The sequence below is a fragment of the Bacillus sp. Au-Bac7 genome (assembly GCF_021341655.1).
Classification (GTDB): domain Bacteria; phylum Bacillota; class Bacilli; order Bacillales; family Cytobacillaceae; genus Niallia.
The window spans coordinates 1-56,542 of record NZ_JAJTTG010000020.1 but is presented as its reverse complement, the minus strand read 5'-3'; the positions used below and the strand labels follow the sequence as shown (position 1 = coordinate 56,542).

Sequence of the window (56,542 nt, the reverse complement as noted above, 5' to 3'; positions counted from 1 at the left end):
CCCCAAATTGCGGATAATACTGTTAGCCCAAGAAGCCCAATTATTATCCAGCCTATCCAGTACTTCCAATCAAAATAAACATCTAAATAATATACTATGCCAAGTACAACTAGAATTCCCCCATTTAGGAGAGCTTCCGATATCCGCCACACTTTCATTGCCTTTTCAGAAATACATCTATTCGGTTCCTCAATTTTTGTATACATTCTTCATTCACCTCCAAGCCTTGTAATTGTTATACGGGTGAAAAGCCAGATTAGTTTCTACTATTTCCAAAAAACGTTATTATTTAAGTATTTTATTCCAAGAAATTAGTAGTTAAAAATAGGCCAATAGGTTCTGTTTTCCTAATTTTGTTAACGTATGATAGATTATGAAAGCGTTTCAAAAAATTAAGAGAAAAGGAGTTGATAAAGCCGATAATCACTTAGTTCACCACAACGGAGCTCCTCCCTCATACATAACATCGCCTCTTAGAATGGAGTTGTCCTTTGGCAAGTAATTTTCCATTTCAAAATGAAGGAGATCTGTCAATGAAAACAAATCATATGCGGGTTTTGCTGTCCGCTATTCTAGCTTTTGTATTGATGATTCCCAGCGCTGCCTTTGCAGAAAAAGATAAACAAAAATCCCCTTCTAGCACAAATCCTAGTTTTCAAAATGTATCTGTTCATGATCCATCTATTATCAAGGATGGTGACACATACTATGTATTTGGTTCTCATATTGAAGCAGCCAAGTCAAACGATTTAATAAATTGGGAGACATTCACAAATGGGTATACAACACCTAATAACAAGCTGTATGGAGATTTATCCAAAAATTTAGCCGGATCATTCAAATGGGCTGGCGAAAATGACTCCGACAGCAAGGGAGGTTTTGCTGTTTGGGCTCCGGATGTTTTCTGGAACGAAAATTATGTTAATAAGGATGGTAGCAAAGGTGCTTACATGATTTACTACAGTGCTTCCTCCACATATATACGCTCAGCGATCGGTTATGCAGTTTCTCAAAATATTGAAGGTCCATTTGAATATGTCGACACCATTGTGTATTCAGGTTTCACAAAACAAAGTGCAAAAGATGCTAACAGCAATGTTGATAAAAAATGGGTAAATACAAATATCAGTAACTTAATAAGCTCTAAAGAATTAACAAATGAAAACGACAGCTGGTTTAATGCTGACGGCTCCTATAACAATAATCTTTATCCTAATGCGATTGATGCTAATGTGTTCACAGCTGCTGACGGCAAGTTGTGGATGACATATGGTTCTTGGTCTGGCGGAATTTATCTGCTGGAAATTGATAAGAAAACTGGAAAACCAATTTATCCTGGCAAAGACGGAAAAACAAAGGACGGCAGAATGATTGACCGCTACTTCGGCACAAAAATCGCCGGAGGCTATTACAAATCTGGAGAAGGTCCGTATGTGGTTTATGATAAAAATACGAAATATTATTATCTGTATGTGACATATGGCTGGTTAGGTGCTGATGGAGGTTATAATATGAGGCTGTTCCGTTCCAAATCACCTGATGGTCCTTATGTAGATGCAAGTGGTCAATCTGCAGTGCTACCTGGGAATGTTGACAATTCTCCATACGGAAATAAGGTAATGGGAAATTTCCTGTTTGAACGAAGAATTGGCGATCCAGGAACTGGTATCGGAGTCGGCTATGTATCTCCTGGGCATAACTCAGCTTTCATCGATTCTAAAACTGGGCAGCATTTCTTAGTATTCCATTCCCGCTTCCCTGAAACAGGTGAAATGCATGAAGTACGTGTCCATCAAATGTTCATGAACAGTGAAGGCTGGCCTGTTGCAGCACCATACCGCTACAGCGGGGAAAAGTTAGAAAAAGTGAATAGACAAAATCTTATAGGCCAATATCAGTTCATTAATCATGGAAAAGCTTATTCAGGCGATATTACAGAATCAGTTTATATTGAACTGAATAAAAACGGTAAAATAACAGGAGATGCGACAGGTACTTGGAAAAAAACAAGTCATAACGAAGCAGAAATAAAAATCGATGGCAGTACCTATAACGGTGTGTTTGTCCGCCAATGGGATGAAACGTCCAAAAGCTATGTGATGGCATTTACAGCAATGTCAAATGAAGGAGTTACAATCTGGGGCAGCAAAATGGAAGATAAGTCAGACAAGGAAATAGTCCAGGATGTAAAAACCGACCTAAACCTTGGTGATACAGCTAACGTAGTTTCAAATATATCCTTGCCGACTGAGGGAACCCGTCATACAACAATTACTTGGAAAACCTCTGATTCAAATGTCATATCAGCAACAGGTGCAGTAACACGTCCAGAGGCTGGTGCTGCCAGTAAAGAAGCAACGCTAACCGCAACTATTACAAAAGGCAAGTCCACGACTACTAAAACCTTCGTCATTACTGTTTTGCCATATAAGGAAAATGGCTTGGCAGCCCAATACTCATTCGAAGGTGATTTAAGTGACAGCAATGCACAATTCGGCAGCGGTACAGTGACAGGAAATAGAATTGATAATAATGGTGGAACAATCTCCTATACAGATGGAGTAAACGGAGGAAAAGCAGCAAAATTTGACGGAGCTTCAGGCATCCGCTTGCCAAACGGATTAATATCTAGTGATAGCTATAGTGTTTCTCTCTGGATTAAACCAGAACAGCTGACGCAATACACTACTACTTTCTTCGGTGCAAGAGACAGTAACAACTGGATAAGTCTGCTTCCATATGGCACAGGAAATGGAAGCACAGAAGTATGGTCAGGCAGCTCTACATGGTATGATGCATCTGTCGGCAGCCAAATAAAAACGGGTGAGTGGACACATCTTGCTTTTACAGTTGATAAGGATGCGATCTCCGTGTACGTAAACGGAAATGAAAAATATAAAGGCACAGGATTCCCAAACATATTCACAACGGCTAGCACAAGCTTTAGTTTAGGCGTGAACTGGTGGGACCCACCATTTGAAGGTAGCATAGATGAATTGAAGATTTATGATGGCTCACTTACAGCTGATGAAATAAGCAACCTTGCTCAAAGGAACGAATAAGTGATGGAAAGGCCCGTAAAAAGAACGGGTCTTTCTTCTCTGTTTATCTTCCCCACCCCCTCTTTTTATACTTCTAGATTCATTCTTTTAGCAATTCACACCATAAATAAAATAAAGTTCCCAAAGGCAAATGTTTGAGAGCAAGAAATCACTTATAAGGACTGAGGTACGTCCCCCACTATAAAAAAGCAAATATCAATTGCACAAGGTATGAAGGTTACGTTTTCCTATATTCATTTCTAATTACACCACTCGTGATGACTTATGGAAGTTATGTGGAAATCATAGTAATATTTACTTAGCCATTATTTTAATCTAAAAGGCCAATGAATAGAAAAGCAAGTATAAAACGAACGGAAGTTTATGAATTCGGAGAGTCCGTGCATTAGCAAAGGTTTTCCATGAATCTTCTGAAACATTAAAATTAGATGAATTGAAATTAATGCAGAGTGTACATGAAAATACAGATCCTTGGACAGGGGAAGCTCGAAGAAAATTTACTTCAATGCTTGATGAGACAGCTACATTATTTCAAAGACTTTCAGACAATTTATTTCAAATCAGTCGAGAATTAGAAAGCTCTGCAAATCATGTTGAAAGAGTTAGAGAAGAGACTGAAAGACAATGACAGTTAGATCGTCTTGCTTGTATTAACGATGAGTAGTAGTAAATTAAATGAATATATAGAGGTGCCATATGAAATCAAAAAATAGAGATCAAAAAAGTTTAGAAAAGGAAGGCTGGATCCTCCCTGATAAAAATAAGAAAAATAAAGATGGTAGTTTGCTCCCCGGTTGTAGTGATATCTTTATTTTGTTCATTCAATTTGGTTTTTTGGCACATCAAACGACCAGTCTTTTTAAGAAGATATTATAAAAAACAACATCATCATTTTCTTTATTTAAGTTAACAGTTTTACAAATTTGACTTAGATTATCAGGTTGTGATTGATCAATATATTTATCCTTATATGACAGATGATGCGAAAACTATGTGGAATCAAAAAGTTAATTTGGACAAACTGTTGAATATAGCCAAATACGTGCGACAAAAACAAAATATTGATTAACGGTCAATAGTTTAATTACAAAGGATAACCCTGAAGATATATCTTCAGGGTTATCCTTTGTTCAAGAAACAGCAGCTATAAAATAAATGCGCTTATTAAGAAATGCTGATTATCTTAATAATTTTTTCCATTCAGCTTATTTTAATCAGTCCTCGATTTAGAATATCCCGCCAAAAGCTTCTATAAACCAATTGAAGAAGTTTAACCTATATTATTATATAACGTTACTAACTTTTAAAGGCCCCCTGCATCATAAATTAAAAGATATTTAAGCTCTAGAATGATTAGATGTGAAGATTTATATTTAGGAGTTAACATAGGCCGCCGTCAGAGATAATTTTCAGACATAAAAAAGACCCTTTCCACAAAAGTGGAAAGGGTCTTTGAAACGCAAAATTAACGTTTTGAGAACTGAGGTGCACGACGAGCGCCTTTAAGACCGTATTTTTTACGTTCTTTCATACGAGCGTCACGAGTTAGCAATCCAGCACGTTTAAGTGTTGGACGGTATTCAGGATCTGCTTGTAGTAAAGCACGAGCGATACCATGACGGATAGCTCCAGCTTGACCAGTGTAACCTCCACCGCTAACGTTTACTAGGATATTGTAGCTTCCAGTAGTTTCAGTAGCTACTAATGGTTGTTTTACAACTTCACGCAAAGCTGCAAATGGAATATAGTTTTCAATTTCACGACCATTGATGATGATTTGACCGTCGCCTGGTACTAAACGTACACGTGCAACGGAACTTTTACGACGACCAGTACCGATATATTGAACCTGTGCCATTTTTTTTACCTCCCTTATTAATTATCCGCGAAGTTCGTAAACTTCTGGTTGTTGTGCTTGGTGCGGATGCTCGCTACCAGCGTATACATGTAATTTTTTAAACATTTGACGACCAAGAGAATTCTTTGGAAGCATGCCTTTGATAGCAAGCTCAAGCATTTTCTCAGCGTAGTTTGTACGCATTTCTAAAGCTGTTCTTTGCTTTAGTCCACCTGGATGCATTGTGTGACGGTAGTAAATTTTATCAGTCAATTTTTTACCAGTCAATTCGATTTTTGAAGCATTTAAAAGAATAACATGATCACCAGTGTCCACATGTGGTGTGAAAGTTGGTTTGTGTTTACCACGTAGAATTGATGCTACTTCACTAGCAAGACGACCTAAAGTTTTGCCTTCAGCATCAATCACGTACCATTTACGGTCAACAGTATTTGAATTAGCCATGAACGTTGTACGCATGAGTTTCCCTCCTGAATGTAAGTTTTTAATTTTTTGTTTGTTTTAATGATTTACGTCTATATGTTCACACAATAAGTTTCCGGGGCTTAATGTGGGTTTATAATACATACCATATTATGATATATGCTAGAGTGGCATATGTCAAGAAAATGTTACACCAGGTTTAGTTGTTATGAATATTTCTTGAAAACCTCGCTCTTTCGGCCCTAATAAAAGACCTTCCAAAGATAAAGTCCGTTTGCAGAAGCTGTCTTTCCTGCGGCTTTGCGGTCTTTCTTCTCTATTATCTCTTTAATGGATTCCGGCTTTCGTTTGCCTCTGCCCACATCTAACAGCGTCCCAATAATAATCCGGACCATATTGTACAGGAAACCATTCCCTTCGAAGCAAAAAACAAGCATGTCCCCTTCTTCCACCAATCTCATGGAATGAATGGTCCTAACCTTATCTTCTTTGTCTGTCTTCATGGAACAAAAACTCGTAAAATCATGTTCTCCGATGAAATACTCCAGTGCTTCCCTAATGGCACCTATATCCAGCTGATATGGGTAATAATAGGCAAAATTACGCTTAAACGGGTCTCTCCTTTCAGAGAGATGAATAAAATAACGGTATTCCTTGCCCTGCACATTGTATCTCGCATGAAAGCTCCTATCAACCGCCTCTATTGTGGAAAAAACAATATCATGCGGCAGCAGTGCATTTAAAGCAAGCTCCCACTTACCTGCAGGAATATCAAGATCTGAATCGAAATGAATAACTTGACCCTTTGCATGAACACCTGCATCTGTACGGCCCGATGCTTGTATCTTAATTTCACTGCCTTTATGAAGCTTTTTAAGAGCTTTTTCAATTTCTCCTTGAACAGTTCGGTCTTTTGGCTGCAACTGAAAACCGCAGTATTCGGTGCCGTCATAGCTGACTATCCCTTTATATCTTTGCATTATTTATCTCCATTATGATTTAAATACAAACAGCAATCCTGCCACTAGCACTAATAATAAAATCATGATACTATCTGTTTGCTTCCATACTAACTGACGGTACTTGGTCCTGCCCTCTCCGCCTTGATAGCCTCTTGCCTCCATTGCAGTTGCTAGCTCTTCCGCACGCTTAAAAGCATTGACAAACAACGGAATTAACAATGGAACAATAGCTTTAATTCTGTTCTTGATTGGGCCGCTAGAAAATTCGACCCCTCTTGCCATCTGTGCCTTCATTATCTTCTCCGTCTCATCCATAAGTGTCGGGATAAAGCGCAGGGAAATAGACATCATTAAAGCAAGCTCATGAACTGGAAAACGGATTTTTTTCAACGGCCCTAGAAGCGTTTCTAAGGCATCTGTCAGCTCGATTGGAGTCGTTGTCAAGGTAAGCAAGGATGTCATAATGATAAGCAGAAAGAATCTTAATGAAATAAGAATCCCCATCCTTAAACCTTCTTCATAAATCTTTATCCATCCGTATTCAAATAAAAGGTTGCCACCTTTAGTAAAGAATAAATGAAGACAGAAAGTAAATAATATAAGCCATAAAATCGGCCTTAACCCGAGATAAATATATCGGAAGGGCACCTTGGATAACAGAATCATCATACCAACATAAACAGCAAGTATAAAGTAGGTAACCGCATTGTTAGCAAGGAAAACGATACATATAAATAAAAATACGATTATCAGTTTAGAGCGAGGGTCCATCCTGTGAAGAAGAGAGTCAATGGGAACAAAACGGCCGATTATCATCTTCCCCATCATTGATTAGCCTCTTTTTTCTTTAAATGATCTGAAACTTCCATAATAAATGTCTCCATGTTTAAATGCACTCTGTCTAACTTGTATCCTAGCAGTGATTCTAATTTCTGTTGAAATCTAACTATATCCGGAACATTAAGACCAATTTCTATTAAACCTTCACTATTTGAGAATATATTCTCTGGTGTTCCTTCTTTATAAACATTTCCTTTGTTCATAATAACTATTTTATCAGCATAGATTGCGGCATCTTCCATGCTGTGAGTAACAAGAATGGTCGTTAAATTCCGCTCTTTATGAAGTCTGTAGAACATATCCATAATTTCTTTGCGCCCTCTTGGATCAAGTCCAGCGGTTGGTTCATCAAGCACAAGCACCTCTGGTTCCATTGCCAGAACTCCTGCAATTGCAACCCTTCTCATCTGTCCTCCAGATAAATCAAATGGAGATTTAGTCAAATACTCTTCAGACAGACCAACTTCTTTAAGCGCCTTTTTTGCTCTTACTTTAGCTTCTTCCTCGCTTACACCAAAGTTCATCGGTCCAAAGCAAATATCCTTTTCCACTGTCTCCTCGAAAAGCTGGCTTTCGGGAAACTGGAAGACGATTCCTACCTTTTGACGAATAGGGGCAAGGTTTTTATTTTTACGTCCAGATTCGATTAGTCTGTCGCCAATTACAACACTACCATTTGAAGGTGTTAACAGAGCATTCAAATGTTGAAGGACGGTAGATTTCCCAGAGCCTGTATGTCCAATAATAGCTGTATATGATCCAGAGGTAATGTTTATGTCTACATCCTTAATAGCCAGAGTTTCAAATGGTGTATTCTCTTGATACTTATAAGCTACTCTTTGAAGTGAGATGTCCATAAATCTGTCACCAACTCTTCTTCTGTCAATGTAATTTTGTCCAGTTGAACTCCCTGCTTACGAAGACCGCTTCTCAGCTTTATCGCAAATGGGATATCCAACCCAATATCAATTAATTCCTTTTCTAACTGAAAGATTTCAGAAGGATTCCCCTCTTTATATATCTTCCCTTCATTCATAATTATGATCCGGTCTGCTCTTGCAGCTTCGTCTAAATCATGAGTGATGGAGATAACGGTCATGTTCTCCTCCTTCAGCTCTTTCATTAATTCCAGCACTTCTTGCCTGCCTTGCGGGTCAAGCATGGAAGTAGCTTCATCCAGCACGATGATGCTAGGTTTCAAAGCAATTACCCCAGCAATAGCTACTCTCTGTTTTTGACCGCCTGAAAGATGGTGCGGCTCTTGATCAAGAAAAGGCAACATATTAACTTTTGATAAAGCTGCTTCTACCCTTTTATGCATTTCTTCTCTGGGGACGGCAATATTTTCTAACCCAAAAGCCACATCATCTTTTACTGTAGTACCTACAAACTGGTTATCAGGGTTTTGAAATACCATGCCTATCTTTCTTCTTGCTTCCCATACTGTTTCTTCAGAAATAGTTACATCACCTATTTGAATTGAACCTTCCGACGAAAAATATAAGCCGTTTAACAGCTTTGCAAGTGTAGATTTGCCAGAGCCATTATGTCCTACTATCGCCACCCATTCCCCTTGCTTTACTTGAAAGGAAACGTTATCGAGAGCTTTTCTTTGTTGATCTTCGTACATAAAAGATAAGGAATCAACTGTTACCAATACTTTATGGTCCATATAATACCCCACTCATTTTTCTTTTGCCAAAAAGAAAACTCGCCTTACGGGCGAGCTTTGAATTGGTTTAACATAAGATTGATATTTTTTATAAAATCCTATGTCCCTGTTACCCAGGTAATTCATATGTTGTAAAGAATCTTATGATATTCCTATTCTTCGCACCCTGAATGCTTCTTTAAAAACGAAAAAAGCCCGCACCCCAAATTCACATTGAATTTATTGAGGTGCTAGAGCTAGACGAGACATTTCTATCTTTTTTTCCTTAATGCTCATCGTAACACTCTGTTTTGGCTTGATAGCATATAGAATGAGACTGCTAAAGAAAAAGGGTACTTGAACAAGTTTGATAGCAATATAAACTGTCCCGCACCCTAAGTTCTTTTAAAATCTCTTTATTATACTAACTCGATAATTACCATTGGTGCACCGTCTCCGCGACGAGGTCCCATTTTCATGATACGTGTGTATCCACCTTGACGTTCAGTGTAACGAGCAGCGATGTCGCTGAACAATTTTTGAACAGCATCTTGGTTTTCTTCAACGTTAGCAACTTCATTACGTACGTAAGCAGCAGCTTGACGACGTGCATGAAGATCTCCACGTTTACCAAGTGTAATCATTTTTTCTACAACAGAACGAAGTTCTTTTGCACGAGCTTCAGTTGTTTCAATGCGCTCGTTGATGATTAAGTCTGTTGTTAAGTCACGTAACATAGCTTTACGCTGTGCGCTAGTGCGTCCTAACTTTCTGTAACCCATGTGTGATTCCCTCCTTTTGTTGTTATTCAAGCAGCTGGGCAATCAAAAACGGCTGTTTATCAGTCGTCTTTTCTCAGGCCTAAACCTAGCTCTTCCAGTTTATGCTTAACTTCTTCCAGAGATTTTCTACCTAGATTTCGAACCTTCATCATATCTTCTTCAGTTTTATTTGCCAATTCTTGTACTGTATTAATGCCAGCACGTTTTAGGCAGTTATAAGAACGAACAGATAGATCAAGCTCTTCAATCGTCATCTCAAGAACTTTTTCTTTTTGATCTTCTTCTTTTTCTACCATTATCTCAGCATTTTGTGCTTCATCAGTTAAACCAACGAAGATGTTTAAATGCTCTGTCAAAATCTTTGCACCAAGTGCAATAGCATCTTGAGGACCTGTACTACCGTCAGTCCAAACGTCAAATGTTAGTTTATCATAATTAGTCAATTGACCAACACGAGTGTTTTCAACTTGATAATTCACTCTAGATACAGGCGTATAGATAGAGTCAATTGGAATAACACCAATCGGCTGATCTTCACGCTTGTTCTGCTCAGCAGGTGCGTATCCACGACCACGCTTAGCAGTTAAACGCATGCGAAGATTTCCGTTGCTGCCCAATGTAGCGATATGAAGATCTGGATTCAAGATCTCTACATCACTGTCATGAGTGATGTCCGCTGCAGTGACAACTCCTTCACCTTGCATATCAATCTCTAAAGTTTTTTCATCATCAGAGTAGATTTTAAGTGCTAGTTTTTTGATGTTCAATATGATAGATGTTACATCTTCCACGACGCCTTCAATTGTTGAGAACTCATGAAGTACCCCATCAATTTGAATGGATGTGATAGCGGCACCAGGGAGTGAGGATAATAGAATACGACGTAAGGAGTTACCCAAAGTAGTACCATATCCACGCTCAAGTGGCTCTACGACGAATTTGCCGTATTTGGCATCATCGTTGATCTCAACCGTTTCGATTTTTGGTTTTTCTATTTCGATCATCAAAATATACCCTCCTTCAAAACGTCGAAACCCCGGCTAACTGAGTAACCGAAATTCCCCATGTTTACGTTCCCGCTTTGTGCACAACAACTGGGTTAATAATTCTGTACGGGCTTTTTTAAAAAGTTTTAATCAAATCCCAGTATAGACAAGGATAAATGATTTTATACAGAAAAATTAAACGCGGCGACGTTTAGGTGGTCGGCAGCCATTATGAGGAACTGGAGTTACATCTCTGATAGCAGTAACTTCAAGACCTGCAGCTTGAAGAGCACGGATAGCAGCTTCACGACCAGCACCTGGTCCTTTTACAGTTACTTCAAGAGTTTTCATACCATGTTCCATTGATGATTTAGCAGCAGTTTCAGCAGCCATTTGAGCAGCGAAAGGAGTAGATTTACGAGAACCTCTAAATCCTAGAGCTCCTGCACTTGACCAAGAAAGAGCATTACCATGAACATCAGTGATAGTTACGATTGTGTTGTTGAATGTTGAACGAATGTGTGCAATACCAGATTCGATATTCTTTTTCACACGACGTTTACGAGTATTCGTTTTACGTGCCATTACTAGTACCTCCTTTACCGATTATTTTTTCTTGTTAGCTACAGTCTTACGAGGACCTTTGCGTGTACGAGCGTTGTTTTTCGTGTTTTGTCCGCGAACTGGAAGACCACGGCGGTGACGAAGACCACGGTAGCAACCGATCTCCATTAGACGTTTGATGTTAAGTGAAACTTCACGACGAAGGTCACCTTCAACTTTTAGTTTGTCAATGATATCACGGATTTTGTTAAGTTCATCTTCCGTCAAGTCACGAACACGAGTATCTTCAGAAACACCAGCTTCTGCCAATACTTTTTGTGCAGTAATTTTTCCGATACCAAAAATGTATGTTAAAGATATTACTACGCGTTTTTCACGTGGAATATCCACACCAGCAATACGTGCCATCTATATGCGCACCTCCTTATTATTAACCTTGTTTTTGTTTATGTTTAGGGTTTTCACAGATAACCATAACTTTCCCACGTCTGCGGATAACTTTGCATTTTTCGCAGATAGGTTTAACAGATGGTCTAACTTTCATTATCCTAACCTCCTTGATAGTACGGAGTGCAATCAGATTATTTAAAGCGGTAAGTGATTCTTCCGCGAGTCAAGTCATATGGAGATAACTCAACCGTTACTTTATCACCAGGTAAAATGCGGATAAAATGCATACGAATTTTACCAGAAACGTGAGCCAATACAGTATGACCATTTTCTAATTCTACCTTAAACATGGCGTTCGGCAAAGTTTCAGTGATTGTGCCTTCAATTTCGATTACATCGTCTTTAGCCATCGAATAAATTCTCCCTTCATTTTAAAATGCGAAATACTTTAAACTAAATATAGCAAAGTGTAGTTCTCTCTTTTGTAACACGATCGGTGTACATCAACTACTCTGAACTGCTCTATAATATACTAATTCGTCATATAACTGCAACTAATTGATTATAACACAATGTTAAACCTTCGTCCGCTAATAATGACAAATTAATAATAAAAATTATAAACTTCCATCAGAATCGACCAATGTGACCACCAACACAGCTAATATTGCTTTTACACTCCGTTATAAAGCTATATTAAAAGTAATATTTCTTGCTAACAGGGTAATATAAAAACACTAGCAACGTGCTAACTGCGGCTGTTTCACTGCTTTTGTTAATTACTGCAAAAAAAATAGCATGGACACTTCTTCAAGAGTCTAACCGTATTTTTCGCATCACATACACAATCGCTACATGAAATGCCGTAAAGATCTTCGCATTCCGATATTAAAATAAAGAGGGATTACCGATTGCGCACACCTGGTCCTATACCTTATGTCCATAATAGAAAGAATAATAGTTACCTTCTTCACTACTAGATAAAAAAGCAATTCAAGCGGAGCTACCATGAAATCCAAAATACTCTGCACCAATTATCATAAATTGATTATTCTTCTAACTCACATAAACATTAAAATTCATATTTATGCTTTATTTGTTACAGATATAACCATAGGAATTATTATACCTTTTGAAAAAAGGAAATGCATCATGTTTAGGAATAAACTCCTTAGCCATTTCATCCCAATTCTTCTATTTTATTCTCTGATTTAAGTCCATGCTAGATTCAGATTAGTCTAAGCAAAAGTGTTTTATGAATTTAGGATTACTTAAGAGTACTTAGTAATTCATCCAGATCTGAGAATACTTTTGAAATATCTTGTTGGCCATTGAAGTTTTTCAAGTAGCCTTTTGACTCATAAAAATCAAGTAATGGTTGAGATTGTTTGATGTTAACATCCAAACGGTTTTTGACAGTAGCTTCATTATCATCTGCGCGTTGATATAACTCACCGCCACAGCGATCGCATGTATCTTCTTTAGCAGGCGGGTTAAACACCAAATGGTATGTCGCTCCGCAAGACTTACAAATACGGCGTCCTGTCAGTCTTTCCATTAATATTTCTTGATCGACTTGAACATTGATTACATAATCAAGTCTTTTTTCTAAATCAGACAAAATGGATTCTAAAGCTTCAGCTTGTGGAACAGTACGAGGGAATCCGTCTAGAAGAAAACCCTTTTCACAATCATCCTTACTAAGTCTTTCGCGAACGATCCCGATAGTAACTTCATCAGGAACCAATTCACCTTTATCCATAAATGATTTTGCTTTTAGTCCAAGCTCTGTTTCATCTTTCATTGCAGCACGGAACATATCACCAGTTGAGATATGAGGGATGCCATATTTCTCGACAATCTTCTCGGCTTGTGTACCTTTGCCTGCGCCAGGGAGCCCCATTAAGACTAAATTCATGCGTATTCCCCCCTAAATAAAGTCTTGCACATAAAATTCAAGGGACAAGAGTCCCCTAAAATTATATGTTATTTTATAAATCCTTTATAGTGACGTTTAACTAGTTGGGATTCTAACTGCTTCATTGTTTCCAGTGCAACACCGACTACGATTAGTAGACTCGTTCCACCAATTTGCGCAGATTGCGGTAACCCGGCAATGTTGATAAAGAACACTGGAAGAATGGCAATAACAGCCAAGAATAATGCACCGACTAATGTTAAACGGTAAAGAACACGAGTCAAATATTCTTGCGTACTTTTTCCTGGTCTGATACCTGGAATGTATCCACCTTGCTTTTTCAAGTTCTCTGAAACTTGTTCAGGATTAACTTGGATAAAAGCATAGAAATAAGTGAATGCAAGAATTAATACTGTATAGATAACCATTCCAATAGGATGCGTGTAGTCGAATACTTTTTGTATCCAAGTTGTTACAGCATTTTGCTCAAAGAATGATGCGATTGTTCTTGGAGTAACCAAGAATGAAACCGCGAAAATAACCGGGATAACTCCAGCAGAGTTAACCTTTAGCGGAAGATGTGTAGATTGTCCTCCAACCGAGCTGTTTCCATTTGTCATTCTTTTCGCATATTGAATTGGGATCTTTCTAAGTGCTTGCTGGATGAAGATTACTCCAACTACAAGAGCTACCACTGCAACTAGAATTAGAAGCACTGTAGCAATGCGCAAGAATAATTGATCACCAGGGTTTTCAAACTGTTGTGCATAAATTTGGTTAGCGATATTTGGAATTCCAGCAGCTATCCCAGCAAAGATGATAATAGATATACCATTACCAACACCTTTTGACGTGATTAGTTCCCCAAGCCACATCAAGAAAGCAGTTCCTGCTGTTAACACAACAGAGATTACCAAGTAGGAACTAAATCCAGGATTAGTAATCAAAGCACCACCTGCAAGGTTATTGAAACCATAAGACATTCCAAAGCCCTGAATGAAGCCTAAGACGATAGTGAAGTATCTAGTAAATTGAGTTAACTTACGTCGACCAGCATCACCTTGTTTAGACCATTCAGTGAACTTAGGTACAACATCCATCTGCAGCAAGCTGACAATGATAGATGCTGTGATATATGGCATAATCCCCATAGCAAGTATAGAAAAGTTGCTAAGCGCGCCGCCGCCGAATGTATTTAGAATACCGAAGGCACTAAAAGCATCCTGCGCTTGTAAAAACTCTGCATTTACATAAGGTACCGGTATGAAAGTACCGATACGGAATATAATCAACATTAATAGGGTGAATATGATTTTACGTCTTATTTCACCCACGCGCATAAAATTGGAGATTGTCTGAAACATTAAATCACCTCAGTTTGACCGCCGGCAGCTTCAATAGCTTCCTTTGCAGCAGAGGAGAATTTATGTGCTTTAACAGTAAGCTTTTTCTCAACTTTGCCATTTGCAAGAATCTTAATTCCTGCTTTCTCGTTGCTCACGATTCCAGTTTCGATAAGAAGTTCTGGAGTCACTTCTGCTCCATCTTCGAAACGGTTAAGAACATCAAGGTTAACAATTGCGTATTCTTTACGGTTGATGTTTGTAAAACCACGTTTTGGTAAACGACGGAATAAAGGAGTTTGACCACCTTCAAATCCTAGTCTTACACCCCCACCTGAACGTGCATTTTGACCTTTATGACCTTTACCAGCAGTCTTACCAGTACCTGAACCGATACCACGACCGACACGCTTACGTTCTTTACGAGAACCTTCTGCAGGTTTTAATTCATGAAGTTTCATATTGGCACCTCCTTATTGAAGAAGAATGATTTTTAGTTTTCTTTAACAGATACTAAATGTGATACTTTAGTGATCATGCCGCGGATAGCAGCATTATCTTGTTGTTGTACTGTTTGGTTTACTTTACGCAAACCTAACGCTTTAACTGTTTCGCGTTGGTCTTGAGGACGACCAATAACGCTTTTAGTGAGGGTAATTTCCAGTTTGTTTGCCATCTAATTTCCCTCCTTATCCTAACAGTTCTTCTACTGATTTACCACGTAACTTCGCTACGTCTTCAGCACGTTTTAATTGTTTTAAACCGTCTAAAGTTGCACGAACCATGTTAATTGGTGTGTTTGTACCTAAAGATTTAGATAGGATATCAGCAACACCAGCTAACTCAAGCACTGCACGTACTGGACCACCAGCGATAACACCAGTACCTTCAGAAGCAGGTTTTAGCAAGATTTCACCAGCACCGAAATGTCCGATAATTTCGTGTGGGATTGTTGTACCAACCATAGGTACTTCCACAAGATTTTTCTTCGCATCTTCAACTGCTTTGCGGATTGCATCTGGTACCTCTTGAGCTTTACCAGTACCAAAACCAACATTGCCGTTTTTATCTCCAACTACTACAAGTGCAGAGAAACGGAAACGACGTCCACCTTTAACAACTTTCGCTACACGGTTGATAGTAACAACGCGTTCTTCAAGTTCAAGTTTGTTTGGATCAATACTACGACTACGCATCTATTTTGTCCCTCCTTTGACTATTAAAATTCTAAGCCGTTCTCACGAGCAGCATCAGCTAAAGCTTTTACGCGACCATGATATAAATATCCACCGCGGTCAAAAACAACTGATTTAACACCTTTTTCTACAGCACGTTTAGCTACTAATTCACCGATCTTAACAGCAGCATCAAGGTTGCTAGCAGATTCTAAGTTAAGCTCTTTATCTAAAGTAGATGCGCTAGCGATTGTTACGCCATTAACATCATCAATAAGTTGAGCGTAAATGTGTTTGTTTGAACGGAACACATTTAGACGAGGACGAGCTTGAGTACCGCTTAGTTTAGAACGCACACGTGCGTGTCTTTTTTTACGGGTTTCATTCTTGTCAGCCTTCGTAATCATTCAGGTCACTCCTTTCGTTTACCTATCCGGCATTACTTACCTGTTTTACCTTCTTTTCTACGTACGAATTCGCCTTCGTAACGAATACCTTTACCTTTGTAAGGCTCTGGTGGGCGAACGTCACGGATGTTAGCAGCAAGTGCTCCAACGCGCTCTTTGCTAGTACCTTTTACAACTACTTTAGTTGCAGAAGGAACTTCGATTTCGATTCCTGCTTCTGGTTCGATCTCAACTGGGTGAGAGTAACCTACGTTAAGAACAAGTTTGTTTCCTTGTTTTTGAGCACGGTAACCTACACCGATTAGTTCAAGACCTCTTTCAAAGCCTTTAGAAACACCTTCCACCATGTTAGATAACAAAGCGCGAGTTGTTCCGTGCAATGCACGATGTTCCTTCGCATCTGAAGGACGAGTAACGTTAATCACGTTCTCTTCAACGTTGATTGCGATATCAGAGTTAAAAGTACGAGTTAATTCGCCTTTAGGACCTTTAACCGTTACAGTACTGTTATCAATAGTAACTGTAACGCCTGCTGGTACTTCGACTGGTTTTTTACCTACACGAGACATTTAGTTGCACCTCCATTCATTTAAACCTATATTACCAAACGTATGCTAAAACTTCTCCGCCAACTTGTTTAGCGCGAGCTTCTTTATCAGTAAGTACTCCTTGAGAAGTAGAAACTAGTGCGATTCCAAGACCGTTTAGTACGCGTGGTACTTCAGTTGCTTTCGCATATACGCGAAGACCAGGTTTACTAATACGTTTAAGTCCAGTAATTACACGCTCGTTGCTAGAACCGTATTTAAGAAAAATGCGGATGATTCCTTGTTTGTTATCTTCAATATATTCAACATCACGGATGAAACCTTCACGCTTCAAGATTTCAGCGATTTCTTTTTTCACATTAGAAGCAGGTACCTCTAATTTTTCGTGACGTACCATATTCGCATTACGGATTCTTGTAAGCAAATCTGCAATTGGATCTGTCATAACCATTGTTTTAACCTCCTTCCCATAATGGGGTTTTACCAGCTAGCTTTTTTCACACCAGGAATTTGTCCCTTATATGCTAATTCACGGAAACAAATACGGCAAAGCTTAAATTTACGGTACACAGAATGTGGACGTCCGCAGCGTTCGCAGCGAGTATATTCTTGTACTTTATATTTAGGCGTGCGTTTTTGTTTCGCAATCATTGACTTCTTAGCCACATTTACGCCTCCCTCTAATTAGAGATTACTTTTGGAACGGCATTCCAAATTGAGTTAATAATTCACGAGCTTCTTCATCAGTGTTAGCTGTAGTAACGATAACAATATCCATACCTCTAACTTTGTTTACTTTATCGTAATCAACTTCAGGGAAGATCAATTGTTCTTTAACACCTAGAGTGTAGTTTCCACGGCCGTCAAAAGATTTCTTAGAAACACCGCGGAAGTCACGAACACGTGGTAGAGAAACAGATACTAGTTTATCGAAAAACTCATACATGCGTTCTCCACGAAGTGTAACTTTCGCACCGATTGGCATACCTTCACGTAGACGGAAGCCTGCGATAGATTTCTTTGCACGAGTGATTACTGGCTTTTGACCAGAAATTACTGTCAATTCTTCTACTGCAATGTCCAATGCTTTAGCATTTGCAACTGCTTCACCAACACCCATGTTGATAACAATTTTCTCAAGCTTTGGAACTTGCATTACAGATTTATAGTTGAACTTGCTCATAAGAGCAGGTACAGTTTCTTTTGTGTACTTTTCTTTTAGGCGGTTCATTCATAGTACCTCCCTTCTTTTTTAAACTATTTATCTAGAATTTCACCGGATTTTTTCGCTACGCGTACTTTTTTACCATCAACAGATGTAGATCCTACACGTGTAGGTTCACCTGTTTTAGGATCGATAGGCATAACGTTGGATACATGAATAGCTGCTTCCTGGTCATTGATTCCACCTTGTGGATTCAACTGGGATGGCTTGTTGTGTTTCTTAACAATGTTTACTCCTTCAACTAGCACACGGCTCTTTTTAGGGAACGCTGCAAGAACTACACCAGTTTTGCCTTTATCCTTACCAGAGATGACCATTACTTTGTCACCTTTTTTAACATGCATCTTTTCGCACCTCCTTAAAGGCAATTGAATTTATGATTTATAGTACTTCTGGAGCTAATGATACAATCTTCATGAAGTTGTTATCGCGAAGTTCGCGAGCAACTGGTCCAAAGATACGAGTTCCACGTGGACTCTTATCATCACGGATAATTACACATGCGTTTTCATCGAAACGAATGTAAGTACCGTCTGCGCGGCGTACACCACTCTTTGTTCTTACTACTACTGCTTTTACTACGTCACCTTTTTTAACAACGCCACCTGGTGTTGCTTGTTTCACAGTAACAACGATGATATCACCGATATTAGCAGTTTTGCGGCCTGAACCACCAAGAACTTTAATAGTTAGTACTTCACGAGCACCAGAGTTGTCAGCAACTTTCAAACGTGATTCTTGTTGAATCATGTGTGTAACCTCCCTTCGGGATGAAGCTTATTCCGAACAATTAGATAATAACTGCTTTTTCTACTACTTCTACAAGACGGAAACGTTTTGTAGCTGATAATGGACGTGTTTCCATAATACGTACAACATCGCCAATTTTAGCTGTATTTTGCTCATCGTGAGCTTTATACTTTTTAGAGTATTTCACGCGTTTGCCATATAGTGGGTGTTTTTTGTACGTTTCAACAACAACAGTAACGGTTTTATCCATTTTGTCAGAAACAACACGGCCAGTATAGACTTTGCGTTGATTGCGTTCGCTCATCATACGAACCTCCTCTCACGTTATCGATTATTGACGCCGATTTCTCTTTCACGAATTACTGTTTTCATGCGAGCAATCGCTTTGCGTACTTCACGAATGCGAGCTGTATTTTCAAGTTGTCCTGTCGCTAATTGAAAGCGAAGGTTGAAAAGCTCTTCTTTTAAAGATTTAACTTTTTGTTCAATTTCTGCAGTGGTAAGGTCACGAATTTCATTAGCTTTCATTAGTTTCACCACCAATTTCTTCACGTTTTACAAACTTACATTTTACTGGAAGCTTGTGTGATGCAAGGCGAAGTGCTTCACGAGCGATCTCTTCAGAAACACCAGCAATTTCGAACATAATTTTACCAGGCTTAACAACTGCTACCCAACCTTCTGGAGCACCCTTACCGGAACCCATGCGGACTTCTAGAGGCTTTGCAGTGTAAGGCTTATGTGGGAAAATTTTAATCCAAACTTTACCGCCACGTTTCATGTAACGAGTCATCGCGATACGAGCGGATTCAATTTGACGGTTAGTAATCCAAGATGCTTCTAAAGATTGTAGACCGTATTCACCGAAAGTTACTTCTGTGCCGCCTTTTGCTTGACCGCGCATTTTTCCACGGTGTACACGACGGTATTTAACACGTTTAGGTAGTAACATTATTATTTGCCTCCTTCCTCAGTTTTCTTCTTCGTTGGAAGGATCTCTCCACGATAGATCCAAACTTTAACGCCTAATTTACCATAAGTAGTATCTGCTTCTGCTGTAGCGTAATCAATGTCAGCACGTAGAGTATGCAAAGGAACAGTTCCTTCACTATAAGACTCAGAACGAGCGATATCTGCTCCGCCTAGACGACCTGATACCATAGTTTTGATACCTTTAGCACCCGCACGCATTGAACGTTGGATAGCTTGTTTTTGAGCGCGACGGAAAGATACACGGTTTTCTAATTGACGAGCAATGTTCTCAGCAACTAGTTTTGCATCCATGTCCGCTCTTTTAATTTCAAGAATATTGATGTGTACACGTTTGCCAGTAAGTGAGTTTAAAGCTTTGCGTAAAGCTTCAACTTCTGTACCACCTTTACCGATAACCATTCCTGGTTTAGCAGTGTGAACAGTAACATTCAAACGGTTAGCAGCACGTTCGATTTCTACTTTAGAAACAGAAGCGTCGTTTAAACGTTTTGTAATGTACTCACGTACTTTAAGGTCTTCGTGTAAAAGATCAGCATAGTCTTTGCCTGCGTACCATTTAGATTCCCAATCACGGATGATCCCGACACGCAAACCGACTGGATTTACTTTTTGACCCACTGATTACCCCTCCTTCTTTTCTGATACAACGATAGTGATGTGGCTAGTACGTTTGTTGATTTGACTTGCACGACCCATCGCACGTGGACGGAAACGTTTAAGTGTTGGTCCTTCGTTAACGTATGCTTGCTCAACCACTAGGTTATTGATATCCATTTCGTAGTTATGCTCTGCATTTGCAATAGCAGACTTTAGAACTTTTTCAACGATAGGAGAAGCAGCTTTTGGAGTTAACTTCAAAATTGATACTGCTTCACCTACTTGCTTACCTCGAATTAAATCTACGACTAAACGAGCTTTACGAGGAGCAATACGAACTGTATTTGCAACAGCTTTAGCTTGCATGTGAATGCCCTCCTCTCATTAACGTCTTGTTTTCTTATCGTCACTTGCATGACCTTTGTAAGTACGGGATGGAGCGAATTCTCCAAGTTTGTGACCTACCATGTCTTCAGTGATGTAAACAGGTACATGCTTACGACCATCATAAACAGCGATTGTTTGACCGATGAATTGTGGGAAGATAGTAGAACGACGAGACCAAGTTTTGATAACTTGTTTCTTATCAGACTCACTTAATTTTTCGATCTTTGTTAGTAAATGATCATCAACAAAAGGCCCTTTTTTTAAGCTGCGACCCATGATTGAACCTCCCTTCGTGATTGTTCTACGGTTCTTATTATGAACCGTAGTTCAACCCCGTTATTTTTTACGGCTACGTACGATAAATTTATCTGATTTGTTTTTCTTCTTGCGAGTTTTAGCACCAAGAGTTGGTTTACCCCAAGGAGACATTGGTGATTTACGTCCGATTGGAGCGCGTCCTTCACCACCACCGTGTGGATGGTCGTTAGGGTTCATTACAGATCCACGAACAGTTGGGCGTTTGCCTAACCAGCGAGAGCGACCTGCTTTACCAATCTTGATTAATTCGTGTTGTTCGTTACCAACTTGACCGATTGACGCACGGCAAGTAGCAAGAACTAGACGAACTTCACCAGAATTTAAACGTACAAGTACGTATTTACCTTCTTTACCAAGTACTTGTGCAGAAGTACCTGCAGAACGAACCAATTGTCCGCCTTTACCTGGTTTTAATTCGATGTTGTGGATAACAGTACCCACTGGAATGTTAGCTAGTGGAAGTGCATTACCTGGCTTGATATCAGCCTCTGGTCCTGACATTACTTCTAAGCCAACTTCTAGATTTTTTGGTGCAAGAATGTAGCGTTTTTCACCGTCTACATAGTTGATTAACGCGATGTTAGCAGATCTGTTTGGATCATACTCAATTGTAGCAACGCGTCCTGGAATGCCATCTTTGTCACGTTTGAAATCAATCACACGATATTGACGCTTATGGCCTCCACCTTGATGACGAACAGTTAACTTACCTTGGTTATTACGGCCGCCTTTTCTGTGTAAAGGAGCAAGCAATGATTTTTCTGGAGTACTTGTAGTGATTTCACTAAAGTCAGAAGAAGTCATGTTGCGTCGACCATTAGAGGTAGGTTTGTATTTTTTAATCGCCATTTGTGTTCCCTCCTCTTCTCAGTTATATATTAAGCTTCGAAAAATTCGATTTCTTTGCTGTCAGCTGTTAGTTTAACAATTGCCTTACGACGTTTGTTAGTGTAGCCTCCGAAACGGCCCATACGCTTGAACTTACCTTTGTAGTTCATGATGTTTACTTTCTCAACTTCAACGCCAAAGATTTCTTCTACAGCATCTTTAACTTGAGTTTTGTTAGCTCTAACATCAACTTCAAACGTATATTTTTTCTCAGCCATTAAGTCAGTAGAACGTTCTGTGATAACGGGGCGCTTAATAGTATCGCGTGCATCCATTATGCAAGCACCTCCTCTACTTTTTCAACTGCTGCTTTCGTCATGATTAATTTATCATGATTTAATACATCTAATACTGTAACATCAGAAGCAGATACAACAGTGATTCCAGGGATGTTACGAGCAGATAATGCTACGTTCTCATCTAGGTCAGCTGTTACGATAAGTGCTTTCTTCTCTACAGAAAGATTACCTAAAACAGTTTTGAATTCTTTTGTTTTTGGTGCATCGAAAGCAAGGCTTTGCAATACTAAAATGCTTTCTTCTAATACTTTAGTAGAAAGTGCAGATTTGATTGCTAGTCTGCGTACCTTTTTAGGCAATTTGTAGCTGTAGCTACGTGGAACTGGTCCAAACACTGTTCCACCACCACGCCATTGCGGAGATCTGATAGAACCTTGACGTGCACGTCCTGTGCCTTTTTGGCGCCATGGCTTACGGCCACCACCAGCAACCTCAGAACGAATTTTTGTTTTATGTGTACCTTGACGTAAAGAAGCTCTTTGCATAACAACTGCTTCGAAAAGAACGTGGTTGTTAGGCTCGATACCGAATACAGAATCCTTTAATTCGATATCTCCAGCTTGAGTACCGTCTTGGTTGAATAATGCAACTTTAGGCATTCTTGTTTCCTCCTTTCCGGATTACTAATTATGCTTTAACAGCACTTTTTACTTTTAATAGAGCTTTTTTAGCTCCTGGTACGTTACCTTTAATCAATAGAAGGTTACGCTCAACATCAACCTTAACGATTTCTAGGTTTTGAACAGTTACTTGCTCTCCGCCCATGCGTCCTGGTAATGCTTTACCTTTGAATACACGGTTTGGAGCTACTGGACCCATTGAACCTGGGCGACGGTGGTAGCGAGAACCGTGAGCCATTGGCCCGCGTGATTGTCCGTGGCGCTTGATAGAGCCTTGGAAACCTTTACCTTTAGATATTCCTGTTACATCAACGATATCGCCTTCAGCGAATACGTCTACTTTGACTTCTTGACCAACTTCGTACTCTGCTAAGCTAACTTCTCGCAATTCACGAACGAAGCGCTTAGGAGCAGTGTTTGCTTTAGCAACGTGTCCTTTTTCAGGTTTGTTAGACAACTTTTCACGTTTATCTTCGAAACCGATTTGAACAGCTTCATAGCCGTCTGTTTCAACAGATTTCTTTTGAAGTACAACGTTTTGAGCAGCTTCAACTACTGTTACCGGGATAAGATCGCCGTTTTCAGCAAAAACTTGAGTCATACCAATTTTTCTTCCTAAGATTCCTTTGGTCATTTCAGTCACACCTCCTGATAGTTATATATTTATTTCAATTAAAGTTTAATTTCGATATCTACACCTGATGGTAAATCCAAACGCATTAATGAATCAACAGTTTGTGGTGTTGGGTTCACAATATCGATTAGACGTTTGTGCGTACGCATTTCAAATTGCTCACGAGAATCTTTATATTTATGAACCGCACGTAGGATTGTGTATATAGACTTTTCAGTTGGTAACGGAATAGGTCCAGATACAGCAGCACCAGAACGTTTTGCAGTTTCAACAATTTTCTCAGCAGATTGATCTAAAATCTTGTGATCATACGCTTTTAAACGGATACGGATTTTTTGTTTTGCCATTATTTTCCCTCCTTTTCGCCTATTTTAAAATAGACATTCTCCGCAGAAATTTCCCACACACTCGCCATGGCAAAGCGGCCGGGTGTGTCAGCAACCTTCTGCATCATCGCAGTCAAAGACCAACATTGTCTATTATACATAAACATTCTAAGAAAAGCAATACTTAAATTATTTTTCTTTTTACGTTTTGTACACTTTGATTATTATACAGCGACTATCGTTATATTTCAACCCATTAATGAATAGTCATAAAATTACAATCTATTCTTCAATAATTATGTAGAATAATAAATAACAAAATTACATCATATATATAGAAGAAACTAAGATCACTTTCGTTATTTCTAAATAAAAACGAGCCGGTTAGACCGGCCCGTTTATTTTAAAGGTTATTATTCAACGATTGTAGCAACTACGCCAGCGCCTACAGTACGTCCACCCTCACGGATAGAGAACTTAGTACCTTCTTCGATAGCGATAGAAGAAATCAATTCAACATCCATTTCGATGTTGTCGCCAGGCATAACCATTTCTACACCTTCAGGAAGGTTGCAGATACCAGTTACGTCAGTTGTACGGAAGTAGAACTGTGGGCGGTAGTTTGTGAAGAATGGAGTATGACGTCCACCTTCTTCTTTAGACAATACGTAAACTTCAGCTTTGAATTTTACGTGTGGAGTAATTGTGCCTGGTTTAGCCAATACTTGACCACGTTGGATATCTTCACGAGCAACCCCACGAAGAAGTGCACCAATGTTGTCACCAGCTTCAGCATAATCAAGCAATTTACGGAACATTTCTACACCAGTTACAGTAGTAGATTTTTTCTCTTCAGCAAGACCGATGATGTCTACAACGTCACCGACTTTAACTTGTCCACGCTCAACACGTCCAGTAGCAACTGTACCACGACCTGTGATTGAGAATACGTCCTCAACAGGCATCATGAATGGTTTTTCAGTGTCACGAGCTGGTGTTGGGATGTACTCATCAACTGCAGCCATAAGCTCGTTGATTTTTTCTTCCCACTCTGCTTCACCTTCAAGAGCTTTAAGAGCAGAACCTTTGATAACTGGAATGTCATCACCAGGGAACTCATACTCAGAAAGAAGGTCGCGAACTTCCATTTCAACTAGTTCAAGAAGCTCTTCGTCATCAACCATGTCACATTTGTTCAAGAATACAACTAGGTGAGGTACACCAACTTGGCGAGACAATAGGATGTGCTCACGAGTTTGTGGCATTGGACCATCAGTTGCAGAAACAACTAGGATACCGCCGTCCATTTGTGCAGCACCAGTGATCATGTTTTTAACATAGTCAGCATGTCCTGGGCAGTCAACGTGTGCATAGTGACGAGTAGCAGTTTCGTACTCAACGTGTGCAGTTGAGATTGTGATTCCACGCTCGCGCTCTTCAGGAGCTGCGTCGATTTGGTCGTAACCTTTAGCTTCCCCACCGCCTGCTTTAGCAAGTACAGTAGTGATAGCAGCTGTTAGAGTTGTTTTACCATGGTCAACGTGACCAATAGTTCCGATATTTACATGGGGCTTTGAACGATCATATTTAGCTTTTGCCATTAGGAAAATCCTCCTTTGATTTGTAAAAATTAAGTATGGGAGCTGTGATATTTATATCACAGCTTTATTGCTTACATAGTAGTTATACTTCATTGAAAAGGTAAAATCAATCATTACCCTTTATTTTTTTTGATGATCTCTTCAGAGATTGATTTTGGCACTTCTTCGTAGTGGTCAAATGTCATTGAGAACACACCACGGCCTTGTGTGCTAGAACGTAGAGTTGTAGCATATCCAAACATCTCAGAAAGTGGAACCATCGCACGAACTACTTGTGCGTTACCACGAGCTTCCATTCCTTCTACGCGTCCACGGCGAGAAGTGATGTTACCCATGATATCACCCATGTATTCTTCAGGGATGATTACTTCAACTTTCATTACTGGCTCAAGAATTACAGGGTTACATTTTGAAGCAGCATTTTTAAGTGCCATAGAAGCGGCAATTTTAAACGCCATTTCAGATGAGTCAACATCATGGTATGATCCATCAAACAATTTAGCTTTAATGTCTACCAATGGGTAACCTGCAAGTACTCCTCTTTCTAATGCATCTTCTAGACCAGCTTGAACTGGTGCGATGTATTCACGAGGAACAACACCACCGACGATAGCATTTTCGAATTCGAAGCCTTTACCTTCTTCGTTTGGAGCGAATTCGATCCAAACATGGCCGTATTGTCCGCGTCCACCAGATTGACGTGAGAACTTACCTTCAACTGCAGCAGAAGAGCGGAATGTTTCACGGTATGCAACCTGAGGAGCACCAACATTAGCTTCAACCTTGAATTCACGACGCATACGGTCTACTAAAATATCCAAGTGAAGCTCACCCATACCAGCGATGATTACTTGTCCAGTTTCCTGGTTAGTATGCGCACGGAATGTAGGATCTTCTTCTTGTAGTTTTTGTAGAGCTGTTGTCATTTTATCTTGGTCAGCTTTTGATTTTGGTTCAATAGACAATTCAATAACTGGCTCTGGGAATTCCATAGACTCTAGAATTACTAGGTTTTTGTCATCACATAGAGTATCTCCAGTTGTTGTATCTTTTAAACCAACAGCTGCAGCGATGTCTCCAGCATGTACTTCTGTAATCTCTTCACGGCTGTTAGCATGCATTTGTAGGATACGTCCTACACGCTCACGCTTACCTTTAGTAGAGTTTTGTACGTAAGAACCTGAGCTCAATGTACCAGAATAAACACGGAAGAAAGTTAATTTACCAACATAAGGGTCAGTCATAACTTTAAACGCCAATGCAGCGAATGGCTCATCATCACTTGATGGTCTTGTTACTTCTTCTTCTGAATTAGGAATTGTACCTTTAATTGCTGGTACGTCTAATGGAGAAGGCAAGTAATCAATTACTGCATCAAGCATTTTTTGAACACCTTTGTTTTTGAAGGCAGATCCACAAATTACTGGATAGAATTCAACGTTTACAGTTCCTTTACGGATTGCAGCTTTCAATTCTTCTTTAGTAATTTCTTCTCCACCAAGATATTTTTCCATTAAGTCTTCATCAAGTTCTGCTACTGCTTCAACCAATTTTTCACGGTATTCTTCAGCAAGATCTTTGTACTCTTCAGGAATTTCTCTATCTTCAATATCTGTTCCAAGGTCATTACCATAGAACGTTGCCTTCATTTCAACTAGGTCAATAATGCCTTCGAATTGATCTTCAGCACCGATTGGAAGTTGAATTGCATGAGCATTAGCTTGAAGACGGTCATGCAAAGTTTTTAATGAATAAAGGAAGTCAGCTCCGATTTTATCCATTTTGTTAACAAATACAACACGAGGTACACCGTAAGTTGTTGCTTGGCGCCAAACTGTTTCAGTTTGAGGCTCAACACCAGACTGTGCATCCAATACTGCTACAGCACCATCTAATACACGAAGAGAACGTTCAACTTCAACAGTGAAGTCTACGTGTCCTGGAGTATCGATAATGTTTACACGATTACCTTTCCATTGTGCAGTTGTTGCTGCAGATGTGATCGTGATACCACGTTCTTGTTCTTGCTCCATCCAGTCCATTTGAGATGCACCTTCGTGAGTTTCACCAATTTTGTGGATACGACCAGTATAGTAAAGTACGCGCTCAGTTGTAGTCGTTTTACCAGCATCGATGTGAGCCATGATGCCGATATTACGAGTATTTTCTAAGGAGAACTCTCTAGCCATTGGTTTTTCTCCTTCCATAAGAAAGTATTTTTTAGATTTTTGATCTTACCAACGATAGTGAGCAAACGCTTTGTTTGCTTCTGCCATTTTGTGTGTATCTTCACGCTTTTTAACTGATGCACCAGTGTTGTTAGCTGCATCAAGAATTTCGTTAGCTAATCTCTCTTCCATCGTTTTCTCACCGCGAAGACGAGCGTAGTTAACTAACCAGCGAAGACCTAAAGTAGTACGTCTGTCTGGACGAACCTCCACTGGTACTTGATAGTTAGAACCACCAACACGGCGTGCTTTAACTTCAAGTACTGGCATGATGTTCTTAAGAGCTTGATCGAATACTTCGATAGCCTCTTGTCCAGAACGTTGTGCAACGATATCAAAAGCTGAGTATAGGATAGCTTGAGATTTACCTCTCTTACCATCTATCATCATTTTGTTAATCAAACGAGATACAAGTTTAGAATTGTATATTGGATCTGGTAATACGTCTCTTTTTGCTACAGGACCTTTACGTGGCATTTGATTTCCTCCTTTCAACCAATTGTTATATTATTTGTTTATTATTTTTTTGCTGCTTTTGGTTTTTTAGTACCGTATTTAGAACGACCTTGCATACGGTTGTTAACACCAGCTGTGTCAAGAGCACCACGTACGATATGGTAACGTACCCCTGGTAAATCTTTTACACGTCCTCCACGGATTAGTACAACACTGTGTTCTTGTAGGTTGTGACCAATTCCTGGGATGTAAGCTGTAACCTCGATACCGTTAGTCAAACGTACACGAGCATATTTACGCAACGCTGAGTTTGGTTTTTTCGGTGTCATTGTACCAACACGAGTACATACCCCGCGTTTTTGAGGTGAAGATACATCAGTTTGTGTTTTTTTGAAGCTGTTATAACCTTTGTTTAACGCAGGAGACTTCGACTTCTCTTGAGCAGATTGACGAGGCTTGCGCACTAATTGGTTAATAGTTGGCATTTAATTTTCCTCCCTTCCATTTATGTTTGAAGTCCACACATCCAGGTGGTTCATATTAGGGCAAAAACAAAGTTTTCATGGTTCAAATCCATAAAAACAGTTTTTAATTATTTATGGCAACAGTTGCTGCGCCTACTTCTATACCACATGATTTGCCGAGCTTCATCATGGAATCCACAAGTATGATTGGGATGTTCGCTTCATTGGCAGCTTCAGTTACCTTTCCAATTATAAATGGATCTGCATCTTCAGCAACTACTACTTCTGCTACTTTCCCAGCCTTTAACGCTTTTACTGTTTGCTTTGTTCCTACTACTATTTTTTTGGCCTGTGATACTTTTTCATAAGACATAAGATATCCTCCAAAGCAACAGGTGAATAGGAGCACCTTTGATATAGTATCATCTATGAAAATAGATGTCAATTCTTTTCCCAAAAAAATTAAATATTACTTACAATGGACCAACAGCAAGATCTAACTTACGGTTACACTTATTAGACCTTGCCTATTGGAATTCATTGTTTTATACCAGTAAATTACTCAACTGGAACAGATTCTTCTGTTGTTTCGTCCACAGTAATTGGTTCTGCATGACGGTATCTAGGCATACCTGTACCTGCTGGAACAAGTTTACCAATGATAACATTCTCTTTCAATCCAAGCAATTCATCACGTTTACCTTTAATAGCTGCATCTGTAAGAACTCTTGTAGTTTCTTGGAATGATGCTGCAGATAGGAATGAATCAGTTTCAAGAGATGCTTTTGTAATACCTAGCAATACTGGTCTTCCAGTTGCAGGTAGTTTACCTTCTCTTAAAGCTTTTGCGTTTGCATCAGTAAATTGGTGAATATCTAATAGCGTGCCTGGCAATACTTCTGTTTCACCAGCATCAACTACGCGCACTTTACGAAGCATTTGGCGAACCATTACCTCAACGTGCTTATCTCCAATTTCAACCCCTTGCATACGATAAACTTTTTGAACTTCGCGAAGAAGATACTCTTGTACTGCAGTAACGTTCTTCACTTTAATTAATTCTTTCGGATCGATAGAACCCTCAGTCAATTCTTGACCTTGTTCAACTCTATCATCAATCTTCACTTTAAGTCTTGCAGTATATGGTGCAGTATACGTTCTTGTTTCAAGTTCACCTTGAACTACAATCTCATGCTGACGGTCTCTTCCTTCGTTGATTCCGACAATAACCCCTGCCATTTCTGTAATAACAGCCTGACCTTTAGGGTTACGCGCTTCAAAAATCTCTTGAATACGAGGTAGACCTTGTGTGATATCGTCTCCAGCAACCCCACCTGTATGGAATGTACGCATTGTCAACTGAGTTCCTGGCTCACCGATAGATTGGGCAGCAATAATACCAACTGCTTCACCAACTTCAACTTCTTGGCCAGTTGCAAGGTTGCGTCCGTAACATTTTTTACATACGCCATGGCGAGTGTTACATGTGAATGCAGAGCGAATCCACACTTCTTTAATGTCAGCAGCTACGATTTCAACAGCAAGATCTTCTGTGATAAGCTCATTTTCTGCTACAATAACTGCATTTGTTTCTGGATGTCTGATTGGTCTTCTTGCATAACGTCCAATTAGACGCTCATCCAACGGCTCAATGATTTCTGTGCCTTCTTTAAGTGCTGCAACAAGCAATCCTCTGTCTGTACCACAGTCATCATCACGGACAATGACATCTTGTGCTACGTCAACAAGACGGCGAGTCAAGTAACCAGAATCCGCTGTTTTAAGTGCTGTATCGGCAAGACCTTTACGAGCACCATGTGTTGAAATGAAGTATTCCAATACTGTTAATCCTTCACGGAAACTTGAGATGATAGGTAACTCGATAATTCTACCAGCCGGGTTGGCCATCAATCCGCGCATACCAGCTAACTGTGTAAAGTTAGATGCGTTACCACGGGCACCGGAATCACTCATCATAAAGATTGGATTTCGTTTATCCAATGATTTCATCAGTTTCGCTTGGATAACATCCTTAGCGGAACTCCAAATCGAAATTACTCTGTCATAACGCTCTTCTTCTGTGATTAGACCACGTCTGAATTGCTTCATAACATTGTCTACTTTACCTTGTGCTTCATCGATAATTTCTTGTTTTTCACCAAGAACGACGATATCTGCAACCCCAACTGTGATACCAGCTTTTGTGGAGTGTCTGAAGCCAAGATCCTTCATTCTATCAAGCATCTTAGAAGTTTCAGTGATTTTGAATCGCTTGAATACTTCCGCGATAATATTTCCAAGTATTTTCTTCTTGAACGGCTCAATGATTGGCATTGCTTGAATCGCTGCACGCACATCTGTGCCTTGCTCCACGAAGAATCTTTCTGGAGTCTTTTCTTCAAGATTAGCTTTTGTTGGTTCGTTAATGTATGGGAAAGATTCAGGAAGAATTTCGTTGAATACTAATTTCCCTACAGTCGTCAATAATAGCTGATTGTTTTGCTCTTCAGTGAATGTTTGGTTATTCAAAGAGCTTGCACGTACAGCAACACGAGTGTGTAAATGAACATAACCGTTTTGGTATGCTAACAGCGCCTCGCTCGTATCATTGAAGATCATACCTTCACCAACAGCGCCTTCTCTTTCAAGAGTCAAGTAATAGTTACCTAGAACCATATCCTGTGACGGTGTAACAACCGGTTTTCCATCCTTAGGGTTCAAGATGTTCTGAGCAGCGAGCATAAGCAATCTAGCTTCAGCTTGTGCTTCAGAAGATAATGGAACATGGACAGCCATTTGGTCACCATCGAAGTCAGCGTTATATGCTGTACAAACAAGTGGATGCAAACGGATAGCGCGACCTTCTACTAGAGTAGGTTCAAACGCTTGGATACCAAGTCTGTGCAATGTCGGTGCACGGTTAAGCAATACTGGATGCTCTCTGATAACTTCTTCTAAGACATCCCATACTTCTGGTTGTACTCTTTCGATTTTACGCTTAGCAGATTTAATGTTATGCGCCAAACCTTTTTCAACCAATTCTTTCATAACGAAAGGCTTGAATAATTCTAGTGCCATCTCTCTTGGAAGTCCGCACTGATACATTTTCAAGTTCGGTCCAACTACGATAACAGAACGACCTGAGTAGTCAACACGTTTACCCAGCAAGTTTTGACGGAAACGACCTTGTTTCCCTTTAAGCATATGAGAAAGAGATTTAAGCGGTCTGTTACCTGGTCCTGTAACCGGACGGCCACGGCGACCATTATCGATAAGCGCATCTACTGCTTCTTGAAGCATGCGTTTTTCGTTTTGAACAATGATGCTTGGAGCACCTAAATCTAATAATCTTTTCAGACGATTATTACGGTTGATTACACGGCGATATAGATCGTTAAGGTCAGATGTTGCAAAACGTCCACCATCCAATTGAACCATCGGGCGCAATTCTGGAGGAATAACAGGAAGCACATCTAGGATCATCCAAGAAGGCTCATTGCCTGAACCGCGGAATGCTTCTAGAACTTCCAGTCTTTTAATAGCACGTGTACGGCGTTGGCCTTGTGCTGTTTTCAACTCTTCTTTTAAGCCTTCTACATCCTTGTTTAAATCGATGTCTGAAAGAAGCTTTTTAATTGCCTCAGCACCCATAGATGCTTGGAATTTAACACCGTACTTGTCGCGGTAAGCGCGAAATTCTTTTTCAGAAAGAAGCTGTTTCTTTTCAAGTGCAGTATCACCTGGGTCTGTCACTACATATGAAGCAAAGTAGATAACTTCTTCTAAAGCACGTGGTGACATATCCAATACAAGACCCATACGGCTAGGGATGCCTTTGAAGTACCAAATGTGAGAAACAGGTGCTGCTAGTTCAATATGACCCATACGCTCACGGCGTACTTTAGCGCGAGTTACCTCTACACCACAACGGTCACAGACTACACCTTTATATCTTACACGCTTGTATTTCCCACAATGACATTCCCAGTCTTTTGTAGGACCAAAAATACGCTCACAGAATAAGCCGTCTTTTTCTGGTTTTAAAGTTCTATAGTTAATTGTTTCAGGTTTTTTTACCTCACCAAATGACCATGAACGGATTTTGTCCGGTGAAGCCAAACCTATTTTCATAAATTCAAAATTGTTTACATCCAACAAGGGTCCTACCTCCCTTTTGATCTTCAGGCTAAGCCCTACATACATTTGCTAATACGTGTTTAATTTAGGAAGGCTGACCCCTTTTCACTAGCGTCAGCCTCCCTCCAAAATTGCGTCAAGTTACTCTTGCATGCCTACTTTTTCTGATTCAGGCTCTTGTGCATCTGGTGCTATTGTTAGAGATTCAGCTTGTTGAATATCATCATCATCTTCTGTATCTCGCATTTCTATTTCTTCTTCTGTGCTGGATAGGATTTTAACATCCAATCCTAAGCTTTGAAGCTCTTTCATTAATACACGGAATGATTCAGGAACACCTGGTTCAGGTACATTCTCACCTTTTACAATGGCTTCATATGTTTTCACACGACCAACTACGTCATCTGATTTAACAGTAAGAATCTCTTGCAAAGTATAAGCCGCACCGTATGCTTCAAGTGCCCAAACCTCCATCTCACCGAAACGCTGTCCGCCGAATTGCGCTTTACCGCCCAATGGCTGTTGCGTAACAAGAGAGTAAGGACCAGTTGATCTAGCATGAAGCTTATCATCAACCATGTGTGCAAGTTTAATCATGTACATGACACCGACAGATACTCTGTTATCAAACGGTTCACCTGTACGTCCATCATAAAGAACTGTTTTAGCATCTTGAGCCATTCCAGCTTCTCTAATTGTTTCCCAAACATCTTCCTCACGAGCACCATCAAATACAGGTGATGCAACATGGATATTCAAGCTTCGTGCTGCCATACCTAAGTGCAGCTCAAGAACCTGACCGATGTTCATACGAGATGGAACCCCAAGTGGGTTTAACATGATATCAACAGGTGTACCATCAGGTAGATATGGCATATCTTCTTCAGGTAAGATTCGGGAAATAACCCCTTTGTTACCATGACGTCCCGCCATTTTATCTCCTTCATGGATTTTACGTTTTTGTACGATATAAACGCGTACAAGCTGGTTAACACCTGGTGGCAGTTCATCTCCGTCTTCACGGTTAAACACCTTCACGTCGTGGACAATTCCGCCGCCGCCGTGTGGTACACGAAGACTTGTATCGCGCACTTCACGTGCTTTTTCTCCGAAGATTGCATGAAGTAGACGCTCTTCTGCAGTAAGTTCTGTTACTCCTTTTGGAGTTACTTTACCAACAAGAAGGTCTCCATCTTTCACTTCAGCACCAACACGGATAATTCCGCGGTCATCCAAGTTGCGAAGAGCATCTTCCCCAACGTTTGGAATGTCACGTGTAATTTCTTCAGGTCCTAGTTTCGTATCACGAGACTCTGACTCATATTCTTCAATATGAATAGATGTATACACATCGTCTTTAACAAGGCGTTCGCTCATGATGATGGCATCTTCATAGTTATAGCCATCCCATGTCATGAAGGCAACAAGAACGTTTCTTCCTAGAGCCAGTTCTCCCAATTCCATAGAAGGTCCGTCAGCAAGGATTTCGCCTTTTGTTACTCTGTTTCCAACAGCTACAATTGGTCTTTGGTTGTAGCAAGTTCCTTGGTTAGAACGAATGAATTTAAGCATTCTATATTTATCTAAGTTACCTTTAACTTCTTGACCGTCAATAACAGTAACTCTTCTTACCCACACTTCACGTGCTTCAACATGTTCAACAATACCTTCATGCTTACAGATAACAGCAGCACCTGAGTCTTTACCAGAAACATATTCCATTCCAGTACCTACTCTTGGAGCTTCCGGCTGCATCAAAGGCACAGCTTGACGTTGCATGTTCGCTCCCATAAGGGCACGGTTCGAGTCATCATTTTCTAAGAACGGAATACATGCTGTCGCTGCAGACACAACCTGTTTAGGAGATACATCCATATAGTCGATGCGATCGCGTTTAACAACAGTGTTTTCCCCTCTGAAACGTGCAACTACTTCCTCATCTAGGAAAGAACCGTCATCTCCAAGGCGAGAATTCGCTTGGGCAACAACATAGTTGTCTTCCTCATCAGCAGTCAAGTAATCGATATGATTCGTTACTTGGCCTGTCTCTGCATCTACACGTCTATACGGCGTTTCAATGAAACCAAAACGGTTCACTTTCGCAAATGAAGACAAGGAGTTGATCAAACCAATGTTCGGTCCCTCTGGAGTTTCAATTGGACACATACGTCCATAGTGAGAGTAGTGAACATCACGAACTTCGAAGCCAGCACGTTCACGTGTCAAACCACCAGGTCCCAATGCAGATAAACGACGTTTATGAGTCAACTCAGCAAGCGGGTTTGTTTGGTCCATGAACTGTGAAAGCTGTGAGCTTCCGAAGAATTCTTTAATAGACGCAATAACAGGTCTGATATTAATCAATTGTTGCGGAGTAATCGTGTTTGTATCCTGAATAGACATTCTTTCACGAACTACACGCTCCATTCTTGATAAACCGATGCGGAATTGGTTTTGAAGCAATTCCCCAACAGAACGCAGACGTCTGTTACCTAAGTGGTCGATATCATCTGTCAGACCAACACCATGAAGCAGGTTAAAGAAATAACTGATTGATGAAATGATATCTGCAGGAGAGATGTTTTTAACAGCTTCCTCTACATATGCATTGCTAATAACGTTAATTTCTTTTTCTCCATCATCAATTGGTGCATAGATTTTAACAGATTGAACTGTTACATCATCTTCTAAAACGCCACCGTATGGGTTAAGAGTTTTAAAGCCGATGTTATTTTCCAAGTTAGGAATGATACGGTCCAATGCACGTCTGTCTAAAAGAGTACCCTTCTCTGCGATAATTTCGCCTGTTTCAGGGTCCACAAGTGTTTCTGCCAAACGTTGGCCGAACAATCTATTTTTGATATGAAGCTTTTTATTAATTTTATATCTACCTACATTTGCTAAGTCATATCTCTTTGGATCAAAGAATCTTGACACCAATAGACTTTTCGCATTTTCAACAGTAGGCGGCTCACCAGGACGTAAACGCTCATAAATTTCTAAAAGAGCTTTCTCCGTACCTTCTGTGTTATCTTTTTCAAGAGTATTTCGCAAGTATTCATTGTCCCCGATTAAGTCAAGAATCTCTTGATCGGATCCAAATCCTAACGCACGCAATAATACTGTTATTGGAAGTTTACGTGTACGGTCAATACGCACATACACTACATCCTTCGCGTCTGTTTCGTACTCTAGCCAAGCACCACGGTTTGGAATTACAGTAGCAGTAAATCCTTTTTTACCGTTTTTATCTAATTTACCATTATAGTAAACACTTGGAGAACGAACTAACTGTGATACGATTACACGTTCTGCACCGTTAATTACGAACGTACCAGTCTCTGTCATAAGTGGGAAATCACCCATGAATACATCCTGGTCCTTTACTTCCCCTGTTTCTTTGTTAACAAGACGAACCTTTACACGCAATGGTGCTGAATATGTAACATCTCGCTCTTTTGATTCCTCGACAGAGTACTTTGGTTCACCTAAACTGTAGTCGATAAAATCCAATGATAAGTTGCCAGTAAAATCTTCAATTGGTGAAATATCTTGGAACATTTCACGCAATCCCTCATCTAGAAACCATTGATAGGAAGAGGTTTGGATTTCTATTAGATTTGGTAATTCTAAAACTTCACTAATTCGTGCATAGCTTCTGCGCTGGCGGTGTCGTCCATACTGAACAAGTTGACCTGTCAACTGATTCACCCCTCAAATCAAACGTTATAGTACATCTATTAACATCTTATAAACAGCATACAATGTTATTTATAAGACAAAAAGAAAAAGGGTTTTCAAAACAAAAAACCGCATTTTTCATATTTCAAGTATTATTTTGTTAGCTTTTCCGAAATCCACCAATTTTATACATTAATTGAATAAAAAAATGGATAAAAGAAAAATAATATATTGGCATTATACAATGCTATCACAACGATTCGGACTAGTCAATCCTTTTTGCTTTTATAATAAAATAACCTTTTTGCTTATCAACAACATCTACTTCTTGGAATAACTGTTCCAGTTTTTCCAAAGCAGATGGAGCTCCCTGTTTTTTTTGAATAACAACCCACAGCTCTCCATTATTGATGAGATGCTCATAGCTTTGTTCAAATATATCATGGACAACCTTTTTTCCTGCGCGGATTGGCGGATTTGTTAAGATACTTGCAAATTTGTTCCCTTTTACCTGCAGTAGTCTGTCACTCTCATAAATAACAACATTGCCAATTTGATTGAGAGCAGCATTTTCTTTCGCTAGTGCCAATGCTCTTTCATTGACATCAACCATATGCACTTTTCTATCCATCGCTTCTTTTGCAATAGAGAGTCCGATTGGACCATACCCGCAACCTACATCAAGTATGTCGCCATCAACTTCTGGGTATGTAAAAGCCTCGATTAATACCCGTGAACCGAAGTCTACTTCTTTCTTGGAGAACACCCCATTGTCTGTCTTAAAACGAAATTTGTTTTCTTTTAGGGTAAAGTCCCAATAATTTGGATCACTGCTAACATTCTGGGAACGAGAGTAATAATGTTCAGTCATACTTGACCACCTCCATGGAGATTTAATAGAAGAAATGCTTCCGAGGATATTAACAAAATGTATTTTAACATTTGTTTATTTCAAGGTCAAAAAAGCCCGCCTATGCAGCGGGCTTTTCCAAACTAACATTACTTAACTTCAACGTTAGCTCCAACTTCTTCAAGTTTAGCTTTGATTTCTTCAGCTTCTTCTTTAGTAGCTCCTTCTTTAACAGCTTTAGGAGTGTTGTCAACAAGTTCTTTCGCTTCTTTAAGACCAAGGCCTGTGATTTCACGAACAACTTTGATAACTTTGATTTTTTGATCTCCAGCAGATGCAAGAACTACATCAAACTCAGTTTTTTCAGCTGCAGCGTCTCCACCAGCAGCACCAACAACAGCAACAGGAGCTGCTGCAGTTACACCGAATTCTTCTTCAATAGCTTTAACTAGGTCGTTTAGTTCTAAAACAGTCATGTTTTTAACTGCTTCTAAGATTTGTTCTTTAGACATTATATTTTTCCTCCTTGTTTTGTATGTGTTTTATTAGGATACATGATAGTAGCGTAATAGATTACGCTCCTTGTTCTTCTTTTTGTTCTGCAACTGCTTTTGTAACAAGAGCGAAGTTGCGGATTGGTGCTTGAAGCACGCTGAGTAGCATAGAAAGAAGTCCTTCGCGAGATGGTAGCTCAGCAAGAGCTTTAACATCTTCAACAGAAGCGATATTTCCTTCAATTACACCCGCTTTAATTTCAAGCGCTTCGTTTTTCTTAGCGAAGTCGTTAAGAATTTTTGCTGGTGAAACTACATCTTCATTACTGAATGCAATAGCGTTAGGACCAGTCAAAGCATCATTAAGACCGCTTAGTCCAGCAGCTTCAGCAGCGCGGCGTGTCATTGAGTTTTTGTAAACTTTGAATTCAACGCCAGCTTCACGAAGCTGTTTACGAAGTTCAGTTACTTGAGAAACAGAAAGACCACGGTAGTCAACAACGATTGTTGATTTACTAGCTTTCAATTTCTCTGCGATATCAGATACAATTTGCTGCTTTTGTTCGATAATGCTGCTCATCTTTACACCTCCTGTAGAATTACATTCATACCGACAAATAAAATCCTCCACATCCGAAAAGACATGGAGGAATATACAATAGTCGTTTACACAACTGTTAAGTCTATCGTATTACCTCGGCAGGGAATTAAGCGTTAAGCACCTGCTGTCTTTGGTATAAATGTTATATTTATTTTAACAACAAGATGTAGTATAGGCTATCTATCTTGTTTTGTCAAATGCCAATTTTTATCAAACAGTAGAAGGATCTACTTTTACGCCAGGACCCATTGTTGAAGTAACAGAAACGTTCTTCATGTAAGTTCCTTTTGCTGCTGCAGGTTTTACTTTTTGCATTGTTTCAAAGATAGTTGTGAAGTTATCAACTAGTTTAGCATCTTCGAAAGATACTTTACCGATTGGAACGTGGATGTTTCCAGCTTTGTCCACACGGTATTCTACTTTACCAGCTTTAATTTCGTTAACTGCTTTTGTAACATCAAAAGTAACTGTTCCAGTTTTAGGGTTTGGCATTAAACCTTTAGGTCCCAATACGCGACCAAGTTTACCAACTTCACCCATCATGTCTGGAGTAGCAACGATAACGTCGAAATCGAACCAACCTTGTTGGATTTTAGTGATATATTCAGCATCTCCAACAAAATCTGCACCTGCAGCTTCTGCTTCTTTAAGCTTATCGCCTTTAGCAAAAACTAACACGCGTTGAGTTTTACCAGTACCGTGTGGAAGCACAACAGCTCCACGGATTTGTTGGTCAGCTTTCTTAGGATCTACTCCTAGACGGAAAGCAACTTCAACTGATGCATCAAATTTTGTAGTGCTTGTTTTTTTAACTAGTTCAATTGCTTCTGCAACTGGGTAAGCTTTAGTACGATCAACTTGCTTGATAGCTTCTAAATACTTCTTACCTTTTTTAGCCATAACTATATTTCCTCCTTGAATTGTGGTTTTAGCGGAATTACCTCCCACGAATAAAGGTTGCGACGCTAACAAAAGATGTCGCAACCTTAATCAACAGAACCATATTGGATATGGTTTAGTCTTCAATAACAATACCCATGCTGCGGGCAGTACCTTCAACCATACGCATAGCTGCTTCAACGCTAGCTGCATTTAGATCAGGCATTTTTGTTTCAGCAATCTCGCGTACTTTATCACGCTTAACAGTTGCTACTTTATTACGGTTAGGTTCACCAGAACCAGACTCAATACCAGCTGCTTTTTTCAATAAAACTGCAGCAGGTGGAGTTTTTGTAATAAATGTAAATGAACGGTCTTCAAAAACCGTAATCTCAACAGGAATAATTAAACCAGCTTGTTCAGCTGTACGAGCGTTAAACTCCTTACAGAATCCCATGATGTTAACACCTGCTTGACCTAGTGCTGGTCCAACTGGTGGCGCCGGATTTGCTTTAGCTGCTGGAATTTGCAATTTAACAACTTTAATTACTTTTTTAGCCACGAGACACACCTCCTTAAAGTCCGTGATGTGGTAATAGGGGTTTTCCCCTCCCACTCAACACATATAATCTTTATATTATCATAAAGAATGCGACAATATTCCATCTCATCTTTTGAGACATACTGACCTTTGAAATATTAACACTTTTTCTCGTTCATTTCAAGTTTTTCAGGTTAAAATTTTTCAATTTGTGTAAAATCAAGCTCTACAGGTGTATCCCTGCCGAACATATTCACTAAAACTTTTACTTTTGCTTTATCATTATCTATCTCTTCGACAGATCCTGTGAAGTTTGCAAATGGACCTTCATTTACTTTAACTGTTTCACCCAATTCAAACTCGATATCAATACGTTGTTCGTCAACGCCCATTCTCTTAAGAATAACTTGTACTTCGTCAGGCATAAGCGGAGTCGGCTTTGAACCCGAACCTGCAGATCCAACGAATCCTGTTACACCAGGAGTGTTGCGGACAACATACCATGAATCATCTGTCATCACGATTTCTACAAGCACATAGCCCGGGAATACCTTTCTTTTTACAACTTTCTTCTTGCCGTTTCTTATATCAGTTTCTTCTTCTTCTGGAACGATTACACGGAAAATTTTATCCTGCATTCCCATTGTTTCAACACGTTTTTCTAGGTTGGCTTTGACTTTGTTCTCATAGCCAGAGTAAGTATGTACTACATACCAATTTTTTTCCATATTCGAGGACTGTTATGTCCGTCCCTCCTTAACGCTATTTTACTCTTCATGCCTTATGTAATGCATTCATTTAAAAAGAGCAATCCCATAAAAAAGCTTAATAGTTATTTTCAAGCAATGAAAAAACCCGTTTCCGGGCTTTGTGTGTTTCCTATTGTGTTACCATTATACCATGAGTGGACAACAGTTATTCAAGTATTAAACGAATTAGTTCGGAAATTCCCATATCAACTAGTGCAAAGAACAAAGCAAAGAACACTACTGTCGCAAGGACGGTGATTGTGTAGTTAGTCAGTTCCTTTCTTTTCGGCCAACTAACCTTTCTTAATTCTCTGCCTACTTCGCGGAAAAAGTTAACAGTGCGTTGCATTTCGTTACCTCCATATTTAAAAGCGGGTAGCCTGTCTTAGCAGCATTTGCTATTTTGTCTCTTTATGAACTGTATGTGCATTGCATGTTTGACAATATTTCTTCACTTCAAGGCGATCTGTGGTTTTGCTGCTCATTGTCGAATAGTTTCTGGAGCCGCATTTTCCACAAGCCAATACAAGCTTATTTCTCATTAAATAACACCTACTACGTCCTTTATATCTCCCCAAACTGTAACATGGACATGAATGTATGTCAATATTAGTCAGTTAATTGCCTTTTCTGCGGTTTTGTAACTATCACAGTGAAAACTCCCGGATCTCCAGGTAGCGCTCAAGCTTTCTTTTAACCCTTTGGAGAGCGTTATCTATCGACTTTACATGCCTGTTAAGCTCTTCTGAAATCTCCTGATAGGATTGTCCATCTAAATACAGAGCTAACACTTTCCTTTCCAAATCACTCAGAAGCTCGGACATTTTCACTTCGATATGGTCAAACTCTTCTTGATTGATTATTAATTCCTCTGGATCTAATATCTTCGCTCCAGAAATAACATCCATTAATGTTCGATCTGACTCTTCATCGTAAATTGGCTTATCAAGAGAGACGTAGGAATTTAAAGGAATATGCTTCTGTCTTGTTGCCGTCTTTATTGCAGTGATAATTTGCCTCGTAATGCATAATTCAGCAAAAGCCTTAAATGACGACAGCTTGTCCCCTTTAAAATCTCGGATGGCTTTATACAAACCAATCATGCCTTCTTGAACAATATCTTCTTTATCAGCACCGATTAGGAAATAAGATCTAGCTTTAGCTCTTACAAAATTACGATATTTTTGAATGAGAAAGTCTAAAGCATCACTTTCTCCCTTATGAACTAATTCGACCAGTGTTTCATCATCAAGTTCTAAATACTTCTCAACACTTTCATTACTCTTACTCCTGTTGTCAGCACTCATTCAGATCCCCCCGACCGCACAATCATGGATAAAACCATTATACAGTAGGGTTTTTTTAAGCGTCAACAACTCATTTCTCGCCGCGGCGCCATTTTTCAAATAATTCTTCCATTTCTTTAGAAAGCGGTATCTTAATTACAGGCTTTCTTTCTTTAATTCGCTTTACTTTTTTTTCGATATTTTTTTCAATATCAGCCATTTCTATCAGGAGCTCTCTCGCTGAAATCCTTAGAGCTCCTTGTCCAAATATAGCCCACTGTTCAGTAAAATCCGATGTAGCAACATGAACTTGTGTTCTTCTATTGCTTAGCTCTTTTGCTAGCTTTTCGATTCTTTCATCAGCCGTTTCATTTTCCTTTGTGAAAATCACTTCAACCTTAGAGTTTCTGTACTTTTTTTCCGTACCCCTGACATAGTAGGCATCAAAAACTATGATGACACGATACCCTGAATACCCCTGATATTCTGCCATTTTCTCGAGCAAGGCATCTCTAGCAGCCGCCAAATCATTATTCTTCAACTTATTGAGCTCTGGCCATGCTCCTATAATGTTATAGCCGTCAACTATAAGTATATCCATCATTATCCCTCAATTGGATGGCGTTTACGGTATACCTCATACATTAAAAGTGCTGCAGCTACGGATGCATTTAATGATGTCACTGCACCTGCCATAGGCAGCTGGATAAGAAAGTCGCACTTGTCACGGATGAGCCTTCCCATCCCTTTCCCTTCACTTCCAATTACAAGGCCAAGCGGCATTGTTCCATCAAACCTGCGGTAATCTTCTTTGCCTTTCGCATCAGTTCCTGCGATCCATACTCCTCTTTCCTTGAGCTCATCAATCGCTCTGGCCATATTTGTCACCCTAACAACCGGGATATGTTCAATCGCTCCCGTCGATGCTTTAGCAACAGTTGCAGTCAGCCCTACTGCTCTTCTTCTTGGAATAATAATTCCATGTGCTCCTACAGCATCGGCTGTACGCATAATAGAGCCTAGATTATGCGGATCTTCAATCTCATCCAACAGCATAAAAAATGGTGCTTCATTTCGCTTTTCAGCAAGTGCGAACAAATCATCTATTTCAGCATATTGGTAAGCGGCAACCTGAGCCACAACCCCCTGGTGGTTTGCATCTACAAGTGTATCAAGCTTTTTCTTTGGCACAAATTGAACAAGTACATTCGAATTTTTCGCTAAACCGATCACGGTCTGCATTTGCCCTTTTTGGGAGCCTTCTGCAATAAGAATCTTATTGACATCCCTTTCTGATTTTAACGCTTCAATTACTGCGTTCTTTCCAACAATATAATCATTATCCACTATTGGTTCCTCCTACTGCTTTTCAATGATGGATAAGGCAGCTTGAATAATTTTTTCAAGCCGCTCCTCATCCTTAGACAAATATAAATACCCAAGCACAGCTTCAAAACCAGTGCTATACCGGTATGTTTGAACATCCGTATTTTTTGGTATACTCCCAGATTTTGCGTTTCTGCCTCTTTTCATGACCGCAAATTCTTCAGGTGTGAAAAAATCCTCCGCTATCAGCGCATGGACGACCTTTGCTTGCCCCTTTGCTGAAACATACTTAGTAGCTTCCCTATGGAGCTGGTTAGGCCTCACCTTGCCGCTATATAGAAGATGCCTTCTGACGTATATCTCCAGTACAGCATCACCCATATACGCAAGAGCCAAGCTATTCAGTTGTTTTTCATCAATATTCTTATCGTAAAGGAGCATTCATTACCCTCTTTTCCAGCGAATGCCCTGTGGCGTATCTTCTAATATGATGTTCATCGCTTTCAATTGGTCTCTAATTTGGTCAGCCAATTGGAAATTACGTTCTTTGCGTGCCTGATTTCGTTTTTCGATAAGTGCTTCTATTTCCTCGTCAAGCAAATCTTCCTGCGCAAGCGAAAGCCCAAGCACTCCGAAAAGCTCTTCAAATTCTTTTATAAACGCATTGATGACAGCCGCTGACGTTGTCTTTTCCAATAAGTAATAATTAGCTTGCTGGGAAAGTTCAAATAACACGGAAATACCGTTAGCTGTGTTAAAATCATCATCCATACTTTCAATGAATTGATTATGCAAATTAGTGATTTTTTTCAGCCATTCTTCATTCGTATCCGTTAGGTCAGTGCTTGTAACCTTGCGGTGCAGCAAGTTATCGTAAGAAGTTCTAATACGCTCCAATCCAGCTCTTGTATTCTCTAGTACTTCTTCACTGTAATTGATTGGGTTGCGGTAATGAACCGACAGCATAAAGAATCTTAATACTTGTGGATCGTGGATCTGCAGAATATCGTGAACTGTAATAAAGTTACCTAACGACTTAGACATTTTCTCATTATCAATATTAATATAGCCATTGTGCATCCAATAGTTTGCAAACGTCTTTCCTGATAATGCCTCTGATTGGGCAATCTCATTCTCATGATGAGGGAAGGCTAGATCCTGTCCTCCTGCATGAATGTCAATTGTGTCCCCTAAATACTTTTTAACCATTGCTGAGCACTCTATATGCCATCCTGGTCTTCCTTGTCCCCACGGGCTTTCCCAAGAGATTTCTCCCTCTTTTGCATTTTTCCATAGAGCGAAATCAAGAGAATCTTGCTTTTTTTCACCAACAGCTATTCTTGCTCCAGATCTAAGCTCATCAATTGATTGATGCGATAATTTACCGTATCCTTCAAATTTTCTAGTATGATAATAGACATCTCCCTCTGACTCATAAGCATAGCCTTTATCAATTAGCGCTGCGATGAATTCAATAATGATATCCATACTTTCTGTTACACGAGGATGGGTATCTGCTTTTTTGCAACCAAGTGCTGTAACGTCTTCAAAATAAGCTTCAATAAAGCGGTCTGCAATAGCAGGAACCTCTTCTCCAAGCTCATTGGCAGCCCTAATCAATTTATCGTCTACATCAGTGAAATTAGAAACAAAGTTTACATCATAGCCTCTAAATTCTAGATAGCGTCTTACTGTATCAAATACTATTGCTGGTCTTGCATTTCCAATATGAATATAGTTGTATACGGTTGGACCGCAAACATACATTTTAACCTTACCCTCTTCTAAAGGTACAAAATCTTCTTTTTCCCTTGATAATGTATTATAAATTTGAATAGGCATTACCTATATCTCCCTTCCTTTTTCAGCTCTTTCAATTCGGTTTTTAAATGAAGCAGCTCATTCTCTAATTCCTTCATTCTCTCCGCAAATGGGTCAGGTAAATCGGAGTGGTTTAAGTCTTTTTTTATTCTAATACCATCCTGCACCACTACCGTCCCAGGAATACCTACGACTGTGGAATTTGGCGGAACATCTTTCAAAACAACAGAACCGGCTCCAATTTTTGCATTCTCACCAATAATTATCGAACCTAATACTTTTGCTCCAGTTGCAATTAACGCATTATCCTTGACCGTTGGATGTCTCTTTCCTTTTTCTTTCCCGGTTCCTCCTAAGGTTACCCCTTGAAATATCGTCACATTATCACCAATTTCGCAAGTTTCCCCTATAACAACTCCCATGCCATGATCTATAAAGAGTCTTTTTCCAATCGTCGCTCCTGGGTGTATTTCTACACCAGTTACTAAACGGCTGAATTGAGATATCGTGCGGGCAAGAAAAAACCATCTATGTTTGTAAAAACGATGCGCAAGGCGATGAAGCCAAATCGCATGCAATCCAGAGTAAGTAAGGACTACTTCAATTGTGCTTCTTGCTGCAGGATCTTGTTCAAATACTACTGATATGTCTTCTTTAATGCGCTTAAACATTTTAACCCTCCCAATTCCTTCTCTATTTACATGAAAGTCGTTTATATTCCCCCAACTTTGCTTTATACCTACAAAAAAAAGCGTCTCTGTCCATAAAGACAGAGACGCTTTTATATGCGCGGTTCCACTCTGTTTAGATTATTCCCTAGGCAATAATCTCCACTCAAACCTTGTTAACGGTTAGGAACCGCCTTTATTTACTAAACAAAAGACCTAGAAACTGCTTTTCGTTTTTCAATATAGGACTCAGAGGGGCACTTCAAAAAAGGAGAGGCTTGAACCACTTTCAGCCGCTGATGGTTCTCTCTAAAAAGCATCCTTTTTTTACTTTTCCTCTTCTACGATTTATTATTTATTTGGTTTTCCTTTACTATATTACATTTTTATCAGAATGTTAACCAATTAGAGATAATAATCTTTTTTCAATTTTAGAAGATCCAAGCAATTCAATTGCTTTAGGAAGATCTGGTCCATGTGTTTGACCAGTTGCAGCTACACGAATCGGCATAAATAAATTTTTGCCTTTTTGGCCTGTAGCCTTCTGGACTTTTTTAATGGCAGCTTTAATATTATCTGCAGTCCATTCACTCAAAGCATCCAGCTCTTCCTTAAAGGAAGACAGCACTTCCTTCACTTGTTCACCAGATAATACCTCTTTTGCTTCTTCATCATACTCTATATCTTCACTGAAGAACAATGTAGATAGACCGACAATATCAGCACCACAGCTCATTTGCTCCTGGTACAAGCCGATTAGATTATGAACCCACATGTCCTCTTCACTTGAACGGTTCTCCTCAACAAGTCCTGCTTTAATAAGATGAGGTAACGCCAGCTCAATGACCTTGCTTAGGTCAGCCTTTTTAATGTACTGGTTGTTCATCCATGCCAGTTTATTCTGGTCAAAGAGAGCAGGTGACTTCGAAAGTCTTGCTGCGTCAAAGATTTTGATGAATTCATCCTTCGTAAAGAGCTCTTCCTCTCCTTCTGGAGACCAACCTAGCAGGGTAATAAAGTTGAAAAGTGCTTCTGGCAGATAGCCAAGCTCTTCATATTGCTCGATAAATTGAATAATAGATTCATCTCGTTTGCTCAGTTTCTTTCTGCTTTCATTGACGATTAAAGTCATATGGCCAAACACTGGTCTCTCCCAATTAAGCGCATCATAAATCATCAGCTGCTTAGGTGTGTTTGTAATATGGTCATCTCCCCTAAGAACGTGGGAAATTTCCATTAGATGATCATCTATAGCAACCGCAAAGTTATATGTAGGGGTGCCGTCTTTTTTAACGATAACATAATCCCCAATTGTTTCTGATTCAAAAGAAACAGATCCTTTGACCATGTCCTCAAATTCATACACAACATTCTCTGGAACCTTAATTCGGATGCTAGGCTGTCTGCCTTCCGCTTCTAGTTTCGCCTGTTCTTCCTTAGTCAAATGACGGCATTTGCCGGAGTATTTCGGTGTTTCATTATTCTTTACTTGCTCTTCCCGCTCTGCTTCAATTTCTTCTTCCGTACAGTAGCACTTATACGCTAATCCGCGATCAAGCAATTCAGTATAATATTTTTTATAGATGTCATTTCGCTCTGATTGACGGTAAGGACCAAAATCTCCACCGACATCTACGCTTTCGTCCCAATCTATGCCAAGCCACTTTAAGTATTTTAATTGGCTTTGCTCTCCACCTTCGATATTACGTTTTTTATCTGTATCCTCAATTCGGATAATAAACTTCCCACCCAAATTGCGTGCATATAAATAATTGAATAATGCAGTACGCGCATTCCCTATGTGTAAATGTCCCGTTGGACTTGGGGCATAACGAACACGTATTTCGTTACTCATGGTTCTGCCTCCTCGAATTTGTTTCATAAATATTCCTTGTTTATTCTATCACTTAGTATTTTCCATTAAAAGAGTGTTACTACACTTTTCTCTGTAAAAGAACAACTGCCAAAGAGGCAATTCCTTCTCCTCTTCCTGTAAATCCTAATTTCTCTGTTGTTGTCGCCTTTACATTTACGTTTTCAAGCGGTGTTTCCAACAGCTCAGCAATTCTAGATTGCATTTCCTTAATATGCGGCGCCATTTTTGGCTGCTGTGCCATAATTGTACAATCAGCATTCACCAACTCATAGCCTTTTGACTTCACCTTACTCCAAACTTCTTTTAACAGAACTGCTGAATCAAAGTCCTTGAAAGCCTGATCTGTATCAGGAAAATGCCTGCCAATGTCTCCTTCTCCTATAGCACCCAAGCAAGCATCTGCTATAGTATGTAAAAGCACATCTGCGTCAGAGTGTCCAAGCAGTCCTTTTTCATAAGGAATCTCAATACCGCCGATTATAAGCGGTCTCCCCTCTACTAGTTGATGCACATCAAAACCTTGTCCTATTCGCAACATGTCTTGTACTCCTTTTGCTGTTAAGATTTATACTTTATTTTTTGTATGATTGCCTCTGCAAAATATAGATCTTCTGGTGTAGTTAATTTTATATTGTCATAGTTGCCCATGACAATTCTAACGTCTTGCCCCAATCTCTCTACAAGACTAGCATCATCTGTGCCTAGAAACCCCTCTTCAATTGCTCTTTCATGGGCTTCTTTTAACAAGGAAATACGAAAAGCTTGTGGGGTCTGGATAGCCCACAAGCTAGAACGTTCTACTGTCTCTTCAACTACCCCGTCTTTTACCTTTTTGACGGTATCTTTAATTGGGACCGCTAAGACAGATGCTCCACTCGCTGCTGCAGCTTCCGTCAACTCCTTCATCTGATGAAGGTCGATGAATGGTCTAGCGGCATCATGAACAAGGACGATAGCATCATCTGAAATTTCCTTTACAGCATTGTAGACACTATACTGCCTTTCATCTCCACCGTTTACGATTGCAGCAATTTTCGTTATTTTATTCCTTTTTATCAGTCCATGCATTTCTTGTTTATCCTGGGGGCTGGTAACCAACCAAATCTTGCTACAGTTTTCATCCTTTTCAAACACCTTGAGAGTATGGATAAATACTGGCAGACCGTCTATTTTAAGGAACAGTTTATTCTTCCCTGCTCCCATTCTTTTCCCCTGACCCGCGGCCGGTATAATGACTTCATAAGCCATAAAACAAACTCCCATCCATTACAATGCTTTTTCTAATAACTTTGGTTTTGCAAAAATCATTCTTCCTGCCGATGTCTGCAAAACACTAGTGACAAGCACATCAATATGTTTTCCTATAAAGTTGCGTCCTTCTTCAACAACGATCATCGTGCCGTCATCCAAATAGGCAACACCTTGGTTATGCTCTTTACCATCTTTAATAATAAGTATCTTCATTTCTTCCCCTGGCAAAACAACTGGTTTTACAGCATTCGCCAAGTCATTAATATTTAGAACGGATACCTTTTGCAATTCACAAACCTTATTTAGGTTAAAATCATTAGTAACTACAACACCATTTGTGATTTTAGCGAGCTTTACAAGCTTGCTGTCCACTTCTGTAATTTCTTCAAAGTCGCCTTCATAAATCTCCACTTTGATTGCAAGCTCTTTCTGAATGCGATTGAGGATATCAAGACCTCTTCTTCCTCTGTTTCTTTTCAAAGCATCAGATGAATCTGCGATATGCTGCAATTCACCAAGTACAAACTGCGGAATTACAATCGTTCCCTCAAGGAAACCTGTCTGGCAAATGTCAGCGATTCTTCCATCAATAATGACACTCGTATCTAGAATTTTCAAATTGCTCTTTTCTGGTTTTGATACTTCCTCTTCATTTGCTTTCTTCTTTCTAGCTGCAAAAAGAGTGGATAGCTCGTCTCTCTTTTTGAACCCTACCTGAAAACCTAAATAGCCAAAAAGTAAAGTTAAAAGAATAGGCGCGACCGTATTGATTAACGGTACTTTTATGGCGGTTAGTGCATAGCCTATCAAGAAGGCTAATATCAGTCCAAATGCTAAACCGACACTTCCTGTAATAATATCAGTGATTGGAGCCTTAACAAGGGTTTCTTCCACCAGCTTGATAAAATTAACAATATAATCTATCGCCCAAAAAGTAATAAAATAAAAAATAATGGCACCAAGTATTGCCGATACATAAGGGTTATTTATTAAATTATGATTTAAGTTAACCATATTTAATAAATCAGGAATAAAAACGATTCCCAAAGTCCCTCCAATAATTAAAAAACATGCCTGTACAATCCGTCTTAACAATACTTACACCTCCTCTTTCACATTATAAACAAATTCCCGAATTTGAAACCTAATATTACAGAGAATTTTTTTATTTGTAATGAAAAAGTTAAATAGCAAACTTTTTGTTCTTTTTTGGCTATTTTTAGAGTAGCATTCTTGGTAATTAAATGTCAAATTATTTAAACATTACATTTTATCATACCAATAATGCAACTTCAATTGTTTTTTCTATAGAACTTGTCCGGTTACTCTCCTAAGGCAGCTTTTAACGCCTCTCCAACAGAACTGACACCAATCAGTTCAATCCCCTTGGGAGCACTAAGACCTGATAGGTTATTAGCAGGCAATATAACGCGCTCAAATCCTAATTTAGCCGCTTCTTGTACTCGTTGTTCGATTCTGGATACTCTTCGCACTTCCCCAGTCAGACCTACTTCTCCAATAATGCAGTCTGTCGCCCTTGTGGTCTTATCTCTGAAGCTGGATGCAATACTAACAGCTATAGCAAGATCAATCGCCGGTTCATCAAGCTTAACTCCTCCCGCAACCTTTAAATAAGCATCTTGGTTTTGCAACAGCATTCCAACTCTTTTTTCAAGTACTGCCATCAATAATGGCACACGATTATGATCTATCCCTGTTGCCATCCGTCTTGGATTTCCAAAGCTTGTTGGAGAAATAAGGGCTTGTATCTCGACAAGCACAGGTCTTGTTCCTTCCATGGATGCCACAACTGTTGATCCAGCAGCACCTTGTGAACGTTCCTCCAGAAATATTTCTGATGGATTTTCGACTTCTTCCAGTCCAAATTCCTTCATTTCAAAGATTCCCATTTCATTCGTGGAGCCGAAACGGTTTTTAACAGCCCGCAATATCCTGTAGGTATGATGTCGTTCTCCCTCAAAATATAAAACGGTATCCACCATGTGCTCAAGCAGTCTTGGGCCTGCAATAGACCCTTCCTTTGTCACATGACCAACTATAAAAATGGCAATTCCCTTTGTCTTTCCTATCCTCATCAGTTCAGCTGTACACTCTCGCACTTGGGAGACACTCCCCGGGGCAGAAGTGACTTCTGGATGAAAAATTGTTTGGATAGAGTCTATTACCACAAAATCTACCTTTGAGTTTTCTATCGTTCTGCTGATTTCCTCTAAGTTTGTCTCTGAATATACAAGGAGATCATCAGACATAACTCCAAGCCTGTCTGCTCTCAGCTTTGTTTGTTTTTGTGATTCCTCTCCTGAAACATATAAAACAGACTGTTTTTTCAGGGCTAATTGTGCAGATACCTGCAAGAGCAGTGTCGATTTCCCAATCCCCGGATCTCCTCCGATAAGCACAAGAGAACCAGGTACCACCCCACCTCCGAGCACGCGGTTAAGCTCTTCTAGATCTGTTTTAATTCGAGGCTCATTAACTGTCTCAATGCTTGTTACAGGAATAGGCTTGGCAGCTATTGTCACACCTTGAGAATGAGCAAATGCCCCTTTCCTCTGTGCTGGAGCCTTTTCTACTTCTTCCACCATTGTATTCCAATTTCCACAGCCTGGACATTTACCCATCCATTTTGCAGACTCATAGCCGCATTCCTGACATAAGAACTTTGTCTTTCTTTTCGCCATGCTTGTATCTCCTTACCTTTAACTATCTCTTCTATTCTTACAAAGTATAAATGGCACACGCAATAGTAAAACGTGTGCCATTTATGATATTAAGCGTTATTTTTGCAGGTTTGTCAATTGCTGTGTATCTTTCACCCTTACAGTGAATTCCCCATCTTCCACATCTAGATCAATATGCTGTCCGTTTAAGACCGTGCCTTTTAAAAGCTCCTCTGACAGACGGTCTTCGATATGCTTCTGAATGGCCCTGCGTAGTGGTCTAGCTCCATATTCAGGATCATAACCTTCTTGTGCGATCTTCTCCTTAGCAGCATCAGTGATAGTCAAATATATTTCTTGTTCTTTCAATCTGCTTACTAACTGATCTGCCATTAGAGATACAATCTCTTGAAGATGCTTCTTCTCTAAGGAATGGAACACAATAATCTCATCGATACGGTTTAAGAACTCTGGACGGAATGCTCTTTTCAGCTCTTCCATCACACGTCCTTTCATATCTTTGTAGTCCTGTTCACCATCCTGAATATTAAAGCCTACATATTTATTCGTTTTTAAAGCAGACGCACCAACATTCGATGTCATGATTAGTACTGTATTTCTAAAATCAACTGTTCTTCCTTTAGAGTCAGTTAAGCGCCCGTCTTCTAACACCTGCAGCAGAATATTGAAAACATCCGGGTGAGCTTTTTCTATTTCATCTAAAAGTACAACTGAATAAGGTTTTCTTCTTACTTTCTCAGTAAGCTGTCCGCCTTCCTCATAACCTACATACCCTGGAGGTGAACCAACAAGTCTTGACGTAGAATGCTTCTCCATGTACTCGGACATATCAATGCGAATAATTGCATCTTCATCGCCAAACATTGATTCAGCAAGGGCACGCGCAAGCTCTGTTTTACCTACACCTGTTGGTCCTAAGAAAATGAAGGAACCAATAGGGCGTTTTGGATCTTTCAAACCGGCTCTTGCTCTTCTTACAGCTTTGGAGATAGCTTTTACTGCTTCCTCTTGGCCAATTACCCTGTTATGAAGAATGTTTTCCATATTAAGAAGCTTATCTGTTTCAGTTTGTGCCAATCTTGATACAGGGATTCCAGTCCAGCTTGATACAACAGTTGCGATATCTTCCACTGTTACTTCTGTATTTTCTTGACCCTGTTTTTCTTTCCAATTCTTCTTCGTTTCTTCCAGCTGTTCACGAAGTCTTTGCTCTGTGTCACGCAAGGAAGCAGCCTTTTCAAACTCTTGGCTTTGGACTGATGCATCCTTTTCTTTGCGCACTTCCTCTAATTTAACTTCTAGTTCCTTTAAGTTAGGAGGAGTTGTGTAAGATCTTAATCTTACCTTCGATCCTGCTTCATCTATTAAATCAATTGCTTTATCTGGCAAGAAGCGATCAGAAATATAACGATCTGACAATTTCACTGCTGCTTCAATTGCTTCATCAATGATTGATACACGGTGATGCGCCTCATATCTGTCACGCAGACCTTTTAAAATCTGGATAGATTCATCAATAGTAGGCTCATCAACTGTGATTGGTTGGAAACGTCTTTCTAGAGCAGCATCTTTCTCAATATATTTGCGGTACTCATCTAATGTAGTCGCACCAATACATTGCAGCTCTCCTCGAGCAAGGGAAGGCTTTAGAATATTAGATGCATCAATTGCACCTTCAGCACCGCCTGCCCCAATCAGTGTATGCAACTCATCAATAAAGAGAATGATGTTACCTGCTTGGCGAATCTCATCCATAACCTTTTTCAAACGGTCCTCAAATTCACCGCGGTATTTTGTTCCTGCTACAACTGTACCCATATCTAAAGTCATAACCCTTTTATCTCTTAAAATTTCAGGTACTTCATTTTGAACAATTTGCTGTGCCAATCCTTCTGCTATTGCCGTTTTACCGACACCAGGCTCACCGATAAGAACAGGATTGTTTTTAGTTCTTCTGCTCAATACTTCAATTACACGTTGAATTTCCTTACTTCTACCAATAACTGGATCTAGACTACCTTCTCTTGCAATAGCAGTTAAATCTCGTGCAAGACTGTCTAGAGTTGGAGTATTTGCGCTTGCAGCAGAGCTGCCTTGATGGCTTCCCGATTCACTGCTTCCAAGTAGTTGTAATACTTGCTGTCTTGCTTTATTTAAACTAACACCAACATTATTGAGGACTCGTGCTGCTACACCTTCTCCTTCTCGGATAAGACCAAGAAGAATATGCTCTGTACCTACATAAGAATGACCAAGCTTTCTTGCTTCATCCATAGAAAGTTCAATTACTTTTTTTGCTCTAGGAGTGTAGTGGATTGTTTGAGAACCTTCCTGACCTCTGCCAATTAGGTTTTCTACCTCCTCCTGGATTTTTTCAGGACTTAAGCCAAGTGCTTGCAGTGCCTTTGCAGCAATGCCTTCTCCTTCTCGGACTAAACCAAGAAGAATATGTTCTGTACCAATATTGTTATGTCCTAAGCGGATTGCTTCCTCTTGTGAAAGTGCCAGTACCTTTTGTGCTCTTTCTGTAAAACGTCCAAACATCATAATGTCATCCTCCCAATTATATAATTACTCTGTTTCCAACAATAATCTTTCTCTTATTAAGGATGCGCGGCGTATGTCGCGATCATTTGGATTCATTTGCCCGCCTGAATAAAGTTGCAGAAAACCAGGCTGAGTCAAGATAAGCAGTTCATTTAGTATCCCTTTTGATACATTTTTAATAAAGCCCATATCGATACCTAATTGAAGGTCCGATAAGCATTTAGCTGCTTCTTTTGTTTCTATTATTCTGCTGTTACAGAGGATTCCATATGATCGGAAAACCCTATCTTCTAATTGTATGTTTGAAGTTCTTACTAATGCCTCTCTTGCAGCTCTTTCTTGTTCAATAAGCTGATGCACGACGCTTTTTAATTCTTCTACTATATCGCTTTCTGATTTCCCTAATGTTATCTGGTTGGATATTTGAAATATATTACCTAAAGCTTCGCTGCCCTCACCGTAAATTCCTCTAACAACTAAACCTAATTGATTGATGGCAGGAATAATTCTATTCATTTGTTGGGTTAGAACCATCCCAGGGAGATGCATCATAACAGATGCTCTTAAGCCAGTGCCTATATTTGTCGGACAGCTTGTTATATACCCAAGCTCAAGGTGATAAGCATAATCAATGGACTCTTCCAGCCAATTGTCTATTTTATTTGCTTTCTCTAACGCTTCCATAACCTGCAAACCAGGCTTTATACATTGGATTCTAATGTGGTCTTCTTCATTGAGCATGATGCTTACTTCCTCATCCTCAGAAAGAACGCATGCTCCATATGCAGCATCATTGGCAAGAAGAGGACTGATTAAATGTTTTTCAACAAGAACCCTTTTTTCAAGTTGCTGAAGATCTTCCATTTTAAGTAGTTCTAAGTTGTCAAAACTTTCGTTTGACTGTGCTGATACCTTTTCACCGACTTTTTGAATCACTGTTTCTGCTTCTTCATTAGAGAAAAGTATCGGAAACTTGTTGGAATTTATGTTTCTAGCTAATCTTATTCGAGAGGTCAGAACGATGTCAGAGTCTGGTCCATCTGAGCACATCCAAGATGTTTTTGCTTTATTAATGAATTTTTCAAAAGACAACTCTTACTCGCTCCCCTCATTAAAAGTAACCAATTGTTTTTCCTTTTTTCTAATCTCGTCTCTTACCTCAGCAGCCTTTTCAAACTCCTCTTGTATGATAAGATCTTTAAGTGTTTCTCTAAGTTTGCCAATTTCCTTTTTGATTAAGATATGTCCGCCTACTCTTTCTGGAACCTTTCCTTTATGTTCGACATTTCCTCCATGCAATCTCTTTAAAATTGGCTGAAGTCTGTCTTTGAAAGTTTCATAGCAATTAGGACAGCCAAACCTCCCAATTTTCGTGAATTGAGGGAAAGTCATTGAGCATTCCTTACATTGAAGCTCTGCTTCCTTTTGATACGGGTCATGTTTAATATGTTGAATGCTCGGTTCCATGTTTAGTAAACCGGCTAACAGGCTATTGAATGAAAATCCCGGAGTTTCATTTGCCGTAAACAAATCTCCCTTTTCTCTGGCACAATGTTCACATAGATGAAATTCCGTTTTATTCCCATTAATGATTTTGGAGTAATGAAGTGTTGCAGGCCTTTGATTACATTCTGAACAATTCATGCTTTCACCTCACAACTAACATTATTATTTATATTTTAGGGTAGTTAACATCGCTTTTAACAGTCTTGCTCTTAGTTCATCTCTATATGGAAGGTCAAGATACAGTACAGAGCGATCAATAACACTTAGCATTATTTTCGCTTCTCTTTCATTTATGACCTCTTCTTCAACAAGACGGTAAATGACGTCTTCTGCACTGCTTTGAGGTATTCGACTTTGAATAAGGGAAAGTAATTGGTCGATCAGATGAGCGTAATCATGTGATTGAACCTTCATTATTCGAATGAAGCCGCCTCCGCCACGTTTGCTTTCAACTAAATACCCTTTTTCAATTGTGAATCGGGTATTGATGACGTAATTTATTTGTGATGGTACACAATCGAATTTGTCGGCAACTTCGCTTCGTTTTATTTCAACAAGTGATTTTCCGCTCATCTCTAATACTTCTTTTAAATAATGCTCAATTATATCCGAAATATTTCTCACCAAGCCTCCCCCTTCTGACTTTGACTATATTTGACTATAATTATACATGATAAAAAAGTCGTTTAGCAAGATTGATGTTTTATTAATTTTCCCATTATCGCTTAATTTCAAACCTAGAGAAAAAATTTTTATAGGTATTAGAGGGGGGATTGATAAATTATATTTAACTATAGTCGGATTTGTGTAGATTTTCAAGTAATAGCATGAGCATTTTTTGAGGTAATGGTAAGTGGATTTTAAGAAGCATGATTTTTGGGGGTTATAAATAAAAAAAGTCTTAAAAGCAAAATGCCTTTAAGACTTTTCAG

General features: G+C 39.5%; 69 protein-coding genes and 2 other annotated features (1 of these 71 cut by a window edge). Of the genes, 3 read left to right on the top strand and 66 right to left on the bottom strand.

The features are described from left to right. Window positions 1-206, bottom strand: the beginning of a protein-coding gene (locus LXM54_RS25280; protein WP_233318723.1) for a PH domain-containing protein. The gene continues 289 nt to the left of window position 1, outside the view; the window shows 206 of its 495 coding nt (coding positions 1-206); the start codon lies at window positions 204-206; its stop codon lies beyond the left edge, outside the window. Between the two features lie 327 nt (window positions 207-533). Here LXM54_RS25280 and LXM54_RS25275 point away from each other — a divergent pair, with 327 nt between their 5' ends. From LXM54_RS25275 to LXM54_RS25265, 3 genes are all read left to right on the top strand, one after another. Then, window positions 534-3,062 (top strand): LamG-like jellyroll fold domain-containing protein, encoded by a 2,529-nt coding sequence (locus tag LXM54_RS25275; protein ID WP_442780544.1) that lies wholly within the window; start codon window positions 534-536, stop codon window positions 3,060-3,062. A gap of 367 nt (window positions 3,063-3,429) precedes the next feature. Further along, on the top strand, window positions 3,430-3,690 hold the full coding sequence (locus LXM54_RS25270; RefSeq protein ID WP_325169597.1) for a WXG100 family type VII secretion target: 261 nt from the start codon (window positions 3,430-3,432) through the stop codon (window positions 3,688-3,690). A gap of 68 nt (window positions 3,691-3,758) precedes the next feature. After that, the gene (locus LXM54_RS25265; RefSeq protein WP_233318719.1) at window positions 3,759-3,938 is read left to right on the top strand and encodes a hypothetical protein; all 180 of its coding nucleotides are present in this window, start codon (window positions 3,759-3,761) and stop codon (window positions 3,936-3,938) included. Window positions 3,939-4,527: 589 nt separating this feature from the next. Here the strand turns inward: LXM54_RS25265 and rpsI are convergent. The 65 genes from rpsI to LXM54_RS24940 all read right to left on the bottom strand — a co-directional run bounded on the left by rpsI (window position 4,528) and on the right by LXM54_RS24940 (window position 56,237). Further along, a complete protein-coding gene (rpsI, locus tag LXM54_RS25260) occupies window positions 4,528-4,920 on the bottom strand; it encodes a 30S ribosomal protein S9 (RefSeq protein WP_150911003.1) in 393 nt (130 codons plus the stop codon). Window positions 4,921-4,941: 21 nt separating this feature from the next. Further along, window positions 4,942-5,379, bottom strand: a complete 438-nt coding sequence (gene rplM / locus LXM54_RS25255; protein ID WP_127742459.1) for a 50S ribosomal protein L13 — start codon at window positions 5,377-5,379, stop codon at window positions 4,942-4,944. A 206-nt stretch (window positions 5,380-5,585) separates the two neighbouring features. Then, complete coding sequence (truA, locus tag LXM54_RS25250) at window positions 5,586-6,323, bottom strand: tRNA pseudouridine(38-40) synthase TruA (protein WP_233318717.1); 738 nt, start codon at window positions 6,321-6,323, stop codon at window positions 5,586-5,588. 12 nt (window positions 6,324-6,335) lie between these two features. Next, complete coding sequence (locus LXM54_RS25245) at window positions 6,336-7,133, bottom strand: energy-coupling factor transporter transmembrane component T family protein (protein WP_233318715.1); 798 nt, start codon at window positions 7,131-7,133, stop codon at window positions 6,336-6,338. Next, complete coding sequence (locus LXM54_RS25240) at window positions 7,130-8,002, bottom strand: energy-coupling factor ABC transporter ATP-binding protein (RefSeq protein ID WP_233318713.1); 873 nt, start codon at window positions 8,000-8,002, stop codon at window positions 7,130-7,132. The genes LXM54_RS25245 and LXM54_RS25240 overlap by 4 nt, the downstream gene beginning before the upstream one ends. Continuing rightward, window positions 7,978-8,817 (bottom strand): energy-coupling factor ABC transporter ATP-binding protein, encoded by an 840-nt coding sequence (locus LXM54_RS25235; protein WP_233318711.1) that lies wholly within the window; start codon window positions 8,815-8,817, stop codon window positions 7,978-7,980. The genes LXM54_RS25240 and LXM54_RS25235 overlap by 25 nt, the downstream gene beginning before the upstream one ends. A 398-nt stretch (window positions 8,818-9,215) precedes the next feature. Further along, window positions 9,216-9,578 carry a 50S ribosomal protein L17 gene (gene rplQ / locus LXM54_RS25230; protein ID WP_127742449.1) on the bottom strand — a complete coding sequence of 121 codons (363 nt, stop codon included), beginning with the start codon at window positions 9,576-9,578 and terminating at the stop codon, window positions 9,216-9,218. A gap of 59 nt (window positions 9,579-9,637) precedes the next feature. Further along, the gene (locus tag LXM54_RS25225) at window positions 9,638-10,582 is read right to left on the bottom strand and encodes a DNA-directed RNA polymerase subunit alpha (RefSeq protein WP_233318741.1); all 945 of its coding nucleotides are present in this window, start codon (window positions 10,580-10,582) and stop codon (window positions 9,638-9,640) included. Window positions 10,583-10,759: 177 nt separating this feature from the next. After that, window positions 10,760-11,149 carry a 30S ribosomal protein S11 gene (gene rpsK / locus LXM54_RS25220; RefSeq protein ID WP_233318710.1) on the bottom strand — a complete coding sequence of 130 codons (390 nt, stop codon included), beginning with the start codon at window positions 11,147-11,149 and terminating at the stop codon, window positions 10,760-10,762. A 21-nt stretch (window positions 11,150-11,170) separates the two neighbouring features. Beyond that, the gene (rpsM, locus tag LXM54_RS25215; protein ID WP_127742447.1) at window positions 11,171-11,536 is read right to left on the bottom strand and encodes a 30S ribosomal protein S13; all 366 of its coding nucleotides are present in this window, start codon (window positions 11,534-11,536) and stop codon (window positions 11,171-11,173) included. Between the two features lie 22 nt (window positions 11,537-11,558). Next, complete coding sequence (rpmJ, locus tag LXM54_RS25210) at window positions 11,559-11,672, bottom strand: 50S ribosomal protein L36 (RefSeq protein WP_000868344.1); 114 nt, start codon at window positions 11,670-11,672, stop codon at window positions 11,559-11,561. 37 nt (window positions 11,673-11,709) lie between these two features. After that, complete coding sequence (gene infA / locus LXM54_RS25205) at window positions 11,710-11,928, bottom strand: translation initiation factor IF-1 (protein ID WP_016204578.1); 219 nt, start codon at window positions 11,926-11,928, stop codon at window positions 11,710-11,712. Window positions 11,929-12,785: 857 nt separating this feature from the next. After that, window positions 12,786-13,436: an adenylate kinase gene (locus LXM54_RS25200; RefSeq protein WP_233318706.1), complete on the bottom strand. Its 651-nt coding sequence runs from the start codon at window positions 13,434-13,436 to the stop codon at window positions 12,786-12,788. 68 nt (window positions 13,437-13,504) lie between these two features. Continuing rightward, on the bottom strand, window positions 13,505-14,800 hold the full coding sequence (secY, locus tag LXM54_RS25195; protein WP_233318704.1) for a preprotein translocase subunit SecY: 1,296 nt from the start codon (window positions 14,798-14,800) through the stop codon (window positions 13,505-13,507). Continuing rightward, on the bottom strand, window positions 14,800-15,240 hold the full coding sequence (gene rplO, locus LXM54_RS25190) for a 50S ribosomal protein L15 (RefSeq protein ID WP_233318703.1): 441 nt from the start codon (window positions 15,238-15,240) through the stop codon (window positions 14,800-14,802). The genes secY and rplO overlap by 1 nt, the downstream gene beginning before the upstream one ends. Window positions 15,241-15,272: 32 nt before the next feature. Continuing rightward, window positions 15,273-15,455 (bottom strand): 50S ribosomal protein L30, encoded by a 183-nt coding sequence (gene rpmD / locus LXM54_RS25185; protein WP_233318701.1) that lies wholly within the window; start codon window positions 15,453-15,455, stop codon window positions 15,273-15,275. A 13-nt stretch (window positions 15,456-15,468) separates the two neighbouring features. Continuing rightward, window positions 15,469-15,975: a 30S ribosomal protein S5 gene (rpsE, locus tag LXM54_RS25180; RefSeq protein WP_233318700.1), complete on the bottom strand. Its 507-nt coding sequence runs from the start codon at window positions 15,973-15,975 to the stop codon at window positions 15,469-15,471. A 23-nt stretch (window positions 15,976-15,998) separates the two neighbouring features. Beyond that, window positions 15,999-16,361, bottom strand: coding sequence for a 50S ribosomal protein L18 (rplR, locus tag LXM54_RS25175; RefSeq protein ID WP_233318698.1), 363 nt, complete (start codon window positions 16,359-16,361; stop codon window positions 15,999-16,001). Between the two features lie 32 nt (window positions 16,362-16,393). Then, window positions 16,394-16,930, bottom strand: coding sequence for a 50S ribosomal protein L6 (gene rplF, locus LXM54_RS25170; RefSeq protein ID WP_233318696.1), 537 nt, complete (start codon window positions 16,928-16,930; stop codon window positions 16,394-16,396). Between the two features lie 31 nt (window positions 16,931-16,961). Next, the gene (gene rpsH / locus LXM54_RS25165) at window positions 16,962-17,360 is read right to left on the bottom strand and encodes a 30S ribosomal protein S8 (protein ID WP_233318694.1); all 399 of its coding nucleotides are present in this window, start codon (window positions 17,358-17,360) and stop codon (window positions 16,962-16,964) included. A gap of 29 nt (window positions 17,361-17,389) precedes the next feature. Continuing rightward, window positions 17,390-17,575, bottom strand: a complete 186-nt coding sequence (rpsN, locus tag LXM54_RS25160; protein WP_009499044.1) for a 30S ribosomal protein S14 — start codon at window positions 17,573-17,575, stop codon at window positions 17,390-17,392. Between the two features lie 25 nt (window positions 17,576-17,600). Beyond that, complete coding sequence (gene rplE / locus LXM54_RS25155; protein ID WP_233318692.1) at window positions 17,601-18,140, bottom strand: 50S ribosomal protein L5; 540 nt, start codon at window positions 18,138-18,140, stop codon at window positions 17,601-17,603. A gap of 26 nt (window positions 18,141-18,166) precedes the next feature. Further along, window positions 18,167-18,478: a 50S ribosomal protein L24 gene (gene rplX, locus LXM54_RS25150; RefSeq protein ID WP_233318690.1), complete on the bottom strand. Its 312-nt coding sequence runs from the start codon at window positions 18,476-18,478 to the stop codon at window positions 18,167-18,169. Between the two features lie 37 nt (window positions 18,479-18,515). Then, window positions 18,516-18,884 carry a 50S ribosomal protein L14 gene (gene rplN, locus LXM54_RS25145; RefSeq protein ID WP_016204567.1) on the bottom strand — a complete coding sequence of 123 codons (369 nt, stop codon included), beginning with the start codon at window positions 18,882-18,884 and terminating at the stop codon, window positions 18,516-18,518. 40 nt (window positions 18,885-18,924) lie between these two features. Beyond that, window positions 18,925-19,188 carry a 30S ribosomal protein S17 gene (gene rpsQ / locus LXM54_RS25140; protein ID WP_233318739.1) on the bottom strand — a complete coding sequence of 88 codons (264 nt, stop codon included), beginning with the start codon at window positions 19,186-19,188 and terminating at the stop codon, window positions 18,925-18,927. Window positions 19,189-19,208: 20 nt separating this feature from the next. Further along, the gene (gene rpmC, locus LXM54_RS25135) at window positions 19,209-19,412 is read right to left on the bottom strand and encodes a 50S ribosomal protein L29 (RefSeq protein WP_003351417.1); all 204 of its coding nucleotides are present in this window, start codon (window positions 19,410-19,412) and stop codon (window positions 19,209-19,211) included. Continuing rightward, window positions 19,402-19,836: a 50S ribosomal protein L16 gene (gene rplP / locus LXM54_RS25130; protein ID WP_127742417.1), complete on the bottom strand. Its 435-nt coding sequence runs from the start codon at window positions 19,834-19,836 to the stop codon at window positions 19,402-19,404. Before rplP ends, rpmC begins: the two co-directional genes overlap by 11 nt. Window positions 19,837-19,838: 2 nt before the next feature. Next, window positions 19,839-20,495, bottom strand: coding sequence for a 30S ribosomal protein S3 (gene rpsC / locus LXM54_RS25125; RefSeq protein ID WP_127742415.1), 657 nt, complete (start codon window positions 20,493-20,495; stop codon window positions 19,839-19,841). Window positions 20,496-20,498: 3 nt separating this feature from the next. Continuing rightward, window positions 20,499-20,840 (bottom strand): 50S ribosomal protein L22, encoded by a 342-nt coding sequence (gene rplV / locus LXM54_RS25120; protein WP_233318686.1) that lies wholly within the window; start codon window positions 20,838-20,840, stop codon window positions 20,499-20,501. Window positions 20,841-20,858: 18 nt separating this feature from the next. Continuing rightward, window positions 20,859-21,137, bottom strand: coding sequence for a 30S ribosomal protein S19 (gene rpsS / locus LXM54_RS25115; protein WP_233318684.1), 279 nt, complete (start codon window positions 21,135-21,137; stop codon window positions 20,859-20,861). A gap of 60 nt (window positions 21,138-21,197) precedes the next feature. Beyond that, entirely contained in the window at window positions 21,198-22,028 is an 831-nt protein-coding gene (gene rplB, locus LXM54_RS25110; protein ID WP_233318682.1) for a 50S ribosomal protein L2, read from the bottom strand. 29 nt (window positions 22,029-22,057) lie between these two features. Then, on the bottom strand, window positions 22,058-22,345 hold the full coding sequence (rplW, locus tag LXM54_RS25105) for a 50S ribosomal protein L23 (protein ID WP_182103050.1): 288 nt from the start codon (window positions 22,343-22,345) through the stop codon (window positions 22,058-22,060). Then, on the bottom strand, window positions 22,342-22,965 hold the full coding sequence (gene rplD, locus LXM54_RS25100; protein ID WP_233318680.1) for a 50S ribosomal protein L4: 624 nt from the start codon (window positions 22,963-22,965) through the stop codon (window positions 22,342-22,344). Before rplD ends, rplW begins: the two co-directional genes overlap by 4 nt. 28 nt (window positions 22,966-22,993) lie before the next feature. Next, a complete protein-coding gene (rplC, locus tag LXM54_RS25095; RefSeq protein WP_233318678.1) occupies window positions 22,994-23,620 on the bottom strand; it encodes a 50S ribosomal protein L3 in 627 nt (208 codons plus the stop codon). 38 nt (window positions 23,621-23,658) lie between these two features. After that, complete coding sequence (rpsJ, locus tag LXM54_RS25090; RefSeq protein WP_233318676.1) at window positions 23,659-23,967, bottom strand: 30S ribosomal protein S10; 309 nt, start codon at window positions 23,965-23,967, stop codon at window positions 23,659-23,661. Window positions 23,968-24,359: 392 nt separating this feature from the next. Then, window positions 24,360-25,547, bottom strand: a complete 1,188-nt coding sequence (gene tuf, locus LXM54_RS25085; RefSeq protein WP_233318674.1) for an elongation factor Tu — start codon at window positions 25,545-25,547, stop codon at window positions 24,360-24,362. Between the two features lie 113 nt (window positions 25,548-25,660). Then, the gene (gene fusA, locus LXM54_RS25080; protein WP_233318672.1) at window positions 25,661-27,736 is read right to left on the bottom strand and encodes an elongation factor G; all 2,076 of its coding nucleotides are present in this window, start codon (window positions 27,734-27,736) and stop codon (window positions 25,661-25,663) included. 45 nt (window positions 27,737-27,781) lie between these two features. Further along, entirely contained in the window at window positions 27,782-28,252 is a 471-nt protein-coding gene (rpsG, locus tag LXM54_RS25075) for a 30S ribosomal protein S7 (protein WP_127742395.1), read from the bottom strand. Between the two features lie 41 nt (window positions 28,253-28,293). Next, a complete protein-coding gene (gene rpsL, locus LXM54_RS25070; protein WP_233318670.1) occupies window positions 28,294-28,716 on the bottom strand; it encodes a 30S ribosomal protein S12 in 423 nt (140 codons plus the stop codon). 103 nt (window positions 28,717-28,819) lie between these two features. After that, window positions 28,820-29,068 (bottom strand): 50S ribosomal protein L7ae-like protein, encoded by a 249-nt coding sequence (locus tag LXM54_RS25065; protein WP_233318668.1) that lies wholly within the window; start codon window positions 29,066-29,068, stop codon window positions 28,820-28,822. Window positions 29,069-29,253: 185 nt separating this feature from the next. After that, on the bottom strand, window positions 29,254-32,853 hold the full coding sequence (rpoC, locus tag LXM54_RS25060; RefSeq protein WP_233318666.1) for a DNA-directed RNA polymerase subunit beta': 3,600 nt from the start codon (window positions 32,851-32,853) through the stop codon (window positions 29,254-29,256). 120 nt (window positions 32,854-32,973) lie between these two features. Continuing rightward, window positions 32,974-36,534 (bottom strand): DNA-directed RNA polymerase subunit beta, encoded by a 3,561-nt coding sequence (rpoB, locus tag LXM54_RS25055; protein ID WP_233318664.1) that lies wholly within the window; start codon window positions 36,532-36,534, stop codon window positions 32,974-32,976. A 244-nt stretch (window positions 36,535-36,778) separates the two neighbouring features. Next, a complete protein-coding gene (locus LXM54_RS25050) occupies window positions 36,779-37,384 on the bottom strand; it encodes a class I SAM-dependent methyltransferase (RefSeq protein WP_233318662.1) in 606 nt (201 codons plus the stop codon). A 128-nt stretch (window positions 37,385-37,512) separates the two neighbouring features. Beyond that, window positions 37,513-37,875 (bottom strand): 50S ribosomal protein L7/L12, encoded by a 363-nt coding sequence (rplL, locus tag LXM54_RS25045; protein WP_192486434.1) that lies wholly within the window; start codon window positions 37,873-37,875, stop codon window positions 37,513-37,515. Between the two features lie 61 nt (window positions 37,876-37,936). After that, the gene (gene rplJ / locus LXM54_RS25040) at window positions 37,937-38,437 is read right to left on the bottom strand and encodes a 50S ribosomal protein L10 (RefSeq protein WP_192486435.1); all 501 of its coding nucleotides are present in this window, start codon (window positions 38,435-38,437) and stop codon (window positions 37,937-37,939) included. A 29-nt stretch (window positions 38,438-38,466) separates the two neighbouring features. Continuing rightward, window positions 38,467-38,610 (bottom strand) — a sequence feature (ribosomal protein L10 leader region). 58 nt (window positions 38,611-38,668) lie between these two features. Beyond that, entirely contained in the window at window positions 38,669-39,358 is a 690-nt protein-coding gene (rplA, locus tag LXM54_RS25035; RefSeq protein ID WP_192486454.1) for a 50S ribosomal protein L1, read from the bottom strand. Window positions 39,359-39,473: 115 nt separating this feature from the next. Further along, window positions 39,474-39,899 carry a 50S ribosomal protein L11 gene (gene rplK / locus LXM54_RS25030; protein WP_141434103.1) on the bottom strand — a complete coding sequence of 142 codons (426 nt, stop codon included), beginning with the start codon at window positions 39,897-39,899 and terminating at the stop codon, window positions 39,474-39,476. 173 nt (window positions 39,900-40,072) lie between these two features. Beyond that, window positions 40,073-40,606, bottom strand: coding sequence for a transcription termination/antitermination protein NusG (gene nusG / locus LXM54_RS25025; RefSeq protein ID WP_192486436.1), 534 nt, complete (start codon window positions 40,604-40,606; stop codon window positions 40,073-40,075). Window positions 40,607-40,793: 187 nt separating this feature from the next. Next, window positions 40,794-40,976: a preprotein translocase subunit SecE gene (gene secE / locus LXM54_RS25020; protein WP_192486437.1), complete on the bottom strand. Its 183-nt coding sequence runs from the start codon at window positions 40,974-40,976 to the stop codon at window positions 40,794-40,796. 49 nt (window positions 40,977-41,025) lie between these two features. Then, a complete protein-coding gene (rpmG, locus tag LXM54_RS25015) occupies window positions 41,026-41,169 on the bottom strand; it encodes a 50S ribosomal protein L33 (RefSeq protein WP_192486438.1) in 144 nt (47 codons plus the stop codon). A 105-nt stretch (window positions 41,170-41,274) separates the two neighbouring features. Then, on the bottom strand, window positions 41,275-41,934 hold the full coding sequence (gene sigH / locus LXM54_RS25010) for an RNA polymerase sporulation sigma factor SigH (RefSeq protein ID WP_192486439.1): 660 nt from the start codon (window positions 41,932-41,934) through the stop codon (window positions 41,275-41,277). A gap of 70 nt (window positions 41,935-42,004) precedes the next feature. Next, window positions 42,005-42,514: an NYN domain-containing protein gene (locus LXM54_RS25005; protein WP_192486455.1), complete on the bottom strand. Its 510-nt coding sequence runs from the start codon at window positions 42,512-42,514 to the stop codon at window positions 42,005-42,007. A gap of 2 nt (window positions 42,515-42,516) precedes the next feature. After that, on the bottom strand, window positions 42,517-43,260 hold the full coding sequence (rlmB, locus tag LXM54_RS25000) for a 23S rRNA (guanosine(2251)-2'-O)-methyltransferase RlmB (protein WP_233318661.1): 744 nt from the start codon (window positions 43,258-43,260) through the stop codon (window positions 42,517-42,519). A 12-nt stretch (window positions 43,261-43,272) separates the two neighbouring features. After that, complete coding sequence (locus LXM54_RS24995) at window positions 43,273-43,680, bottom strand: Mini-ribonuclease 3 (protein WP_192486441.1); 408 nt, start codon at window positions 43,678-43,680, stop codon at window positions 43,273-43,275. Between the two features lie 3 nt (window positions 43,681-43,683). Continuing rightward, complete coding sequence (gene cysS / locus LXM54_RS24990; RefSeq protein ID WP_233318658.1) at window positions 43,684-45,081, bottom strand: cysteine--tRNA ligase; 1,398 nt, start codon at window positions 45,079-45,081, stop codon at window positions 43,684-43,686. Then, a complete protein-coding gene (cysE, locus tag LXM54_RS24985; RefSeq protein WP_192486443.1) occupies window positions 45,081-45,731 on the bottom strand; it encodes a serine O-acetyltransferase in 651 nt (216 codons plus the stop codon). The genes cysS and cysE overlap by 1 nt, the downstream gene beginning before the upstream one ends. 97 nt (window positions 45,732-45,828) lie before the next feature. After that, window positions 45,829-46,081 (bottom strand) — a binding site (T-box leader). Between the two features lie 44 nt (window positions 46,082-46,125). Then, the gene (gene gltX / locus LXM54_RS24980) at window positions 46,126-47,583 is read right to left on the bottom strand and encodes a glutamate--tRNA ligase (protein ID WP_192486444.1); all 1,458 of its coding nucleotides are present in this window, start codon (window positions 47,581-47,583) and stop codon (window positions 46,126-46,128) included. 79 nt (window positions 47,584-47,662) lie between these two features. Further along, on the bottom strand, window positions 47,663-48,142 hold the full coding sequence (gene ispF / locus LXM54_RS24975) for a 2-C-methyl-D-erythritol 2,4-cyclodiphosphate synthase (RefSeq protein WP_233318657.1): 480 nt from the start codon (window positions 48,140-48,142) through the stop codon (window positions 47,663-47,665). Window positions 48,143-48,162: 20 nt separating this feature from the next. Next, window positions 48,163-48,852 carry a 2-C-methyl-D-erythritol 4-phosphate cytidylyltransferase gene (gene ispD / locus LXM54_RS24970; protein ID WP_192486446.1) on the bottom strand — a complete coding sequence of 230 codons (690 nt, stop codon included), beginning with the start codon at window positions 48,850-48,852 and terminating at the stop codon, window positions 48,163-48,165. Between the two features lie 18 nt (window positions 48,853-48,870). Then, window positions 48,871-49,950: a PIN/TRAM domain-containing protein gene (locus tag LXM54_RS24965; protein WP_192486447.1), complete on the bottom strand. Its 1,080-nt coding sequence runs from the start codon at window positions 49,948-49,950 to the stop codon at window positions 48,871-48,873. Window positions 49,951-50,177: 227 nt separating this feature from the next. Beyond that, window positions 50,178-51,557, bottom strand: coding sequence for a DNA repair protein RadA (radA, locus tag LXM54_RS24960; RefSeq protein WP_192486448.1), 1,380 nt, complete (start codon window positions 51,555-51,557; stop codon window positions 50,178-50,180). Window positions 51,558-51,653: 96 nt separating this feature from the next. Further along, window positions 51,654-54,104 carry an ATP-dependent protease ATP-binding subunit ClpC gene (clpC, locus tag LXM54_RS24955; protein WP_233318655.1) on the bottom strand — a complete coding sequence of 817 codons (2,451 nt, stop codon included), beginning with the start codon at window positions 54,102-54,104 and terminating at the stop codon, window positions 51,654-51,656. Window positions 54,105-54,128: 24 nt separating this feature from the next. After that, complete coding sequence (locus LXM54_RS24950; protein ID WP_233318652.1) at window positions 54,129-55,196, bottom strand: protein arginine kinase; 1,068 nt, start codon at window positions 55,194-55,196, stop codon at window positions 54,129-54,131. A 3-nt stretch (window positions 55,197-55,199) separates the two neighbouring features. Next, complete coding sequence (locus LXM54_RS24945) at window positions 55,200-55,748, bottom strand: UvrB/UvrC motif-containing protein (protein WP_233318650.1); 549 nt, start codon at window positions 55,746-55,748, stop codon at window positions 55,200-55,202. Window positions 55,749-55,772: 24 nt separating this feature from the next. Then, window positions 55,773-56,237 (bottom strand): CtsR family transcriptional regulator, encoded by a 465-nt coding sequence (locus tag LXM54_RS24940; protein ID WP_267913490.1) that lies wholly within the window; start codon window positions 56,235-56,237, stop codon window positions 55,773-55,775. Window positions 56,238-56,542: the final 305 nt, after the last annotated feature.

What these genes read in the sequence shown, in the direction of transcription:
- ispF (WP_233318657.1), bottom strand. Translation starts at nt 48,142, where the DNA reads ATGTTGCGAATAGGACAAGGTTTTGATGTGCATCAACTAGTAGAGGGG.
- LXM54_RS25245 (WP_233318715.1), bottom strand. Translation starts at nt 7,133, where the DNA reads ATGATGGGGAAGATGATAATCGGCCGTTTTGTTCCCATTGACTCTCTT.
- sigH (WP_192486439.1), bottom strand. Translation starts at nt 41,934, where the DNA reads ATGAGTGCTGACAACAGGAGTAAGAGTAATGAAAGTGTTGAGAAGTAT.
- rplE (WP_233318692.1), bottom strand. Translation starts at nt 18,140, where the DNA reads ATGAACCGCCTAAAAGAAAAGTACACAAAAGAAACTGTACCTGCTCTT.
- LXM54_RS24995 (WP_192486441.1), bottom strand. Translation starts at nt 43,680, where the DNA reads ATGCTCCTTTACGATAAGAATATTGATGAAAAACAACTGAATAGCTTG.
- rpsS (WP_233318684.1), bottom strand. Translation starts at nt 21,137, where the DNA reads ATGGGTCGCAGCTTAAAAAAAGGGCCTTTTGTTGATGATCATTTACTA.
- LXM54_RS25005 (WP_192486455.1), bottom strand. Translation starts at nt 42,514, where the DNA reads ATGGATATACTTATAGTTGACGGCTATAACATTATAGGAGCATGGCCA.
- rplN (WP_016204567.1), bottom strand. Translation starts at nt 18,884, where the DNA reads ATGATTCAACAAGAATCACGTTTGAAAGTTGCTGACAACTCTGGTGCT.
- infA (WP_016204578.1), bottom strand. Translation starts at nt 11,928, where the DNA reads ATGGCTAAAGACGATGTAATCGAAATTGAAGGCACAATCACTGAAACT.
- LXM54_RS25050 (WP_233318662.1), bottom strand. Translation starts at nt 37,384, where the DNA reads ATGACTGAACATTATTACTCTCGTTCCCAGAATGTTAGCAGTGATCCA.
- rpsM (WP_127742447.1), bottom strand. Translation starts at nt 11,536, where the DNA reads ATGGCACGTATTGCTGGTGTGGATATTCCACGTGAAAAACGCGTAGTA.
- rplA (WP_192486454.1), bottom strand. Translation starts at nt 39,358, where the DNA reads ATGGCTAAAAAAGGTAAGAAGTATTTAGAAGCTATCAAGCAAGTTGAT.
- LXM54_RS24945 (WP_233318650.1), bottom strand. Translation starts at nt 55,748, where the DNA reads ATGAATTGTTCAGAATGTAATCAAAGGCCTGCAACACTTCATTACTCC.
- rplL (WP_192486434.1), bottom strand. Translation starts at nt 37,875, where the DNA reads ATGTCTAAAGAACAAATCTTAGAAGCAGTTAAAAACATGACTGTTTTA.
- LXM54_RS25275 (WP_442780544.1), top strand. Translation starts at nt 534, where the DNA reads ATGAAAACAAATCATATGCGGGTTTTGCTGTCCGCTATTCTAGCTTTT.
- rplJ (WP_192486435.1), bottom strand. Translation starts at nt 38,437, where the DNA reads ATGAGCAGCATTATCGAACAAAAGCAGCAAATTGTATCTGATATCGCA.
- rpsG (WP_127742395.1), bottom strand. Translation starts at nt 28,252, where the DNA reads ATGCCACGTAAAGGTCCTGTAGCAAAAAGAGACGTATTACCAGATCCA.
- clpC (WP_233318655.1), bottom strand. Translation starts at nt 54,104, where the DNA reads ATGATGTTTGGACGTTTTACAGAAAGAGCACAAAAGGTACTGGCACTT.
- rplQ (WP_127742449.1), bottom strand. Translation starts at nt 9,578, where the DNA reads ATGGGTTACAGAAAGTTAGGACGCACTAGCGCACAGCGTAAAGCTATG.
- LXM54_RS25265 (WP_233318719.1), top strand. Translation starts at nt 3,759, where the DNA reads ATGAAATCAAAAAATAGAGATCAAAAAAGTTTAGAAAAGGAAGGCTGG.
- cysS (WP_233318658.1), bottom strand. Translation starts at nt 45,081, where the DNA reads ATGCCTATTCAAATTTATAATACATTATCAAGGGAAAAAGAAGATTTT.
- rplX (WP_233318690.1), bottom strand. Translation starts at nt 18,478, where the DNA reads ATGCATGTTAAAAAAGGTGACAAAGTAATGGTCATCTCTGGTAAGGAT.
- rpmG (WP_192486438.1), bottom strand. Translation starts at nt 41,169, where the DNA reads ATGAGAAATAAGCTTGTATTGGCTTGTGGAAAATGCGGCTCCAGAAAC.
- fusA (WP_233318672.1), bottom strand. Translation starts at nt 27,736, where the DNA reads ATGGCTAGAGAGTTCTCCTTAGAAAATACTCGTAATATCGGCATCATG.
- LXM54_RS25200 (WP_233318706.1), bottom strand. Translation starts at nt 13,436, where the DNA reads ATGAATTTAGTCTTAATGGGGCTCCCTGGCGCAGGCAAAGGTACACAA.
- rpsL (WP_233318670.1), bottom strand. Translation starts at nt 28,716, where the DNA reads ATGCCAACTATTAACCAATTAGTGCGCAAGCCTCGTCAATCTGCTCAA.
- rplR (WP_233318698.1), bottom strand. Translation starts at nt 16,361, where the DNA reads ATGATTACGAAGGCTGACAAGAATGAAACCCGTAAAAAAAGACACGCA.
- rplM (WP_127742459.1), bottom strand. Translation starts at nt 5,379, where the DNA reads ATGCGTACAACGTTCATGGCTAATTCAAATACTGTTGACCGTAAATGG.
- LXM54_RS25235 (WP_233318711.1), bottom strand. Translation starts at nt 8,817, where the DNA reads ATGGACCATAAAGTATTGGTAACAGTTGATTCCTTATCTTTTATGTAC.
- rpsQ (WP_233318739.1), bottom strand. Translation starts at nt 19,188, where the DNA reads ATGAGCGAACGCAATCAACGCAAAGTCTATACTGGCCGTGTTGTTTCT.
- rpmC (WP_003351417.1), bottom strand. Translation starts at nt 19,412, where the DNA reads ATGAAAGCTAATGAAATTCGTGACCTTACCACTGCAGAAATTGAACAA.
- rpsJ (WP_233318676.1), bottom strand. Translation starts at nt 23,967, where the DNA reads ATGGCAAAACAAAAAATCCGTATCCGTTTAAAAGCGTATGATCACAAG.
- nusG (WP_192486436.1), bottom strand. Translation starts at nt 40,606, where the DNA reads ATGGAAAAAAATTGGTATGTAGTACATACTTACTCTGGCTATGAGAAC.
- tuf (WP_233318674.1), bottom strand. Translation starts at nt 25,547, where the DNA reads ATGGCAAAAGCTAAATATGATCGTTCAAAGCCCCATGTAAATATCGGA.
- secY (WP_233318704.1), bottom strand. Translation starts at nt 14,800, where the DNA reads ATGTTTCAGACAATCTCCAATTTTATGCGCGTGGGTGAAATAAGACGT.
- rpsI (WP_150911003.1), bottom strand. Translation starts at nt 4,920, where the DNA reads ATGGCACAGGTTCAATATATCGGTACTGGTCGTCGTAAAAGTTCCGTT.
- rplD (WP_233318680.1), bottom strand. Translation starts at nt 22,965, where the DNA reads ATGCCTAAAGTTGCATTATTCAACCAAGACGGTACTCAAGCTGGAGAT.
- cysE (WP_192486443.1), bottom strand. Translation starts at nt 45,731, where the DNA reads ATGTTTAAGCGCATTAAAGAAGACATATCAGTAGTATTTGAACAAGAT.
- rpsE (WP_233318700.1), bottom strand. Translation starts at nt 15,975, where the DNA reads ATGCGTAGTCGTAGTATTGATCCAAACAAACTTGAACTTGAAGAACGC.
- rplC (WP_233318678.1), bottom strand. Translation starts at nt 23,620, where the DNA reads ATGACCAAAGGAATCTTAGGAAGAAAAATTGGTATGACTCAAGTTTTT.
- rpmD (WP_233318701.1), bottom strand. Translation starts at nt 15,455, where the DNA reads ATGGCAAACAAACTGGAAATTACCCTCACTAAAAGCGTTATTGGTCGT.
- LXM54_RS25240 (WP_233318713.1), bottom strand. Translation starts at nt 8,002, where the DNA reads ATGGACATCTCACTTCAAAGAGTAGCTTATAAGTATCAAGAGAATACA.
- rplO (WP_233318703.1), bottom strand. Translation starts at nt 15,240, where the DNA reads ATGAAACTTCATGAATTAAAACCTGCAGAAGGTTCTCGTAAAGAACGT.
- gltX (WP_192486444.1), bottom strand. Translation starts at nt 47,583, where the DNA reads ATGAGTAACGAAATACGTGTTCGTTATGCCCCAAGTCCAACGGGACAT.
- ispD (WP_192486446.1), bottom strand. Translation starts at nt 48,852, where the DNA reads ATGGCTTATGAAGTCATTATACCGGCCGCGGGTCAGGGGAAAAGAATG.
- rpsK (WP_233318710.1), bottom strand. Translation starts at nt 11,149, where the DNA reads ATGGCACGTAAAACGAATACTCGTAAACGTCGTGTGAAAAAGAATATC.
- rplP (WP_127742417.1), bottom strand. Translation starts at nt 19,836, where the DNA reads ATGTTACTACCTAAACGTGTTAAATACCGTCGTGTACACCGTGGAAAA.
- truA (WP_233318717.1), bottom strand. Translation starts at nt 6,323, where the DNA reads ATGCAAAGATATAAAGGGATAGTCAGCTATGACGGCACCGAATACTGC.
- rplF (WP_233318696.1), bottom strand. Translation starts at nt 16,930, where the DNA reads ATGTCTCGTGTAGGTAAAAAACCAGTCGAAGTACCAGCAGGCGTTACA.
- radA (WP_192486448.1), bottom strand. Translation starts at nt 51,557, where the DNA reads ATGGCGAAAAGAAAGACAAAGTTCTTATGTCAGGAATGCGGCTATGAG.
- rplB (WP_233318682.1), bottom strand. Translation starts at nt 22,028, where the DNA reads ATGGCGATTAAAAAATACAAACCTACCTCTAATGGTCGACGCAACATG.
- secE (WP_192486437.1), bottom strand. Translation starts at nt 40,976, where the DNA reads ATGCAACGCACTGTTAACTTTTTCCGCGAAGTAGGCAGAGAATTAAGA.
- rpmJ (WP_000868344.1), bottom strand. Translation starts at nt 11,672, where the DNA reads ATGAAAGTTAGACCATCTGTTAAACCTATCTGCGAAAAATGCAAAGTT.
- LXM54_RS25225 (WP_233318741.1), bottom strand. Translation starts at nt 10,582, where the DNA reads ATGATCGAAATAGAAAAACCAAAAATCGAAACGGTTGAGATCAACGAT.
- rplV (WP_233318686.1), bottom strand. Translation starts at nt 20,840, where the DNA reads ATGCAAGCTAAAGCTGTTGCAAATACAGTTCGTATTGCTCCTCGTAAA.
- rpsH (WP_233318694.1), bottom strand. Translation starts at nt 17,360, where the DNA reads ATGGTTATGACAGATCCAATTGCAGATTTGCTTACAAGAATCCGTAAT.
- LXM54_RS25065 (WP_233318668.1), bottom strand. Translation starts at nt 29,068, where the DNA reads ATGTCTTATGAAAAAGTATCACAGGCCAAAAAAATAGTAGTAGGAACA.